Genomic DNA, 56,193 nt, shown 5'->3' on the forward strand with positions numbered 1-56,193 from the left:
CCATGACGATGGGCATGGGCCAGCGCAGCAGGGCCACGGCGACGAACACCGCCAGGGTGAAGGGCAGGAACAGGCGCTTCACCTGCAAGGCCAGGCCCATGCGCAGGGCGGTGCCGAAGAGCAGGCCGCAGCCCACCGCCGCCACGCCCCGCAACAGGCCCTGGACCTGGGGCAGCTGGCCGTAGCGGTCATAGAGCAGGCCCAGCAGCAGCACGATCAGCAGGGGGCCGCCGAAGAGGCCGCTCACCGCGGCAATGGCACCGCGGATGCCCTGGTAGCGGGAACCCACGGCGATGGAGAGGTTGGCCACATTGGGCCCGGGCAGGAACTGGCACAGGCCCAGCAGGGAATTGAATTCCTCCGCCGTCAGCCAGCGCCGCTCCTCCACCAGCATGCGCCGGGCAAAGGGCAGGACGCCGCCGAAGCCGGAAATGCCGACGGAGGAAAAGCCGAGAAACAGCTGCCTGCACGTGACAGGGGCGGGAGAGTTGCCTCCCCCGCCCCCGGGCTGTTCCTGTGCGCCGGCCTCAGGCATCGAGACGGTAGCGGGCCGACTGGGCGTGGGCCGGCAGGCCCTCCCCGTCCGCCAGGGTGGCGGCGATGCGGCCCAGGGTCTGGGCCCCGGCCTTCGACACCCGGATCAGGCTGGTGCGCTTCTGGAAGTCGTAGACCCCCAGGGGCGAGGAGAAGCGGGCGCTGCCGGAGGTGGGCAGCACGTGGTTGGGGCCGGCGCAGTAGTCGCCCAGGGACTCGGAGGTGTAGGGGCCGATGAAGATGGCGCCGGCGTGGTGAATCTTCTCCACCCAGGCATCGGGCTCGGCCAGGGACAGCTCCAGGTGTTCCGGGGCCACCCGGTTGGCCATGGCCACGGCTTCTTCCAGATCCTGCACCAGGATCAGGGCGCCCCGGTTTTCCAGGGAGGTGCGGATCACGTCGCGGCGCGGCATGGTGGGCAGCAGCTTGTCGATGCTGGCCTGCACCTTCTCGATGTAGGCGGCGTCGGGGCAGATCAGGATGGACTGGGCCAGCTCGTCGTGTTCGGCCTGGGAGAAGAGGTCCATGGCCACCCAGTCCGGGTCCGTGGAGCCGTCGGCCAGCACCAGGATCTCGGAGGGGCCGGCCACCATGTCGATGCCAACGATGCCGAACACCCGGCGCTTGGCGCAGGCCACGTAGGCATTGCCCGGGCCGACGATCTTGTCCACCTGGGGCACGCTTTCGGTGCCGTAGGCCAGGGCGGCCACGGCCTGGGCGCCGCCGATGGTGAAGACGCGATCCACACCGGCCAGACAGGCGGCCGCCAGCACCAGGGCGTTGTGTTCGCCGCCGGGAGTGGGGACCACCATGATCAGTTCCTTGACCCCCGCCACCTTGGCCGGCAGGGCGTTCATCAGCACCGAAGAGGGATAGGCGGCCTTGCCGCCGGGCACGTAGAGACCGACCCGGTCCAGGGGCGTCACCATCTGGCCGAGCATGGTGCCGTCGGCTTCGGTATAGGTGAAGCCGGCACCCAGCTGGCGCTCGTGGTAAGTGCGGATGCGCTGGGCAGCCGCTTCCAGGGCGGCCCGGCGCTCGGCGGGAAGGCCGTCCAGGGCGGCCTGCAGCTCGGCCTTGGGCAGCTCCAGGGCAGCCATGCCGGCAACGGAGAGACGGTCGAAGCGGTTGGTGTATTCCACCACCGCGGCGTCGCCCCGGGCCTTGACGTCGGCCAGGATGCCGACCACGGTCTTTTCGATGTTCTCGTCCTGGGCGCCCTCGAAGGCCAGCAGTTCATCGAGGCGCTGCTGGAAATCGGCGTCGGCGCTGTTCAGGCGCTTGATGTTCACGCTGCTCATGCATTCTTCTCCACGGCCTGGGTAAAGGCGTCCAGGATGGGACCGAGGGTTTCCCGCTTAAGTTTCAGGGAAGCCTGGTTGACGATGAGACGGGAGGAGATGTCCATGATGTGCTCCACCTCCACCAGGTTGTTGGCCTTCAGGGTGCCGCCGGTGGACACCAGGTCCACGATGGCGTCCGACAGGCCGGCCAGGGGCGCCAGTTCCATGGAGCCGTAGAGCTTGATGAGGTCCACGTGCACGCCCTTGGCGGCAAAATGCTCCCGGGCAATCTTGGTGTACTTGGTGGCGATCTTCAACCGGGCGCCCTGGCGCACGGCATGCTCGTAGTCGAAGCCGGCGGGCACGGCCACGCTCATGCGGCACTTGGCGATCTTCAGGTCCAGGGGCTGGTACAGGCCGGCACCGCCGTGCTCGATCAGCACGTCCTTGCCGACCACGCCGAGGTCGGCGGCGCCATGCTGGACATAGGTCGGCGCATCGGTGGCGCGGACGATCACCACCCGCACGTCGGGGCGGTTGGTGCCGATGATCAGCTTGCGGGAGGTTTCGGGATTTTCGGCGGGCACGATGCCGGCCGCCGCCAGCAGGGGCAGGGTTTCTTCGAAGATGCGGCCCTTGGAGAGGGCGATGGTAATGCCGTTCACGGCGTTTTCCCGGGGCAAAAGAAGACATTTTACCGTATCGCCGCCCCGCCTTGGACCATGCTTCTTGGGCCGCGGCCGGGCTTATGGTAAAAGCATGACCTTCCCCCGCCTCCGGACAGCCCATGAGCGCCATCATCTACGCCCTTTCCGCCAACGCCGGCATCGCCGCCTCCAAGGCCGTGGCAGCCGCCTACACCGGCTCCTCCGCCATGCTGGCCGAAGCCGTGCACTCCGCCGCCGACTGCGCCAACCAGCTGCTGTTGCTGCTGGGCATCAGGCAGGCCAAGCGGCAGCCGACGCCGGACCACCCTTTGGGCTTCGGCAAAGCCACCTACTTCTGGTCCTTCATGGTGGCCATCATGCTCTTCTCCCTGGGCGGCGCCTTTTCCATCTACGAGGGCGTGCACAAGCTGTCCCACCCGGAGCCCCTGGCAAATCCCTGGGTCGCCATCATCGTCCTGGGCGTCGGCGTGCTGCTGGAAGCCTGGTCCCTGCGCGGCTGCATCCACGAAATCCGCGAGAAGGCGGGCGACATGCCGCTTTGGCGCTACTTCCGTGACAGCCGGGAGTCGGAGCTGATCGTGGTCATGGGCGAGGACATCGCCGCCCTGGCCGGCCTGACCCTGGCCCTGGGCGCCATCCTGCTTTCCCTCGCCACCGGCAATCCGGCTTTCGACGCCTGGGGCAGCATCGCCGTCGGCGCCCTGCTGGTGGTGGTGGCCATCGGCGTCGGCCTGGAGGTGAAGGCCCTGCTCATCGGCCAGAGCGCCGAGCCCGCCGCCCATGCGGCCATGGAGCAGTGGCTGCGGCAACGCCCGGAGGTGGAAACCCTCTACAACCTGATCTCCTTCCAGATGGGCAGCTACCTCTTCGTCGCGGTGAAGGCCCGCATGGCCGAACAGCAGAGTGCCAGCGGCCTCATCGACCAGATCAATGCGGTGCAGGACGCCCTCAAGGCATCCTTCCCGGACGTGCGCTGGGTCTTCTTCGAACCGGACGACAAGGGCTAGGGCCGCGCCCCGCCCTCCGCCGGCTCAGGCCAGGGCCGCAGCTTCGGCCTCGTCCTGGGTCAGTTCCTCGGGCAGGCAGCCGACGGGCGGACCGAGCACCCCGTCCGTGCCTTCGAAGCGCACCAGGATGATTTCCTGGCGCATGTCGGCCGCGGCGGCGCCGATCTGCACCACCACGCCGCGGCTTCCCGGCCGGGCGAAGACCGCATCTTCCGGCTGCTCGGGCACGCCGCCGTCGTTCTGGATGGTTTCCCGGGCGAAAATCACGTCGCCGATGTTGAGGTAGTTGGGCATGGGCTTTCTCCATTGAGGACAGCCCCATCCAGCAATCTTGATGCCTGAACGAAATCCCTTGTTTTTCATGCAGTTAAAAAAAGCCCCGTTGTCGCATGCACGACAACGGGGCTTTTTTGTCGGGGAACGGCGGTTCAGCGCACCCGGCGCACGCTGGCTCCCAGCTTGGAAAGCTTCTCCTCGATGCGCTCGTAGCCCCGGTCCAGGTGATAGATGCGCTCGATCAGGGTCTCGCCCTTGGCCACCAGGGCGGCGATGACCAGGGAGGCGGAGGCCCGCAGGTCGGTGGCCATCACCGTGGCCCCTTCCAGCTGGGGCACGCCCTTGACCACCGCGGTGTTGCCGTTGATGTCGATGGCGGCGCCCAGGCGGGCCAATTCCACCGCATGCATGAAGCGGTTCTCGAAAATGGTCTCGCGGATGGTGGCGGCGCCGTCGGCCACGGTGTTGAGGGCCATGAACTGGGCCTGCATGTCCGTGGGGAAGGCGGGATAGGGGGCGGTGCGGATGCTGACGGCCTTGAGGCGGGCCGGGGCCTTGAGGCTGATGGCGTCGCGCTCGGTCTGGATGTCGCAGCCGGCATCCATGAGCTTGTCGATGACCGCATCCAGATAGGCGGAGGAGGTGCGGGTCAGGCGCACCTCGCCGCCGGTGGCGGCGGCGGCACAGAGGTAGGTGCCGGTCTCGATGCGGTCCGGCATGATGCGGTGGGTGGCACCGTGGAGCTTGTCCACGCCCTGGATGCGGATGACGTCGCTGCCGGCGCCGGAAATGCGGGCGCCCATGGAGATGAGGCAGTTGGCCAGATCCACCACTTCCGGTTCCCGGGCGGCGTTCTCGATGACGGTTTCGCCCTCGGCCAGCACGGCGGCCATCATCAGGTTCTCGGTGCCGGTGACGGTGACCATGTCGGTGCAGATGCGGGCGCCCTTGAGGCGGCTGGCCTTGGCATGGATGTAGCCGTGCTCCACCTTGACCTCGGCCCCCATGGCCTGCAGGCCCTTGATGTGCTGGTCCACCGGCCGGGCACCGATGGCACAGCCGCCGGGCAGGGACACCTTGGCCTCGCCGCAGCGGGCCACCAGGGGGCCCAGCACCAGCACGGAGGCGCGCATGGTCTTGACCAGGTCGTAGGGAGCCACCGGGTTGTTGAGGCCCTTGGCGTCCAGGACCACGCCGTCGGCGCCGTCCAGGGTCACTTCCAGGCCCATCTGGCCGAGCAGGCCGAGCATGGTGGAGACGTCGTTGAGGTGGGGCAGGCTGGACAGGCGCAGGGGCTCGGCCGACAGCAGGGAGGCGCAGAGGATGGGCAGGGCCGCGTTCTTGGCGCCGGAAATGGCCACTTCGCCGCGCAGGGGCGTGCCGCCCTGGATGAGGAGCTTATCCACGCTGGGCCTCCCATTCTTCCGGGGTGAAGGTCTTGAAGGAGAGGGCGTGGATTTCGCCGCTGTCCAGCCGGTCCTTGATGGTCTGGTAAACCCGTTGCTGGCGCTGCACCCGGCTCTTGCCGGCGAACTCGGCGCTGACGATCACCGCTTCAAAGTGATGGCCGTCCCCGTCGATCCGGATGTGGTCGCAGGGCAATCCCTCCTGGATGTAGGTTTGGATGTCTTCGGGTCTTACCATGGGTCAGGCTCTCAATTTGTAGCCCCGCTTGAGCAGGGCCAGGGTCAGCGCGGTGAGCGCGGCAAAGCAGACGGACACCACCAGCAGGCTTTGTTGCGGAGCGGCGTCGGAAACGCCGAAGAAGCCGTAGCGGAAACCGTCGATCATATAGAACACGGGATTGAAATGGGACACCTGCTGCCAGAAGGGCGGCAGGCTGTGAATGGAGTAGAAGACGCCGGAGAGCATGGTCAGCGGCATGATCAGGAAGTTCTGGAAGGCCGCCAGCTGGTCGAACTTGTCGGCCCAGATGCCGGCGATCATGCCCAGGGCCCCCAGCATGGCGCCGCCGAGCACGGCAAAGGCCAGGGCCCACAGGGGATGGGCCAGTTGCAGGGGGGCGAAGGCCAGCGTCATCAGCAGCACCCCCAGCCCCACCACCACGCCCCGGGCCAGGGCCGCCAGGACGTAGGCGAGGAAAAACTCGCCGTAGGCGATGGGCGGCAGCAGCACGAACACCACGCTGCCGGTGACCTTGGATTGGATCAGGGACGAGGAGGAATTGGCGAAGGCGTTCTGCAGCACCGACATCATCACCAGCCCGGGCACCAGGAAAGCGGTGTAGGTGACGCCGTGGATACGGGTGTTTTCATCCAGCACGTGGGCGAAGATGAGCAGGTACAACAGGGCCGTCAGCACCGGTGCCGCCACGGTCTGGAAACCGACCTTCCAGAAACGCAGCACTTCCTTGTAGAACAGGGTACGAAAGCCCAGCATCATGGCTGCACCGCCTCCCGGCTGACTTCGCCGCGCATCAGGCGAACGAAGACTTCTTCGAGGTCCGGCTCGTCCAGCTTCAGGTCGGCGACGCCGCAACCCGCCTGGCGCAGGTTGGCCAGCACCTGTTCCAGTTCGGCAAAGCCCGCCAGACGCAGGCGGCAGACGGCCCCCTCCCGGGACAGCAGGCGCGGCATCAGGGCTGCGGGCAGGTCACCCTGGCCCAGGCGCAGGGTCAGGGTGTGGCCGGAAAACTGGCGCAACAGGCTGGCCGTCTCATCCAGGGCCACCAGCTGCCCCTGCTTGAGCATGCCGATGCGGCCACACAGGGTTTCCGCCTCTTCCAGGTAATGGGTGGTGAGGATGATGGTGTGGCCCTCGCCGTTGAGGCGGCGGATGAATTCCCACAGCCCCTGGCGCAGTTCCACATCGACGCCGGCCGTGGGCTCGTCAAGGACGATCACCGGCGGCCTGTGCACCAGGGCCTGGGCCACCAGCACGCGCCGCTTCATGCCGCCGGAGAGACGGCGCATGTTGGTATCGGCCTTGGAGGTGAGGTCAAGGTTTTCCAGAATCTCGTCGATCCAGGCATCGTTGTTGCGGATGCCGAAATAGCCGGACTGGATGCGCAGGGTTTCGCGCACGGAAAAGAAGGGGTCGAAGACCAGCTCCTGGGGCACCACGCCCAACAGGCGCCGGGCCTCCCGATAGTCGGCCACCACGTCGCGGCCGAGCACCCGGACGCTGCCGGCATCAGGCCGGGCCAGGCCGGCAAGGCAGGAAATCAGCGTGGTCTTGCCGGCGCCGTTGGGCCCCAGAAGGCCGAAGAACTCGCCCTCGGCGATTTCCAGGGAGACTCCGGCCAGGGCCTGCAGGGAGCCGAAGCGCTTGGCGACACGATCGAAGTGGACAGCAGTGCCCATGGGATTCCGGGCGACAGGCTCAGGCCAGGGGCAGGAGGTCGGAAATACCGTACAGCTCCGCCAGGCTCAACAGGCCGGCGGGAGGCGCAACGATATCCAGCTGACGGCCCTGGGTCTGGGCACGGCGCAGCCAGGCGAAGAGCAGGGTCAGAGCCGAGGAATCGGCCTCGGTCACGGCGGACAGATCGACCCGGGTTAGCCCGGGCGTGGCGGCCAGGGCATCCTGGCCCTGGGCCAGGAGTTCCCGTGCATTGGCAATCACCATGGGGGCGGTCACCCTCAGGGTGGAACCTTCAATGGAGATCATCACTTCTTACCGGCGGCAGCGGCTTCCAGGCCCTTGTTCTTGGCAGCCAGGGTGCTGATCAGGCCATCGACGCCATTGGCGCGGATTTCCTGGGTGAAGGATTCTCGGTAGTTGGTCACCAGGGAAACGCCGGCCACCACCACGTCATAGACCTTCCAGCCGTCGGCCTGCTTGTCCAGGGCGTAGTCCAGGCCGATATGCTTGCCGTTGGTCTGGTGCACCAGGGTGCGCACGGTCACATCGGTTTCGCCGGCCTGCATCTTGAAGGGCTTGTACTCGACGGTCTGATCCTTGTAGGCGGTCAGGGCGTTGGAATAGGTACGCACCAGCAGGATGCGGAATTCGTTGGTCAGCCGGGTCTTCTGCTCGGCGCTGGTCTTGGACCACTCGCGGCCCAGGGCCAGGGCAGTCATGCGGGTGAAGTTGAAGTGAGGCAGCACCTTGGTTTCCACCAGGTCGATGGCCTTCTTGGTGTTGCCGTTCTGCAGGTCCTTGTCGGCGCGGACCACGGCCAGCACCTCATCGGTCACTTTCTTGACCAGCACATCGGGGGCCATGTCGTCGGCGAAGACGGGAGCAGACAGGAGACCGAAGCTGAGAATGGTGAAAAGGACACGAATGGCTTTCATGGCGCAATCTCTCTAATTGGGAAGCGGATTTTAACTTAGGGGGGAGCACAAAGACATACCCCGCCTGGCGGCGGGGTATGGTCAGGAGGGGGAAGACTCAGTCCTCAAGCTTTTCCCGGGGCGGATTGCCGTCGTAAACCAGGCTCTTGCGGCGCTGCAGGTAGGCATCGCGCATATAGGTGTACTTGTCCAGGGCGGCATCGTCGATGACCTTCTCCGCCGGCAGCAGGGAAGCGCGGGTATCCACCAGGCGCAGCACGGCCAGGCTGTTGCGGGTCGGCACGTGATCCACGTTCCACACCGGATCAACAGCCACATCCACCACGTAACCGGCGGTATCGCGCACGGTGCGGGAGCCGATGAACGGCCACACCACGTAGGCGCCTTCGCCCACACCCCAGCGGCCGAAGGTCTGACCGAAGTCCTCGTCGTGCTTTTCCAGACCGGCGGGCGTGGCCACATCGAACACGCCCAGGACGCCGATGGTGGTATTCAGCAGGAAGCGGCCGGCATCGGAGGCGGCGTCGGCGGGTTTGCCCTGCAGCAGGTTGTTCACGGCGATGAAGACGTCGGCGATGTTGCCGAAGAAGTTGCCGACCCCGGTCTGCACCGGCTGGGGCAGGACGTAGTCGTAGCCCTGGGCCACCGGCTTGATGATGGCCTTGTCCAGGCCGTCATTGAAGGAGAACATGGCCCGGTTGAAACCTTCCAGGGGATCCTTGGGGTTGTTGGCGGTGCTGGCACAGCCGGAGAGTCCGGCCAGCAAAGCCGTGGCTAGCGCGAACATACCGAAACGCTTGGCTACCTTTTTATCCACTTTTGTCCCTCGAAATATCGATAGTTAGTTATTTGTGCGTTGCGCCAAGCATGCCAGAGGAATGAAGCCATGGCAAAACCGGCTTACTTCTTGTCCTGTCCTTCGGAAGCCTTGTTGAACAGGAACTGGCTGATCAGTTTCTCCAGCACCACCGCCGACTGGGTCTTGGAGATGGAGTCGCCGGGGGAGAGCATTTTCTCATCCCCGCCCACATCCAGCCCGATGTACTGCTCACCAAGCAGGCCGGAAGTCAGGATCGAAGCGAAAGTATCCTTCGGAAACTTGAAACGGGTATCCACCGTCATGGTCACCACGGCTTCGTAGGTCTGGGGATCGAAATGGATTTCCGAAACCCGACCCACCACCACACCGGCACTTTTCACCGGACCGCGGACCTTCAGGCCCCCGATATTATCAAACTTGGCCTGCAGGACGTAGGTCTCGGCAAAGTTGGAACCGGACAGATTCCCCACTTTTAGTGCCAAAAACAACAGTGACAGGAAACCAATAGCGACAAAAACACCGACCCACAGGTCGAGCACCTTACGATTCATCAAGCCCCCCGGAACATAAACGAGGTGAGAACAACATCCAGCGCCAGGATAACCAGGGCCGACGTCACCACAGTGCGCGTGATCGCGCGAGAAACCCCCTCGGCGGTCGGCGCCGAGTCATAGCCTTCAAATACGGAAATCCACGACACGGCGGCACCGAACACCACGCTCTTGATGACGCCGTTGAGGATGTCTTCGCGGAAATCGACGGAAGCCTGCATCTGGGACCAGAAGGCGCCGTCATCGACGCCGATCAGCACCACGCCGACCAGCCAGCCGCCGAACACCCCCATGGCCGAGAACAGGGCCGCCAGGAAGGGCATGGAAATGACACCACCCCAGAAACGGGGCGCCACCACCCGGGCCAGGGGATTGACGGCCATCATGTCCATGGCCTTCAACTGCTCGGTGGCCTTCATCAGGCCGATTTCCGCAGTGATGGAGGAACCGGCCCGGGAGGCGAACAGCAGGGCCGCCACCACGGGGCCCAGCTCCCGCACCAGGGACAGGGCCACCAGGATGCCCAGGGCTTCGGAGGAACCGAAGCGCTGCAGGGTTTCATAGCCCTGCAGCCCCAGCACCATACCGACGAAGAGACCGGAAACGGTGATGATGAGCAGGGACAGCACGCCGCTGAAATAGACTTCCCGGACCGTCAGGTTGGGCCGGGTCAGGCACTGGCCGGAATAACGCAGGACGGCCCAGAAGAAGCGGCTGGCAAAACCCAGCTGCCAGATACGATCCACCAGGCTGGCGCCCAGCCGACGCAACAAATCAGCCACGCACACCTCCCAGCAGGGAATCGGCCACGGACACCGCCGGGTAATGGAAAGGCACCGGGCCGTCGGCCTCGGCATGAACAAACTGATGCACGAAGGGGTCCCGGGAGGCCCGGATCTCGTCCGGCGTGCCCTGGGCCACGACCCGTCCGGCAGACATGAAGTAGATGTAGTCGACGATCTGCAGGGACTCCTGGATATCGTGGGTGACCATGATGGAGGTCGCTCCCAGGGCATCGTTGAGCTTGCGGATCAGCTGGCCGATGACGCCCAGGGAAATGGGGTCGAGGCCGGTGAAGGGCTCGTCGTACATGATCAGCATGGGGTCCAGGGCCACCGCCCGGGCCAGGGCCACCCGGCGGGCCATGCCGCCGGAAAGCTCGTTCGGCATCAGCCCGGCGGCGCCGCGCAGGCCGACGGCCTGCAGTTTCAGCAGCACCATGTCGCGGATCAGCTCTTCCGGCAGGTCGGTATGTTCCCGCATCTGGAAGGCCACGTTGTCGAACACGGACATGTCGGTGAACAGGGCGCCGAACTGGAACAGCATGCCCATGCGGCGGCGCAGGGCATAGAGTTCCCGGGTATTCATGCGGTGTACCGCATGGCCGGCCACCTTGACCTCGCCCGCACTGGGACGCAGCTGGCCGCCGATCAGGCGCAACAGGGTGGTTTTGCCGCAGCCGCTGCCGCCCATGATGGCCACCACCTTGCCCTTGTGGAAGCTCATGTCGATGCCTTCCAGCACCTTGCGGGGGCCGGAATCGGTATCGTAGGCGAAGTTGAGGCCGCGTATTTCGACCAGACTCTCGGTCGGCACGGAAAATCCTTGCTGAAAAAACCAAAGGGGGCGATTTTAGCAGATAGGCCCTGGGGCTCCGTGAAAAATTCCAGCGAAACTCCCGGGGAAGTGGCGTATTTTGGCCACATAAAGCGCTGCAAGCCCCCTTGCTGCCACCAATTTCGAGCGAACGAAAATGCCCGATAAAAGCGCCTTCCCCGCGGCATCGTCACGCCCCCTGCTGCTGATCGTGGACGACGACCCCCTGATCAGCGACACGCTGGCCTATTCCCTGGCGTCCTCGTTCGAAGTCCTCACCAGCCCCTCCCGCAGCCACTGTGCCAGCCTGCTGCGCCAACTGCGCCAGCCACCCGACCTGGCCCTGGTGGATCTGGGACTGCCTCCCCTGCCCCACCAGCCGGACGAAGGCTTTGCCCTCATCGGCGAACTGCTGGCCCTGTCGCCGGCCATGCGCATCCTGGTGCTTTCCGGCCAGGACGGGGAAGCTCACGGCCGCCACGCCCGCACCCTGGGAGCGGTGGACTTCATCGCCAAACCGGCCGACCCCGCCCTCCTGCGCCAGGCCCTGCTGAACAGCCTCACTTTCCGCGAGGCGGCCCCGGCCGATTCGCCCCTCCTGGGCCACAGCGAACCCATGGAGAAGCTGCGGGCCCAGATCCACCACTACGCCGACTCCCCGTTTCCGGTGCTGATCGAAGGCGAATCGGGCAGCGGCAAGGAAATCGTCGCCCACCAGCTGCACCTGGCCACCGGCCGCCGCGACAAGCCCTACCTGGCCCTCAACTGTGCCGCCATCTCGCCCACCCTGCTGGAGCCCACCCTGTTCGGCCACACCAAGGGTGCCTTCACCGGGGCCGCCGGCGCCCGCAGCGGTTATTTCGAGGACGCGGCGGACGGCACCCTGTTTCTCGACGAAATCGGCGAATTGCCCCTGGAGCTGCAGCCCAAGCTGCTGCGGGTCCTGGAAAACGGCGAGTTCCAGCGGGTCGGCGAAACCCAGAGCCGCCGCAGTAATGCCCGCATCGTCGCCGCCACCAACCGGGACCTGAAAAGGGAGGTGCGCGAGGGACGCTTCCGGGCCGACCTCTACCACCGCCTCTCCGTATTCAGCATCCTGGTCCCGCCCCTGCGGGAAATGGGCCGGGACCGGCAGGAACTCCTGGAGCACTTCCGCCAGCGCTATGCCCAGCAGAGCCACCTCCCGCCTTTCCAGTTGGACGAGCCGGCCCGGGCCCTGTGGGATGGCTATGCCTTCCCCGGCAATGTGCGGGAGCTGCGCAACATCGTCATCCGCCTCACCGCCAAATACCCGGGCCAAACGGTGACAGCTGAACAGCTGGCCGGCGAACTGGACCTGCCCCAGCCCGATACTGGTCCCCGCCACGACCAGCCCGTGACACCCGACATCCGGGCCGCCCGGGAGCACCTGCAGCAGGCCCCGGCCGGTTTCGACCTGGACCAGCACCTGGCCCGCTGGGAAAAAGCCTATGTGGAGGCCGCCCTGCAGATCACCCAGGGCAACCTGAGCCAGGCAGCCCGCCTGCTCGGCATCAACCGCACCACCCTGCACGCCCGCCGGGACAGCCTGGAGCGCCTGCCCAGCCAGGGCCAAGGAAACGAGGACCGCCATGTACCTTGAACACTACGGCCTGCGGGAGGCTCCGTTCCGCATCACCCCGCACACCGACTTCTTCTTTGCCGGCGGCAACCGGGGCGCCACTCTGGAAGCCCTGATCTACGCCATCAGCAACGACGAGGGCATCGTCAAGGTGACGGGCGAGGTGGGCAGCGGCAAGACCATGCTGTGCCGCATGCTGCTGGAAAAGCTGCCGGCCACGGTGGAGACGGTCTACCTGGCCAACCCCTCCTATTCCCGGGACGAGATTCTCCATGCCCTGGCAGCCGAGCTGCAGCTGAAGCTGCCCGAAGGACGCCCCTCCCTGCTGCTCAAGGCCCTGCAGGAACGCCTGCTGCAAAGCTATGCCGCCGGACGCCGGGTGGTGGTGCTGATCGACGAGGCCCATGCCATGCCGGGGGAAACCCTGGAAGAAATCCGCCTCCTCTCCAACCTGGAATCCTCCCGCCACAAGCTCCTGCAGATCGTCCTCTTCGGCCAGCCGGAGCTGGACGAGCGCCTGGCCCAGCCGGACCTGCGCCAGCTGAAGGAACGCATCACCCATAACTTCGGCCTGGAGCCCCTGCGCCGCACCGACATCGGCCCCTACCTGATGTTCCGCCTGCGGGCAGCGGGCTACCACGGGCCCGACATCTTCAGCCCGCGGGCCCTGCAGGACATCGATGCGGCTTCGGAAGGCCTCACCCGGCGCATCAACATCCTGGCCGACAAGGCCATGCTGGCCGCCTTCGCCGCCAACACCCACCTGGTGGACCAGCCCCAGGTCCAGGCCGCGGTGAAGGACGCCCAGTTCGCTCCCCTGCCGGCCGCCAACAAGGCAAGTCCCCTGCGCCCCATGCTGCTGGCCCTGCCCCTGGGCCTCGCCCTCACCCTCGGCGCCTACTGGGCAGGACGGCAAAGCGTCGCCGCCGACGCGGCGCCGCCCGCGGCTGCCGCCGCACCCACCGCCCAGACACCCGCCACCACGCCATCAGCGGCCGCCCCGGAAGCTGTCACAGCCCCCGAGGCAACGCCGGCGCCCCAGGAGCCAGCGGCAACCCCGGGGGCCGAATCCGCACCGGCGGAAACGCCGGCGGCCACCTCCGCCGCCCCGCTCCCCGCCGACCTGCCGCCAAACACCGGCCGCCTCACCCGGCAAGCCCTGGCGGCGCACCAGGCCTGGCTGCCCCAGGCCGACGACCGCCACTATGTGCTGCAACTGCTGGCGGTGAGGGGTTCCGCCACCCGGGAAGTGGAAGCCTTCCTGGCCCAGGCCGCCCGCGACCTGCCCCCCGGGACGCTGCGCGCCTACTACCGGACGGCGGCGGAGGGACCGCGCTGGGGCGTGACCTACGGCGATTTTCCGGACCGCAACAGCGCCGTGACGGCCCTGGCCGCCCTTCCCGAAGCCATCCGCAACACCCGCCCTTACCCGCGGCAGGTGCAGCGGCTACGTTAAAAAAAGGGAAAACAGGCGAAAAAGTGTGAGGAAAGCCCAATTTCCACCAAAAAAAAACATGCTAGAGTGAATCGAAGCTTCAAAAATAATCAACGTTAAAACATAGCGTTACATAAGAACGGCCCCATAACGAGACAACCGATAAGGCCCGCCCCATGAAGCCTGCCCATTACGGCCCCCGCCCCGACGGCCTCCCGTCGTTGCCCAAGCATTTCCCCGTACGCGCCCTGCTGGCAGCGCTATCCCTGGGACTGCTCGGCGCCTGCGCCTCTCCCGTTGCCAAGGACCCCAGCAAAGCCCACCTGCAGGCAGACTCGGCGCCCGTGGTCAGCGGCGCCATTCCGGCACCGGTGATGCAGACGGCGGCCTTGCCCAAACCCCGGATTGCCCCCCGCACCGAGACCTATTCGGTGGTGGTGAACAACGTCAAGGTACAGGAGCTGCTGTTCGCCCTGGCCCGGGACGCCAAACTCAACGTGGATATCCACCCGGGCATCAGCGGCACGGTGACCCTCAACGCCATCGACCAGACCCTGCCCCAGATCCTCAACCGCCTGGCCAAGCAGGTGGACATGCGCTTCGAACTGGACGGCCCCAATCTGGCGGTGATGCCGGACACGCCCTACCTGCGCAATTACAAGATCGACTACGTGAACATGACCCGGGACACCGCCGGCACCGTCTCGGTCACCACCCAGATCGCCACCGCCGGCGCCGGCGCCAGCACCACCGGCACCACCACGGTCCCGGGCACCGCCGGCAGCGGCAACAGTTCCGTCACCCGCATCGAGAACAAGGCCCAGCACCATTTCTGGGACAACCTGATCCAGAACATCAAGGACATCCTGCGGGAAACCGACAAGGTCATGCCCGAAGGCTCCTCGGAAACGGTCACCGAAGTGGCCGCCACCCAGACCACCACCGGCACCGGCACGCCGCCGGCGGCCGGCAGCCGCACCTCGGCCCCCGCCACCAGCCTGGCGGGCAGCGCCAATCCGGCCACCCTGCAGAACAGCGGTGCCATGGTGGTGCGGCGCACCACCTTCCGCGAGGCCGCCTCGGTCATGGCCCATCCGGAAACGGGCATCGTCACGGTGCGCGCCACCTCCCGGCAGCACGAGAAAATCCAGGAATACGTGGACCAGGTGATGGGCAGCGCCCGGCGCCAGGTGCTGATCGAGGCCACCATCGCCGAAGTGCGGCTGGACCAGAACTACCAGCAGGGCATCAACTGGAGCCGCATCACCGGCGGCGCCGCCGGCTTCACCGTGACCCAGACCCTGGGCGGCGCCGTGGCCGGCATCATCGCCAGCGGCAGCAATTTCGAGATCGGCTACAAGAACTCCACCTCCGGCGGCGGCTTCACCAGCGCCCTGCGCCTGCTGGAAACCTTCGGCACGGTGAAGGTGCTGTCCAGCCCCAAGATCAGCGTCCTCAACAACCAGACGGCGGTGATCAAGGTGGTGGACAACCACGTCTATTTCACCATCAAGGCCGACACCAGCCAGAACCAGGTGAACACCGTCACCACCTACACCACCACCCTCAACTCGGTGCCGGTGGGTTTCGTCATGAACGTCACCGCCCAGATCAGCGGCGACGACACGGTGCTGCTCAACATCCGCCCCAGCATCTCCCGGGTGGTGGATGAGATTCCCGACCCCAATCCGGCCTTGAAGAAGGGCATCAACGGCCTGGCCGACAGCATCGAGAGCAAGGTCCCGGTGATCCGCACCCGGGAGATGGAATCGGTGCTGCGGGTGGAAAACGGCAACATCGCCGTTATGGGCGGCCTCATGGAAGAGATGCTGCAGAACCGGGCCGACAGCATTCCCGGCCTCTCCCGCCTGCCCGTCGCCGGCGGCCTCTTCTCGGCCAAGGACGACTCCCTGCAGAAGACCGAGCTGGTCATCTTCTTGCGCCCGGTGATCATCCGCGAAGCCAGCATCGGCGGCGACTACGCCAGCCTGCGCGATGCCCTGCCGACCAAAGACTTTTTCGCCAACAACCCGGGGCCCCAGCAGCAGATGGCGCCCTCCGGCATGGAGCCGCGGCCGTGAGTCTGCTCATGGAAGCCCTGAAGAAGGCGGAGGAGGCCAAGCGCAACGCGGCCCCCGCCACCGGGGCGCCCGGTGAACTGAGCCTGGAGCCGGTGAGCACCCAGCCCGGCAGCCAGGGGCAGTCGCCCCTGCCCAACCTCGACGACCACCTGGCAACGGTGGACGCGGACCTGGCCGCCGTCGCCGCCAGCCCGGCGCCCAGCCCCGCCGCCCCGCCGCCCCAATCCTCCCACCAGCCCGCCCCGCCGCCGCCCACGCCAAGCGCCGCCCCTGCCGCCGCAGCCGATGTGGAAGCGGAGCGCCAGGCGGCCCGCAATCTCTTCAACGCCAAGCTGGCCGCCGGCAACGGCACACCGCCCAACCGCAACAAGCTGTGGCTTGCCCTGGGTGCCCTGGCCGTGGGCCTGCTCGGCATCGGCATCTATTTCTGGTTCCAGTTGCAGGGCCTCAGCCAGAACCCCATGGTCGCCCGCCCGGCGCCGACGCCGGTGCAACCCCAGCCCCTGCCGCCGGCACCAATGGCAACGCCCATCACCATGGCCCCCACGCCAGTAGCGGCTATAGAAGCGCCTCCCAGCCCCCCCGTACCGGAAATGCCCGCCCCCCTTACCCGGGAGCGTCCCGTGCCCCAGGAACGCCAACCGGCGCTGCCGCCGGAGGAGCCCAGCCCCATCCGCCTCAGCCGCGGCAAGCCGGCCACCAACCCGCTGCTGGAACGGGCCTACGGCGCCCTGCAGCGGGAGGATTTCGCCGCCGCGGTGCAGGACTACGACAAGGTGCTGCAGGCCGACCCGCGCAACACCGACGCCCTGCTCGGCATGGCCAGCATTGCCGGCCGCGAGGGCCAGACGGCCAAGGCCGAAGCCCTCTACCTGAAGGCCCTGGAGGCGGACCCGAAAAACCCGGTGGCCCTGGCCGGCCTGGTATCCCTCCTCGGCAACGGTGATCCGGCGGCGGCGGAAAGCCGCCTGAAGAATCTGCTGGCGACCCAGCCCGAAGCCGGCCACGCCCACTTCGCCCTGGGCAATGTGTACGCCCGCCAGGGCCGCTGGAGCGAAGCCCAGCAGGCCTATTTCAAGTCCCTGGCCAGCGACGGCGACAACCCGGACTATCTCTTCAACCTGGCGGTGAGCCTGGACCACCTGCGCCAGGTCAAGCCGGCCCAGCAGTACTACCAGGCGGCCCTCGGCGCCGCCGCCGGCCGCTCCGCCATGTTCGACAAGGAAGGCGCCCGGCGCCGGCTGCAGGAGTTGGCCGCGCCATGAACGCCCCCAGCCCCCAGCGCCGCCCCCTGGGCCAGATTCTCATCGCCCAGGGGATCATCTCCGAAGACCAGCTGCGCATCGCCCTGCTGGAGCAGATGAAGTCCAACCAGCCGGTGGGCAAGCTGCTGGTATCCCTCGGCTTCGTCTCGGAAACGACCCTGCGGGAAGCCCTTTCGGAAAGCCTGGGCAAGCGCTCCATCGACCTCTCCCGGGCCGTCATCGACCCCTCCGCCCTGAAGCTGGTGCCGCGGGAGCTGGCCAAGCGCCACCACATCCTGCCCCTGGACTTCGATGCGGAAAGCCACCGCCTGACCCTGGCCCTGGCGGACATCAACGACATCGTCGCCCTGGACAAGGTGCGCAGCCAGCTCAACGCCGAGCTGGAGATCGAGACCCTGCTGGCCGGCGAATCGGAAATCGACCGGGCCATCGACCAGTACTACGGCTACGAGCTGTCCATCGACGGCATCCTGCACGAGATCGAAACCGGCGAGATCGACTGGAAGAGCCTGCAGTCCTCCTCCGACGAATACAGCCAGCCGGTGGTGCGGCTGATCGACGCCATCCTGGCCGACGCGGTGAAGCGGGACGCCTCCGACGTGCACTTCGAGCCGGAGGCCAACTTCCTGCGCATCCGCTACCGCATCGACGGCATGCTGCGGCAGATCCGGGCCCTGCATAAATCCTACTGGCCGGCCATGGCGGTGCGCATCAAGGTCATGAGCGGCATGAACATCGCCGAGACCCGGGCGCCCCAGGACGGCCGCATCAACCTGGTGCTGAGCGGCCGCCAGGTGGACTTCCGGGTCGCGGCCCAGCCCACCATCCACGGCGAAAACGTGGTGCTGCGCATCCTGGACCGGCAGAAGGGCATCGTACCCCTGGAGGGTCTGGGCCTGGCGGAGGACCATCTGGACCTGCTCAAGCTGATGATCGCCCGGCCCGAGGGCATCATCCTGGTCACCGGCCCCACCGGCAGCGGCAAGACCACCACCCTCTATTCGGTGCTCAACCACATCAATTCCGAGGGCGTGAACATCATGACCCTGGAAGACCCGGTGGAGTACCCCATGGCCCTGGTGCGCCAGACCTCGGTGGCGGAATCGGCCAAGCTGGACTTCGCCAACGGCATCCGCTCCATGATGCGCCAGGACCCGGACGTGATCCTGGTGGGCGAAATCCGCGACACGGACACCGCCGAGATGGCCTTCCGCGCCGCCATGACCGGCCACCAGGTGTATTCCACCCTGCACACCAACTCGGCCATCGGCGCCATTCCCCGCCTGCTGGACATCGGCATCCTGCCGGACCTGATGGCCGGCAACATCATCGGCATCGTCGCCCAGCGCCTGGTGCGCCGCCTCTGCCCGGGCTGCAAGACGCCCTACCAGGCCGAGGCCCACGAATCCCGCCTGCTCGGCATCCCGGCGGAAGGGCCGCGGCCGGTGATCTACCACCCCTGCGGCTGCGAGCGCTGCGACTTCCAGGGCTACCGGGGCCGCATCGCCATCATGGAACTGCTGCGCATGACGCCGGCCATGGACGAGCTGGTGGCGCGCCGCGCCACGGCCCGGGACATCCGCAACGAGGCCACCCGCCAGGGCTTCCGTCCCCTGGCCGACGACGGCCTGCGTCGCGTGCTGGACGGTTCCACCTCCCTGGAGGAGCTATCCCGGGTGGTGGACCTCACCGACCGGATGTAGGGTCCGGCCATGGGACTCTTCAACTACAAGGCCGTCGATGCGGATGGCCGCATGGTCCAGGGGCGCCTCGACGCCATCAATCTGGTGGACCTGGAAATGCGCCTCAAGCGCATGGAAATGGACCTGGTGAACGGCACCCCGGTCAGCAGCTGGGACATGTTCGGCGGCTCGGTGCCGCGCCGGGAGCTGATCAACTTCTGCTTCCACCTGGAACAGCTGAACCGGGCCGGCGTGCCCATCCTCGAAGGCCTCTCCGACCTGCGGGACTCCCTGGAGCATCCGCGCTTCCGCGAAGTCATCGCCAGCCTGGTGGAATCCATCGAGGGCGGCCAGACCCTGTCCCAGGCCATGGCCCTGCATCCCCGGGTGTTCACCAAGGTCTTCGTCAGCCTGGTGCGGGCCGGGGAACTGACCGGCCAGCTCTCCGAAGTACTGCAGAACCTCACCGAATCCCTCAAGTGGGAGGACGAGATCGCCTCCCAGACCAAGAAGCTGCTGATGTACCCGGCCTTCGTCGGCACCATCGTCCTGGGCGCCACCTTCTTCCTCATGGTGTACATGGTGCCCCAGCTGAAGCAGTTCGTGCGCAACATGGGCCAGGAGCTGCCGGCCCAGACCCGGGCCCTCTTCTTCGTCTCCGACCTGCTGGTCAACTACTGGTACCTGGCCCTGCTCCTGCCCATCCTCGGCATCGCCCTGCTCAGCTACCTGCTGCACACCAATCCGGCGGTGCGGCACGGCTTCGACGCCTTTAAGCTGAAGCTGCCGGTGTTCGGGCCGATCCTGAAGAAGATCGTGCTCTCCCGCTTCGCCAACACCTTCGCCCTGCTCTATTCCTCGGGCATTCCCATCCTGGAGTCGATCCGCACCACGGAAGAGGTGGTGGGCAACCGGGTCATCCGCCAGGGCCTGGAAAAGGTGGAACAGCTGATCGGCGAAGGCCAGAACGTCACCACCGCCTTCCACACCATCGGCCTCTTTCCACCCCTGGTGATCCGCATGCTGCGGGTGGGGGAAAGCACCGGCTCCCTCGACACCGCCCTGCGCAATGTCAGCTACTTCTTCAACCGGGACGTGAAGGAGTCGGTGGAAAAGATCCAGTCCCTGATCGAGCCGGCCCTGACCCTGATCCTCGGCTCGGTCCTGGGCTGGATCATGCTGGCCGTCCTGGGGCCGGTGTACGACGTCATCAGCAAGATCAAGACCTGAGCCATGCCCCAGCGCCATCTCCTCTACCTCTCCGCCCACCAGCTCTCGGCCCATGCCTGGAAGGGCGGCCGCCTGGACGCCCAGGCCAGCTTCCCCCATTCGGAGGAGGGCCTGGTGGCCTTCCGCCAGTACCTGGAAAAGCGTCGCCACGACCTTTTCTACCTCCTCATCAACGTGGCCGACGAAGGCTTCCAGCTGGACACCATCCCCTTCCTCCAGGGCAAGGACCGGGAAGCCGTGATCCAGCGCAAGCTGGGCCAGTATTTCTACAGCACCAACCTGAACATGGCCCAGCGCCTGGGCTTCGAGAAGAACCGGCGCAAGGACGAACGCCTGCTGCTGGCCGGCTTCACCAACCCGGCCCAGATCATGCCGTGGACGGCCCTGATCCAGTCCCTGGGCGTGCCCCTGGTGGGCATCTACTCCCTGCCCCTGCTCGGCCCCCAACTGCTGAAAAAGCTGCAGCCAGGCCCGGCCCCCTGCCTGATGCTGACAGTGCAGGATCACAGCCTGCGCCAGAGCTTCTTCGACAAGGGCGAACTGCACTTCTCGCGCCTGGTGCCCCTGCACGATTCCAGCATCCACGGCATCGGCCACGCCATGGCGGCGGAGGCGGCCAAGATGCACCAGTACCTGACCAGCCAGCGCCTGCTGGCCCGGGGCCAGTCCCTGCAGGCCCTGGCCCTGGTCCATCCTCAGGCGGTGCGGGCGGTACAGGAAGCTTGCAGCGACAGCCCGGCCGTCACCTTCCGCATCGTCGGCAACGACGAGGCCGCCCGCCTCATCGGCCTGGCCGATGCCCCGGAGGACAGCCGCAGCGAAGCCCTGTTCCTGCACCTGCTGGCCGTCCAGACGCCGGCCCAGCAGTTCGCGCCGCCGCCCCTGCGCCACGACTACCGGGTGTGGCAGCTCAAGGCCCTGCTCTCTTCCGGCGGGCTGCTGGTCTTCCTCGCCTGCCTGCTTTTCGCCGGCAAGCAGCTGTACGACGCCACCCGCCTCGGCAGCGAGCGGGCCGCCATCCAGGCCCAGGCCGACAGCGCGGCCCAGCGCTATGCGGAACTGGCCCGGACCTTCCCGCCCATGCCGGTGGACAACGACACCCTGCGCCAGGTCATCAACCGCTACCAGGCCATGGAACGGCAGCCCACCACCCCGCGAGACTTTTACCTGCTGCTCAGCCGGGCTCTGGAAGCAACGCCCCAGGTGGAGCTGGACACCATCGCCTGGCAGCGGGGCGGCACCAGCGCCGGAGGCAATGGCAACGCCACTGCCGCGGCGGCAGCGCCGGGCGAGGGGGACGAGAGCGCCTTGGTGCGGGGCAGCATTCCCACCGGCCCCCAGGCCAATCCGCGCCAGGTACTGGCCATTTTCGAGCGTTTCCTGGCGGCCCTGCGGCAGCAGCCCGGACTGCAGGTGAATGTGCAGCAGCAACCGTTCGACGTGGAATCGGGCAAGTCCCTCAAGGGCGGCAGCAGTAGCGACGATGCCCCGGCCAGCGCCGAGCCCCGTCATTTCGTCGTGCAGATCGTGCATCGGGTGACGCCATGAAACTGACCGCAGCCGACTGGCGCAAGCTGCGCCTCAGCCTGGTGATCTTCGTCCTCTTCTGCCTCGGCGGCGCCGTCCTGGTGCTCTTTTCCCTGGAGCAGCAGCAACAGGCCCGCCGCCTGCTGGCAACGGCCCAGGCCCACAACGCCCAGGCCCAGGCCAAGCTGAAGCAGGTACGGGAAGAGGAAAGCGAGATCAAGCTCAAGGCCGCCCTCTTCAGCAACCTGGCCGCCCGCGGCGTCATCGGCGAGGAACAGCGCCTGGACTGGGTCGAGCTGCTGCGGGACATCCGCAACAACCGGCGCCTGCTGGACATCCAGTACGAGTTCTCGCCCCAGCAGCCCCTGGGCAACGGCCAGGGGCCGTGGAGCTTCCAGGTCAGTTCCATGCGCCTGCAACTGCAGCTGCTGCATGAGGAGGATCTGCTCAACGTCCTCGCCGACCTGCGCAACACGGCCAAGGCCCAGGTCCTGGTGCGCAGTTGCGAAGTCAGCCGCCAGCCCCGCCCCCCGGGCGACAGCACCGGTCTGCACGCCAACCTCAAGGCCCAGTGCCTGCTGGACTGGATCACCCTGCGAGGCCCCCAAACCCGCTGAGACGGGGAGGAACCTGCCATGAACGCCCATTCCCTGCGCCCTCCCCAAGCCGCCCGCCCCGGCGCCCGCCTGGCCAGGCTCGCCGGCCTGCTCCTGGCCCTGGGCACGGCCGCCTCGCCGCTCCTGGCCGACGAAGCCCTGGGCCGCCTCTTCTTCACGCCGGAACGGCGCCAGGCCCTGGAGCGTCAGCGGCTGTACAACATCCAGGACACCAGCCATGCCACGGAAGAACCGGTGGTGACCCTCAACGGCATCGTGCGCCGCTCCAGCGGCAAGGGCTCGGCCTGGATCAACGGCATGGTCCAGCACGACCGGGAGGACATCAGCGGCCTGCAGGTCCGGCCCGATGGCCGCCACCCGGGCCGCGCCACCCTGAAGGACCTGGGCAACGACAGCAGCACCAGCCTCGGCGTCGGCGACTCCCATCGCCGCGGCAGCAACGAATCCGCCGGCCTGCTGCCCGATGGCAGCGTGCTGCGGGTCCATCCCGCTCCCGCCGGCAGGCGCCCTGCGGCGCCCTGAGCCGTGGCCCGCCACCCCGCTCCCGCCTGCCGTCAGCGCGGCGCCGCCCTGCTGGCGTTCTTCCTCATCGTCTTCGTGCTCGGGGCCTACGGCCTTTACCGGCACCTGACCGCCGTCTCCAGTAATCCCCAGGTCCGGGCGGAAGCCTCCATGGCGGCCCTGGCCCAGGCCCGGGAAGCCCTGCTCGGCTTCGCCGCCACCTACGACCAGCGCAACAGCGGCCAGGTCTTCGGCCAGCTGCCGTGCCCCGACACCAACAACGACGGCGAGGCCGAAGCCAGTTGCGGCACCGCCGGCACCACCGTGGTCGGCCTCCTGCCGTGGAAAACCCTGGGCCTGCCGATGCTGCAGGATGAAGGCGGGGAATGCCTGTGGTACGCCGTCGGCCGCTTCAAGAACAGCCCCAAGAGCACGCCCCTCAACTGGGACAGCCAGGGCCAGTTCGCCGTGCGCAGCAGCGACGGCAGCCAGATCCTGACCGAGCCGGAGAACGCCGAGGGCGGCGCCGTCGCTGTTCTCTTCGCCCCCGGCATCGCCCTGGGCGGCCAGCACCGCAGCGGCGGCAGCGGCGCCTGCCCCGGCGGCGACAGCCCCAATGCGGCCAACTATCTGGACGGCAACTACAGTTTCGGCGGCGGCGCCAGTCTCAGCCTGACCCAGGGCACCCCGGGCAGCACCTCCAACAATGACCTGCTGCTGTGGCTCAGCCCCCGGGACATTTTCCAGCGCATCAAGCAGCGCAGCGATTTTCCGAGCCGCATCGACACCCTGATGGCAGGCCTGAAGTCCGCGCTGGATGCGGCTCCCAGCCTGCCGACCGGGGACGCCTCGAGCGACGGACTGCAGCGCCTGCCGGCCGCCTTCGATTTCAGCGCCAGCCTCGGCAGTGGCGACGAGGAGTTCCGCCGCCACTGGGACAACCAGCTGCGTTACCTCAACTGCGGCAGCGACGGCTGCCTCACGGTGCGGGGCAAGCCCTGCCGGGGCGCCCTCATTTTCACCGGGGAACGGGCCGCCACAGGCCCCCGCACCGCCACGGAAGGCGCTTCTGCCTCCAGCTTCCTGGCCGCCGCCAACATCGCCGCGGCCACGGCCACCGACGCGGCCGCCCGCCAGTTCCCCCTGCCCCAGGCCCTGGCCGCCTACGACAAGAGCCAGCCCGCCGGCGACGTGGTGCTGTGCCTGAAGGAGAGCGTCACCCTCAATTTCAGCAACGACCTGGGCGCCGCCACCGCCATCCGCAACGAGCTTGCCAGCGGCAACCCCACCCTTGCCGTGGACAGCGGCGCCGGCACCGCCACCCTGGGCACCAGCGACGTGCCTATCGGCAGCCCGCCCAACCTGCGTTACGGCTGCCTCTGGTTCAACCAGGTGGTGCGCTTCGGCAGCGGCCTGCGGGCCTTTTTCGAGTACCGGGTACTGGACCTGGGTGACGGTTTCACCTTCACCATCGCCGACGCCGAGCGCAACCCGGATGCCTCCATGTGCGGTGCCCCGAACCAGCACCTGGGCTACTCCGGTGAGCCGACGCCGCCCACCGGCGTCACCCTGCGCCCCATCGCCCCGCCCAAGCTCGGCCTGGAGTTCGATTTCGTGCAAAACCTGGGATACAACGAGAGCAACAGCAACCACGCCTACGGCCGCCAGGATCCCCTGACCATCCGACACCTGGCCTTCACCTACTGGGGCTACCGGGAGGCCAACTGGTGGGCCGGCGTTGCCGAACCCCTGTGGGACGACAACGTGCACGGTTTCGGCAGCGGCAGCGGCGATTCCCCCCGCAACCCGGCCGCCCTCACCAGCGGTCTGGCCACGCCCGGCGGCCTGGCCCCCCTCGGGCAGCTGGTGCGCATCCGCCTGGAAATCAGCCGCAACTACGACAGCGGCGCCGGAGCCGGCACCTACGACCTGAAGGCCTGGGCCTTCCCCGCCAGCAATTCCCTCTGTTTCGTCGAGGACGTGGCCATGGCGGATCTCAGCACCACCTTCGCCCCCAATACCGCCGCCTGTTCGCCGCCCACCATCAGGGATACCATATCCATCAGCGATTTTTCAGGCAGCGAGTCCCTGCGCAACGTCCGGCTGGGTTTCACCACCGGCTTCGGCAGCGGCGGCCAGCTGATCCTGCTGCAAAACTTCAAGGCCCAGTTCATTCCATGAGCCCCCACCTGCGTCGTCCCCACGGCTTCACCCTGGTTGAACTGGCCATCGTCCTGGTCATCGTGGCCCTGCTCACCGGGGGCATGCTCTTTTCCCTGTCGGCCCAGACCGAAGTGCGGGACAACGGCGACACCAAGAAGCAGTTGCAGGACATCGGCGACGCCCTCATCGGCTATGCGGCCAGCCACTATTCGCTCAATGGCCAGCACCCCTATCTGCCCTGCCCGGACACGGATTACGACGGGGTGGAAGAGGCCCGCGACGGCAGCGGCGACTGCCCCAGCGCCGAGGGCGTGCTGCCGTGGAGCAGCCTGGGCCTGGGCCAGTACGACAGCTGGCGCAACCATTACCGCTACCGAGTGCACGCTAGTTTCAGCAACAGCAAGGTCGGATTCGTACTCGCCACTACAGCCGGCAACATCACGGTCTGCAGCGTCGCCTCGACCAGCAGCGGCTGTTCCGTGGCCAATTCCACCCTGGCCTCCGGCCTGCCGGCCCTAGTGCTCTCCCACGGCAAGAACGGCCTGGGCGCCATCAACGCCCAGGGCGCCGCCAACGGCGCCAGCAGCGATGCCGACGAGGTGGAAAATCACGATGGCGACAACGTCTTCGTCAGCCGGGCCGTCACCCAGCAGGGCTTCGATGACCAGGTGCTGTGGCTGTCGCCCAATCTCCTGTTCAACCGCCTGATCGCCGCCGGCCGTTCCCTGTGAGGAAATGACAGCTTCAAGCATTGACCGGCCCCGGCCCCAACTGCCACACTCAGACCATCCGCCCACGCCTTCGCATCGACCCCGGCCCATGTCCTCCGACTCCTTCTTCCATTCCTTCCGCGACGTCGGCCTCTCGGCCAACGACAGCGAGGAAATGCGCCTCAACAAGTCCCTGCTGATTTTCGCCACGGGCCTCATCAGCGCCGCCTCCATGCTCTGGCTGCTGCTCTACTGGCAACTGGGGCCGCGCTTCTCCTCCACCATCCCCTTCATCTTCCAGCTGCTGCTCACCGGCAACCTGTTGCTCTACTTCAAGACCCGCAATTTCACCCTGTTCCGCACCACCCAGCTGGGGCTGTTCCTGTTCATGCCCTTCGTTGCCCAGTGGAGCATGGGCAACTTCATCACCGCCTCGGGCATCAGCCTGTGGGGCCTGCTGGCGCCCATCGGCGCCATCCTGTTTTTCGGCGTGCGGGAATCCCTGGCCTGGTTCATCGCCTACCTGTTCCTCACCGCCCTCTCCGGCTTCTTCGACTTCTACCTGGCCGACATGGCGGCCATGGAAGCCAGCCACGTGCCCCTGCGCACCAGCATCTTCTTCTTCGCCCTCAACTTTGCCGCCGTCTCCAGCATCGTCTATCTGCTGCTGCGTTTTGCCACCCTGGAGAAGCAGAAGCTGCAGGAACGCATGGTGGAGGCCCACGCCCTGCTCCAGGCGGAGCAGGAACGCTCGGAACGGCTGCTGCTGAACATCCTGCCGGGGGCCGTGGCGGAACGGCTGAAACACAGCAACCAGACCATCGCCGACGGCTTTGCCGATGTCACGGTGATGTTCGCCGACATCGTCAATTTCACCAAGGTGGCGGAGGGCCTGTCGCCCCAGCAGGTCTTCTCCATGCTCAACCGCATCTTCTCCTCCTTCGACGAACTGGCCGAAGCCTACGGCCTGGAGAAGATCAAGACCATCGGCGACGCCTACATGGTGGCCGGCGGCCTCAGCCAGGAGCGGGAGGAGTATTCCGACGCCATCGCCGACCTGGCCCTGGCCGTGCGCGATCTGCTGCACCGGGATTTCGAGGTGAACCGCATGCACCTGGAAGTGCGCATCGGCATCGGCACCGGGCCGGTGGTGGCCGGCGTGGTGGGCAAGAAAAAGTTCATCTACGATCTGTGGGGCGACACGGTCAATATCGCCAGCCGCATCACCACGGAAGGCGTGCCCGGCATGATCCAGGTGGATGAAACCACCTACCGTCGCCTGCGGGACCGCTACGATTTCTACGAGCCCCAGACCCTCTATCTCAAGGGCAAGGGCAACATGACGGTGTACCGGCTGGCCGGCAAGCGCAGCGACGGCGGCACCGGCAGCAGCCTCGGCGCCGTGCCGACCGAGGTCACCGGCTGAGGGGACGCAGGCTGAAGCACACCCGGCCCGGCTCGTTGGCGGCCAGGCACAGTTCGTAACCGCTCTCGGCCGCCAGGCGCCCGGCCTGGTAGAGACCGATGCCCAGCCCGTGGGCCGAGCTCACCGGCGCCCGCCCCAGTTCCGCCGCCAGCTCCGGCGGCACCGGACTGCCCGAATCCTCCACCTGCAGCTCCAGACCCGCCCCGTCCGCCCCGGGCAGCAGGCGTGCCTCGATGCGCAGGTCCATTTCCCTGGCGGCCTTGCTCAGGGCGTTCTGCAGCAGGTTCTCCGCCACCATGTCGAACAGCCCGGCAGGCAGGGGCTGCTCGCCCCCGCGCCAAGCAGTAAAGGTCACTGCCTCGCCGCTGTAGCGCTGGCCCAGGGCCGTCCACCAGCTGCCGGCAGCAGGCTCCTCACCATCGGCGGCGGGCCGCTGCTCCAGCTTGTCCAGGGCCTGGCGCAGGCGCTGGGTAATCAGGGGCAGCTGGCGCTGCATCAGGGCCTGGAAAGCCTCGGCATCGTCCGCTTCCGCCTGTTCGGCCGCATGGCAGAGATTGGTCAGGGACTGCAGCAGGTTTTTCACGTCGTGGGTGAGACGGGCGCCCGTCTCGTGCACGGCCTGGATGTAGCTCATCTGCTGCAGGGCCCGGCCTCGCAGCTTGGCCAGGTAGAACTCGGCCAGCAGCCGTAGCAGCAGATGAAAATGCAGCATCAGGGCCGGCGACAGCTTGTGCCGGGTGAACAGGGTCACGTTCAGGGGCGGACATTCGAAGCGCTGGGAGAAGGCGCCGTCGGCCAGCCCGAAGGCGCCGTGCCGGTGCTCCGCCGCCCAGGTGCCGCCCAGGACCCAGGGCAGGGCCAGCATCTCCTCCAGGGTCTGGCCGAGGAAACGTTCCGGATCGACCTCGAACTCGGCATGGTAGGTGAGGCGCCGCATCCACTGCTCGAAGGGCAGGGCCACGCTCAGGACGTAACGGGAAAAAAGCACGCCGAAGCCGGAAAAGCCGCCCCGGGGGTCCCAGGCCCAGGCCAGCAGGAACAGCAGGCCGGCCATGATGAACACGGTGGAGGCCACTGCCACACCATAGCCGCTGCGGTCGAGCAGCATGAAGGCCAGGGTGCCCAGCACCAGCACGGCCAGCAGGAGAAAGACGAACAGGCTGTAGACGAAGTCCACCATCTCGGCCCGGCGCGGGGGAGCTTCCTCCCGGGAGCGGGGCCACACCAGCATGGACAGCAGCAGCAGAGGCAGGGCGTAGATGAACACGGGGCTGAGGGCCGGATCCACGGCCATTTCCCGGGGCACCACCTGGGGCACCTGCCAGGCCAGCAGGGCGCCCAGCAGATAGCCGAAGGCCAGGAGCAGGAAAATGCGCTGGCGCCGGCGGCGGACAAAGAGGACCCGGCCGCCCACCAGGGCCGAGAGGATGGCGGTCCAGAAGATCAGCAGCCAGTCGTTGAGGCCCAGGGTCAGCAGCAGGATGCCGGCTCCCATCAGGGCCAGTTCGGCCACGCTGAGACGACGGCCGGTTTCGACGAAAGGCTGCCAGAGGATCAGCAGGCCGATGTGGGCCAGCCACAGGCCCCGCCCCCAGGGCTGCTCCGGCCCCACCGCGAGGGCCACGTGGTAGAGGCCGAGGAGCGCCACCAGCAGGCTCTCTGGGCCCAGGGCAAGACGGGTTCTGGCTAGCACGGACACTCCCGCGACAGGAACGGGTGACGAATCTCCGACGGGAGCGTCAAGAATTTGACACTTTTCGGCGCTTTCCCGTCAGAATTGCACCCATAATGCCTTCCAGGCCCATGGCATATGATGTGCTTGGAAAAAGCAGACACATTTTCAAATTGGAAGGAGACCGCCATGTCCGCACGCCAAAAAGGCTTCACCCTGGTTGAGATTGCCATTGTACTCGTCATCATCGGCCTGCTTCTGGGCGGGGTGCTGAAGGGTCAGGAACTGATCAACAGCGCCAAGGTGAAAAATTTCATCAACGACTTCAAGACCGTCCCCCTCTTCATCTACGGCTACCAGGACAAGTACCGGGCGCTGCCGGGCGACGACCGGGACGTGGCCACCCACCTGGGTTCCGCCGCCACCAACGCCAGCGTCACCCTGCTCACCGTCACCTCCACCACCCAGGGCAACGGCCGCATCGAAGGCAACTACAACTCCACCACGGCCACCGACGAGAGCGTCGCCTTCTGGCAACAGGTGCGCCTGGCCAACTTGGCGGCCGGCAATGCCAACTTCACCGATCCGGCTGCCGCCATGCCCACCAACGCCGACGGCGGCCGCCTGGGCATCCAGAGCACCAGCCCCATCACCGGCATGACCGGCTCCTACTTTGTCTGTTCCGAAGGCATCCAGGGCAAGTTCGCCAAGCAGATCGACATCACCCTGGACGACGGCAACACCGCCACCGGCTCCGTGCGCGTGGCTTCCGGCACCTATGCCGGCACCGCCCTGACCGCCGTGCCCACCACCGGCACCGGCGGCATCGAGGACAACAACACCTACATCGTCTGCACCGCCTTCTAAGGCAGCTTCACCAAGAAAAAAGGCGCCTGCGGGCGCCTTTTTTTGTCAGCCCTTGAGCAGGCGCAGTTCCGCCGCTTCCAGGCTGGCTACCGAGCCCAGCAGCACCACCACGTCCCCTTCCCGGAAACGGGTTTCCGGCAGGGGTTCCAGGGCCCGGATGTCGCGCCGGCGCACGGCGCTGATCTCGACGCCGAAATAGGCCAGATTCAGTTCCTCCAGGCTGCGCCCCACGGCATAGGCGCCGGCCCCCAGGGCCACCGAATGCAGGCGGAACTGCTGGGTTTCGCTGAGGTCGCTGTCCCGGTCGGAAAGACCGTGGAAGAAGCCCCGCAGCAGGCGATAACGCTGGCCCCGGATGTCCCGGATCATCTTCAGCACCCGGTTCATCGGCACCCCGAGCAGCACCAGGGCATGGGAAGCCAGCATGATGCTGGCCTCCAGGGATTCGGGCACCACTTCCGCCGCCCCCGCCCGGCTCAGGGTGTCCATGTCGGACTCATCGATGGTCCGCACCACCACCGGCAGGTCCGGCTTCAGCTCCTGCACATGGTGCAGCACTTTTTCTGCAGCAATGGTGTTGGCGAAGCTGACGATGACCACGCTGGCCCGGGACACCCCGGCCGCCACCAGGGTCTCGCGCCGGGCGGCATCGCCATAGACCACCGTCTCGCCGGCCGCCGCCGCTTCCCGCACCCGCTCCGGGTCCAGGTCCAGGGCCACGTAGGAAATGTTCTCCCGGGACAGGAAGCGGGCCAGATACTGGCCGCTGCGGCCGAAGCCGCAGATGATGGCGTGCTTCTCCGTACTCATGGTCTGGGCCGCGATCTTGGTCAGCTCCATGGAACGCATCAGCCACTCGCTGGCGGCGAAGCGCAGCACCAGCTTGTCGCTGTAGAGCACGATCAGGGGCGCCAGCAGCAGGGACAGCACCAGGGCCGTCAGCACCACCTGCAGCACGGCCTCCGGCACCAGGCTGGAGGCGCTGATTTCGGTCAGCAGCACAAAGCCGAATTCACCGCCGGCGCACAGCCACAGGCCGACCCGCATGGCGTTGCCCGGCGTCGCCCCGAAGCTGCGGGAGAGGGCAGCGATCAGGCCGAACTTGCCCAGCAGCAGGATGGCCAGGGCCAGCAACACCCAGGGCAGGTAGTCGAGCACGGCCCCCACGTCCAGGAGCATGCCCACGGTGACGAAGAAAAGCCCCATCAGCACGTCGCGGAAGGGCTTGATGTCCTCCTCCACCTGGTAGCGGTACTCGGTTTCCGAAATCAGCATGCCGGCGACGAAGGCCCCCAGGGCCAGGGAGAGGCCGGCCATTTCGGTGATGTGGGCCAGCCCCAGGGTGATGAGCAGCACATTGAGCATGAACAGCTCGGCGGACTTGCCCCGGGCAACGATGTAGAACCAGCGCCGCATCAGCTTCTGCCCGAGGAACAGCACCAGGCTCAGCACCACCGCCGCCTTGCCCATGGCCCAGGCGATCTCCAGGGCCATTTCCCCCGGCGGCCGGGAAAAGGCGGGAATCAGGATCAGCAGGGGCACCACCGCCAGATCCTGGAACAGCAGCACGCCGATGACGTCGCGACCGTGGGGCGATTCCAGCTCCAGGCGTTCGGCCAGCAGCTTGGACAGCACGGCGGTGGAGGACATGGCGAAGACGCCGCCCAGGGCCACCCCGGCCTGCCAGCCCAGGCCGGTGCCGACGCTGAGGCCGACGGCGAGGACGATGGTCAGCAGCACCTGCATCAGCCCCAGGCCGAACACCACCCGTTTCATGGCGTAGAGCTTGGGCAGGGAGAATTCCAGGCCGATGGAGAACATCAGGAACACCACCCCGAATTCGGCCAGGTGCTCGGCGCCGCTCACATCCTTGATGAAGTTCAGGGCATGGGGGCCGATGAGCACGCCCACCAGGAGATAGCCCAGGATCGGCGGCAGCCCGAGGCGACGGAACAGGGTCACCACCAGGACGGCAGCGGCAAGCAGCAGCAGGACCAGTTGCAGGGAATTCATGGGCCGATAGGGGGAAGGCGGGCGGATGGGCGGAAAACCGCGCCCCGCCGGGCTTCACTGGCAGGGGTGGTATACTTCGCACAATCATAACCGCTGCCATCCCATGAACCAAACTTCCGCCCTTAACCCGGCCGCCGTGCTCGAACTGGCCCGCCAGGTCCTGCGCATCGAGGCCGATGCCGTCGCCGCCCTGAGCGAGCGGCTGGACGACGGCTTCCTGGACGCGGTCAGCCTCATCCTCAATTGCTCCGGCCGGGTCATCGTCAGCGGCATCGGCAAGTCTGGCCACGTGGGCCGCAAGATCGCCTCCACCCTGGCCAGCACCGGCACGCCGGCCTACTTCGTGCACCCGGCGGAAGCCAGCCACGGCGACCTGGGCATGATCCTGCGCCAGGACGTGCTGATCGCCCTCTCCAACTCCGGCGAAAGCGCCGAACTGCTGGCCATCGTCCCCATCATCAAGCGCCAGGGCGCCAAGCTCATCGCCATGACGGGCAATGCCCAGTCCTCCCTGGCCAAGGAGGCCGACGCCCATCTGGACGCAGCGGTGGCCCAGGAGGCCTGCCCCCTCAACCTGGCACCGACGGCCAGCACCACCGCGGCCCTGGCCCTGGGCGACGCCCTGGCGGTGGCCCTGCTCGACGCCCGCGGCTTCGGCCCGGAAGACTTCGCCCGCTCCCATCCCGGCGGTTCCCTGGGCCGGCGCCTGCTGACCCATGTACGGGATGTCATGCGCGCCGGCGCGGCAGTGCCCCAGGTCTCCTCCCAGGCCAGCCTGGCCGAAGCCGTGCTGGCCATCTCCAAGGGCGGCCTCGGCATGACTGCGGTGGTGGATGCCCAGCAGCGCATCCAGGGCATCTTCACCGATGGCGACCTGCGCCGCGCCTTCGAACGGGACGTGGACCTCAAGTCGGTGCCCGTCACTGCCGTCATGACCGCCAATCCGCGCTGTATCGGGGTGGACAAGCTGGCGGTGGAAGCCGTGGAAATGATGGAGCGGCACAAGATCAACCAGCTCCTGGTGGCCGACAGCGAAGGCCGCCTGCAGGGCGCCCTCAACATGCACGACCTGTTCCAGGCCAAGGTGATCTGATGAGCGCCGCCACCAATCTCAAGCTGATGGCCTTCGATGTGGACGGCGTCCTCACCGACGGCGGCCTCTACTACACGGAAGACGGCAAGGAACTCAAGGTCTTCAACACCCTGGACGGCCACGGCCTGAAGATGTTGCAGAAGTCCGGCGTGCGCCTGGCCATCATCACCGGGCGCAAGTCCGGTTGCGTCGCCGCCCGCGCCGCCAACCTGGGCATCGACCTGCTGTTCCAGGGCGTGGAGGACAAACGCCAGGTCATGACCGAGCTGCTGCAGCGGGAAGGCCTGACCTTCGCCGAAGCCGGCTACATGGGCGACGACGTGGTGGACCTGCCCATCATGCGCGCCTGCGGCTTCTCCGCCGCCCCGGGCAACGCCCACGATTTCGTCAAGCGCCATGCCGGCTACGTCTGCCGTCAGCAGGGCGGCCATGGCGCCGTGCGCGAAGCCTGCGAACATCTCCTGCAGGAACGGGGCCTGCTGCAGGCCCTGCTCGACGCCTACCTGCAATGAAACGCCTGGAACGCTTCGCCAGCGCCCTCTTTCCCATCGTCCTGCTGGGCAGCCTGACTGCGGCCACCTTCTGGCTAGCCAAGGCCACCCAGCTGCCGGAGCCGGATCACAGCGGCAAGTTCCGTCACGACGTGGACTACTTCATCGACGACTTCACCATGAGCCGGATCGACAAGCAGGGCCAGCTGCGCCATGTGATGACGGCCAAGCGCCTGGACCATTATCCGGATACGGACGAGTCCGATGTGGTCAAACCGGTGGCCAAGTTCATCAAGCCCGGACGCCCCGTGGTCACCATGAGCAGCGACACCGGCCACATCAACAGCGACGCCAGCGAAGTGCTGCTGAAAGACAATGTCCGCGTTGTCCGCGACGCATTCAAGGACCGGGAAGCCATGATCGCCACCGGTCCCGACCTGACCATATTCCCCGACTCTGAAACTGCGCAGACCAAGAGTCCGGTGGAAATGGTCCAGGGCAAATCCTGGCTCAAGGGGACCGGCCTGCAGGTGGATAACGCCACCATGAACTCCATTCTGGAATCCCGGGTGACCGGCCAATTCGCCAGCAAACATGAAAAGCGCTGACATGATCAATCGCCGCCTCGCCGCCCTCCTGGGCGCCCTCAGCCTTGCCGCCGCCATGCCGGCCCACGCCGAAAAGGCGGACCGGGAAAAACCGGTGAACCTGGAAGCAGACCGGGTCACGGTGGACGACGCCAAGAAGGTGCACATCTTTGACGGCAACGTCACCCTGACCCAGGGCACCCTGGTCATCCGCGGCGACCGCATCGTCGTCACCCAGGACGATGCAGGATTCCAGAAGGGCGTGGCCACCGGCAATCCGGCCAAGTTCAAGCAAAAGCGCGAAGGCCGGGACGACTACGTGGAAGGCATCGCCCTGCGCATCGAGCACAATGCCAAGACGGAAAAGACCGAGCTTTACGACAAGGCCTGGGTCAAGAGCGGCCAGGACGAGGTCAAGGGCCATTACATCCAGTACGACTCCCTCACCGAGCAGTACCTGGTCACCGCCTCCAAGATGCCCGGCGAGGCCAGCCCCGGCGTGCCGCCGGGCCGGGTGCGGGCCATCATCCAGCCGAAGAACAAGGACACCGAATCACAACAAGGAGCTACGGGGAGCCGGGAATCGCTCACCCTGAAGCCCGCCATTTCCCTACCATCGCGCAAGGAGTAAAGCCTCGTGACTTACGAGTACATCATCGCTGAAGCCAAAGGCCGCGTCGGCCTCATCACCCTCAACCGCCCCAAGGCCCTCAACGCCCTGTGCGATCCCCTGGTGGATGAACTGGGCGACGCCCTCACCGAATTCGAAGCCGACGAGAACATCGGCTGCATCGTCATCACCGGCTCCGACAAGGCCTTCGCCGCCGGCGCCGACATCAGCATGATGAAAGACTTCTCCTATATGGACGCCTACAAGGGCGACTACATCACCCGCAACTGGGAGAAGGTGAAGACCTGCCGCAAGCCCGTCATCGCCGCCGTTGCCGGCTACGCCCTGGGCGGCGGCTGCGAACTGGCCATGAGCTGCGACTTCATCATCGCCGCCGACAGCGCCCAGTTCGGCCAGCCCGAAGTGAAGCTGGGCATCCTCCCCGGCGCCGGCGGCACCCAGCGCCTGCCCCGTGCCGTGGGCAAGGCCAAGGCCATGGACCTGTGCCTGTCCGCCCGCATGATGGATGCCACCGAAGCCGAGCGCGCCGGCCTGGTCTCCCGCATCGTGCCCGCCGACAAGCTGCTGGAGGAAGCCCTCAGCGCCGCCGAGAAGATCGCCTCCTACTCCCTGCCGGTGGTGATGATGATCAAGGAGAACGTGAACCGGGCCTTCGAAAGCAGCCTCAATGAAGGCCTGCTCTTCGAGCGTCGCCAGTTCCATGCCGCCTTCGCCCTGGAAGACCAGAAGGAAGGCATGGCTGCCTTCGTCGAGAAGCGCAAGCCCGCCTTCAAGCATCGCTGATCCCACCTCCCGGGGCGCGCCGCCGCCCCGGGTCGGCCCCTCCGCGGCAGGCTCCCGCCCCGCCGCAAAGCCTCCATCCCCAGGCTCTCCCAACGACTCTTAAGCCACTGTTTTCAAAGCGAAGAAAATTTTTTGTGCGACGCACAAAAAATGCTTGACAGAAATCTGTCGCTCCCTATAATTGGTCCTACATGTTGCAGCGCAACAACCGGCCGCAGTCAGAAAAGCCAGTCCCGCCTTGCTCTGCGAGTGTTCCCACACTGACTTTCTAGGAGATGACCATGACCACTTTCGCTACCCCCGAGCAGTTCGCCGCCGCCAACAAGGCCACCGTTGATTCCCTGCTGGCCCTGGCCAACACCGCTTTCGCCAGCGCCGAGCGCATCGCCGCCCTGAACCTGCACACCGCCCGCGCCGTCATCGAAGACAGCGTCGCCAACACCAAGGCCCTGCTGGGTGCCAAGGATGCCCAGGAAGCCATCTCCCTGCAGGCCTCCATCGCCCAACCCAACGTCGAGAAGGCCGTGGCCTACTCCCGCAGCGTCTACGAAATCGCCGCCCAGACCCAGGAAGAACTGACCAAGGTCGTGGAAGCCCAGTTCAACGAATTCAACAAGAACGTGGCCGGCCTGCTGGACAAGGTTTCCAAGACCGCCCCCGCCGGTTCCGATGTGGCCGTGGCCGCCGTCAAGTCCGCCATCGCCGCTGCCAACTCCGCCTACGACAGCATGAACAAGGCTGCCAAGCAGGTTGCCGAGATCGCTGAAGCCAACGTGGCTGCCGCCACCAACGCTACCGTGAAGGCCGTCGGCGCCACTTCCGCCGCCGCCTCCGCTGCCAAGAAAAAGACCGCCTAAGGCGAACAGCACCGAAACCCCGGCCTTGCGCCGGGGTTTTTTTCGTTGTGGCCGGCGACATGTGATGGTCATATAGTATTTGCTATACTGGCTTCATCCGGCGCCGCTGCCGAGGCAGTGGAATTCGACCCAAGGCCGTACTAACAACAATATCGGGCCGATATTCAACCAGCAGGATTATTCCCTTATATCTCAACGCTAAGCGGAGGATTTCCCAATGACCAACCCGAATATCGAACAGCTTACCGCCGCCCAGAAAGCCAACGCTGAAGTGATGGTGGCCCTGGTGCACACCGCCTTCAACGGCGTGGAAAAAATCGCCGAGCTGAATCTGGCTGCTGCCCGTGACTTCCTCAACTCTTCCGTCAACGGCACCCAGACCCTGCTGGGCGCCAAGGACGTGCAGGAAGCCGCCAAGCTGCAGAGCACCCTGGCCCAGCCCAATCTGGAAAAGGTCACGGCCTACTACCGCAACCTGTACGAACTGATCACCGCGACCCAGAAGGAAGTGACCGACCTGATGGAACAGCACTACAACCAGCTGTCCCAGAAGGCCACCTCCGCCATCGAGAAGACCTCCGCCTCCGCTCCCGTGGGCGGCGACGTGGTGGCAGCGGCCATGAAGTCCATGCTGTCCGCCTCCACCCAGGCCTTCGACCACTTCACCAAGATGGCCAAGCAGATGGCCGACATCGCCGATGCCAACGTGGCCGTGGCTTCCAACGCCACCGCCAAGGCCGTGGGCGCTGCCAGCAAGGCGGCTGCCAAGAAATAAGGTCTGCCGCGGGTGTTCCCCGCTTGGCGAGCACAACCCCGGCCATGGCCGGGGTTTTTTATTGCCGCAAGCGAAGCTGAAACCGGGGGCCGAAATCCCCCGCAAAGCCGCGCAGCCCGCTCAGTCCGGACTCAGTCGCGCCACACCCAGGTAATGCCGCGGCGCTCCACCTCGCCTTGGATTTCCGCCATGGCCCGCTCCACCTGTTCCGGTTGTCCTTCCACTCCCAGTTCCAGGTGGCGGCGCACACCGTCCTGGGTCAGGGACGGCAGGGAGAACAGGCGCAGCTCCGGGTACTCGGCGACGATGCGCTCCATCAGGTCCAGCAGGGCGCTTTCGTAGGCCCTGTCGCCGGTGAGGAGGAAGGCCTTCTCCACCTTGGGCGCCCGGTTGAAGAGATGGGCATAGAAGGTGTCCAGCACCCACTCCACCATGGGATGGGCCATCTGGGGAAAGCCCGGCACGAAGTAATGCTCCTTCACCATGAAGCCGGGAATGCGGTTGAAGGGATTGGGAATGATGCGGCTGCCGGCCGGGAAGGTGCCCAGCAGCAGGCGCTGGGGGGTGATATCGTCGCCGAAGCGGACTCGGATCTCCGCCTCTGCCTCCGAGCTCAGCACCAATTCCTCCCCCAGGGCCGCGGCGGCGGCCTGGCGGGTATGGTCGTCCGGCGTGTTGCCGATACCGCCGAAGGAAAAAACCGCCTCGCCGCCGGCAAAGCTGCGCTTGAGGAATTCCGTCAGTTGCGCCCGATCATCCCCCATGTAGTGGGCCCAGGACAGTTGCAGCCCCCGGGCGCCGAGCAGTTCGGCCACCTTGGCGAAGTGCTTGTCCTGGCGCTTGCCGGAGAGAATCTCGTCGCCAATGATGAGGGCGCCGAAGCGTGTGGCTTGGGCAGTCTGGGAAACGGAAGCAGTCATGGGTCCTCGCGTCGTTGAGGTCGTAAAGGGTGAAAATCAGCGCAGGAAGCGGTCGGTGGGCACGGGCTCTTCCACCACCACCGCATCGACGGTCACCACGGCCCCGCCGCGCAGCTGGCGCAGGCTTTCCAGGCCGAAGTGGATGTACAGCAGGGCGCCCAGGGCCGGGGTCAGCAGGCCCAGTACCGGCACATGGGCCAGCAGGGCCAGGAGAATGCCCAGGCCCAGCAGGGGCGTGGCCCGGCGCTCCCGGATCAGGCGCCACTCGTCGTCGGTGGCGTGCATGGCCAGGGCGTCGTAAGAAAAGGTCTTGCGGTTGAGCCAGGCCATCCAGAACAGCGGCAGCACCAGGCCCAGGCCGGGCACCAGCCACAGGGGCAGGGTCAGCAGCCAGCCGGCGATGAACAGCAGGGCCGCCCAGACGCTGTTCCAGGCACCGGCGAAGAAGCTGTCCTTGCCCATGGCCGCCACCTCCGGGTAATCCCGGGCGGCCACGATCTGCAACAGGAGGGGCATGATGAACACCGCCGCCAGCACCATGGCGGTGAGATAGGAGAGGGCCAGGATCACCAGCCAGCCCCCGGCGGCGGCCAGCAGCTTGGCCAGCCAGACGGCGCCCCAGCCGGAGAGCCAGCTCATGGGCGGCTGCTCGAGGAACCAGGCGGAAAGGTGGTCCAGCACCAGGAAGGTCAGCGTCAGCCATACCGCCAGGGCGGCCACGGCGGGGGACAACACCAGCCACCAGACACGGCGGCGGGAGAGGGTGCCGAGGCTGCGGACCAGGGCGAGGATCATTTCGGGCATTCGGGCATCCTATTTTTTTGCCACAGAGGGCACAGAGATCACCGAGGGGTCGCACTCCGCCTTAGCTGCCGGAGCGGTTGCAAACCGCACCTACCCTGCAAGCCAATACTGAAGCCAATCTCCAGAATGCATGACGGAAGAGTGGCGTCTCTATTACCTCCCAGGGCAGAGGCATTTTCTCTCTGTGTTCTCTGTGCCCTCTGTGGCTAATCGTCTTTCAACCGTACTGTATCCCTTCCCACAGCTTCTGCAGGCGCTTCACCGACACGGGCACCGGCGTCTTCAGTTCCTGGGCGAAGAGATTGACCCGCAGTTCCTCCAGCAGCCAGCGGAACTGCTCCAGTTGGGGATCGCTGACGCCCTGTTTGGCCAGCTGCAGGGCGCGGCGTTCGTACTGGGTCCACAGGGTGCTGTAGTCCGCCAGCAGCTGAACGTCCCGGGCCGGGTTGGCCTTGAGCTTGTCCAGGCGCATGGCCGCCGCCTTGAGGTAGCGGGGGAAGTGCTGCAGGCGCTCGAAGGGCGTTTCCAGCACGAAACGTTTGTGAATGAGGCGGCCGATCTGCTTCTCGATGTCCTGCACCGCGCCGGGAAAGGCCTTGAAGGCCGGCAGCTTTTTCACTAGGGCCTGCCACTCGGTCAGCACCAGGCCCACCAGGCGGCAGATTTCCTGGGCCAGCAGGCCCAGGCGGTTCTTGCCTTCGGCGCAGCGGGCCTTGAATGATTCCGCATCCTCCGGCCACGGTTCCACCAGGCAGGCCCGCTCAAAAATGACCGACACCAACTGCTGGCGCAGGTCGTCGGAAGAACCCAGGCTCATGAACTGCATGGCCATCTGGGTCAGGCCCGGCAGGTTCTTCTCGAAGTACTTCACCTGCTCCTTCAGCTGCAACTGGAAGAGGCGGGAGAGGCCCAGGCGGTGGGCCGCCAGGGCTTCCTCCTGGGAGTCGTACACGCGCAGGGAAACGGTGTCGCCGTCTTCCGTCAGGCCCGGGTAGCCGATCACCATCTGGCCGCCCACGGCCACTTCCATCAGTTCCGGCAGCTTGCCGAAGGTCCAGTCGGTGAGGCCCGTGAATTCGCTGGGGGTCTCGTGCAGCTCCTGGAATTCCTGGCGCGCCTCCCGACCCCATTCGCCGCGGAGCTGGGCCAGGCTGCGGCTCATGTCGAGCTGGCGGCCATGCTCATCCACCAGCTTGAAGTTCATGGAGAAGTGGGCCGGCAGCTCGCCGGGGCGGAAGGCATCGGGCGTCACCGCCCAGCCCCGGGCATTGAGGCCCCGGGATTCGAAGATGAAGTCGATGAGGGGGGCGATGATGCCCGGCGCCATGCGCTTCTCGTCGTTGCCCACCCAGGCGATGAACTCCTCGGCGAACTCGGGCACCGGCACCAGCTTGGCGCGGATGCGCTGGGGCAGGGTCTTCACCAGCTGCACCACCTTCTCCTTCAAGAGGCCGGGCACCAGCCACTCGCAGCGGTTGGCGGGCACCTGATTGAGCTGGGCCAGGGGCAGCACCAGGGTGACGCCGTCCCGGGGGCTGCCGGGCTCGAAGTGGTAGGTGAGGGCGTAGTCCACGCCGGAGAGGCGCATCTGGGGCGGGAAGGCGTCGGTGGTGACCCCGGCCGCCTCGTGGCGCATCAGGTCTTCCTTCTGCAGGAAGAGCAGTTTCTGGTTCTCCCGCTCCGCCTCCTTGCGCCACTTGTCGAAGTCGGCGCCGTTGTAGATGCCCGAGGGAATCAGATGGTCGTAGAAGGCGAAGATCAGTTCGTCGTCCACCAACACGTCCTGGCGGCGCTGCTTGTGCTCCAGGTTCTCGATGTCCCGGATGGCCTTCTGGTTGTGCTGGTAGAAAGGCCAGCGGCGCACGAAGTCCTCGTTGATCTCGCCGCCCACCAGCCCCTGGCGGATGAAGAGCAGGCGCGCCTCTTCCGGGTTCATGGGGCCGAAGTTCACCCGCTTCTTCGGATTGACGACGATGCCGTGCAGGGTGGATCGCTCGTAGGCCACGGCCTGCATGGCCTTCTTCTCCCAGTGGGGGTCGAAGTAGCTCTTGCGGATCAGGTGGGCGCCTACCTCCTCCAGCCACTCCGGCTCGATGCGGGCCAGGCAGCGGGCGTAGAGCTTGGTGGTTTCCGTCAGCTCGGCGCAGACCACCCACTTGCCCGCCTTCTTCTGCAGGGGCGAGCCCGGGTGGATGAGGAAGCGGATGCCCCGGGCCCCCAGGTAGTGGCTGCTGTCGTCGGACTTGCAGCCGATGTTGCCCAAGAGGCCCGTGAGCAGGGCCTTGTGGATGGGCTCGTAGGTGGCGGCAATCTCGTTCTCGCGCCAGCCCAACTCGGTGACCATGGCGTGGATCTGGTTGTACACCTCCCGCCACTCACGCATGCGCAGATAGGAGAGGAAACGCTCCTTGCAGGCCTCGGCCAGCTTGCGCCCGGAGAGGTGTCGGGCCTGTTCCTCAAACCAGTTCCACAGCTTCAACCAGGAGAGGAATTCGGACTTCTCGTCGGCGAACTGGCGGTGCTTTTCATCCGCCGCCTGCAGCCGTTCCTGGGGCCGCTCCTTGGGGTCCTGCACCGAGAGGGCGGCGGCGATGACCAGCACTTCCTTGAGGCAGCCCCGGTCCCGGGCGGCCACGATCATGCGGGCGATGCGCGGGTCCAGGGGCAGCTTGGCCAGGCCCCGGCCCACGTCGGTGAGGCGGTTGTCCTCGTCCAGGCCGCCCAGTTCCTGCAAGAGGGAATAGCCGTCGTTGATGGCCTTGGGCGGCGGCGCCTCGATGAAGGGGAAGCTCTCCACGTCGGTGAGCTTCAAGGCCTTCATGCGCAGGATCACCCCGGCCAGGGAGGAACGCAGGATTTCCGGATCGGTGAATTCGCCCCGGGCGTTGAAGTCGGCCTCGTCGTAGAGGCGGATACAGACCCCCGCCGCCACCCGGCCGCAACGGCCCGCCCGCTGCCGCGCCGCGGCCTGGGAGACCCGCTCCACCTGGAGCATTTCCACCTTGTTGCGGTAGGAGTAGCGCTTCACCCGGGCCAGGCCCGTATCCACCACGTAGCGGATGCCCGGCACGGTGAGGGAGGTTTCCGCCACGTTGGTGGCCAGCACCACCCGGCGGCCGCCGCCGGTCTTGAAGACCCGGTCCTGCTCCGCCGCCGAGAGGCGCGAGAACAGCGGCAGGATTTCCGGCTGGGGGCCGGGGAAGTGGTGCTTGCGCAGGGCTTCCGCCGCCTCCCGGATTTCCCGCTCGCCGGGGAGGAACACCAGCACGTCCCCCGGGCCTTCCCGGCCCAGTTCGTGGACCGCGTCCACGATGGCGTCGTAGAGGTCCCGCTCCTCCTGGTCTTCCTCCAGGGGCGTCACCGGGCGGTAGCGCACCTCCACCGGGTAGAGGCGGCCGGAGACTTCGATCACCGGCGCCGGCTTGCCGTGCTGGGCGAAGTGCTGGGCAAAGCGCTCTGCGTCGATGGTGGCGGAGGTGATGATGACCTTGAGGTCCTTGCGCTTGGCCAGCAGCTGCTTCAGATAGCCCAGCAGGAAATCGATGTTGAGGCTGCGCTCGTGGGCCTCGTCGATGATGATGGTGTCGTAGGCGTTGAGGTAGGGGTCGGTCTGGGTCTCCGCCAGCAGGATGCCGTCGGTCATCAGCTTGAGGTAGGACTGAGGCCCGCTACGGTCCTGGAAGCGGATTTTCACCCCCACGCCGGCGCCAATCTGGGTCTGCAGCTCCTGGGCCACCCGGGCCGCCACGGAGCGGGCCGCCAAGCGCCGGGGCTGGGTATGGCCGATCAGTCCCGCCGCCCCCCGGCCCAGTTCCAGGCAGATCTTGGGCAGCTGGGTGGTCTTGCCGGAGCCGGTCTCGCCGCAGACGATGACCACCTGGTTGTGCTCGATGAGAGCCTTGATCTCCTCCCGCCGCCCGTTAACCGGCAGGTCCTCCGCGTATTCCGGCTTGGGCAGGCGCCCTGCCCGCTCGGCACAGGCGGCCCGGGAGCGGGCCAGCAGGGCCTCGTAGTCGGCCTTGGCCTTCTCGGCATGGGGACCGGGCTGGCCGGCGCTGCGGGAAAGGGCGCGCAGACGGGGACGATCCTGGGTCAGGCAGTCGGCAAAGGCGGGCGGAGCGGAACGGGGGAGGGACACAATCGGGGGGTGAAAAAATTGCAAGGCGGTATTTTGGCACAAGGACCTGTTTCCCTTGGCAGAGTCTCGCGGAATTACACACTTGCTTGCCCGGACAAAAGTGGAATCTTGTCGGCAGCAACAAAGTTGCATGCCAATAAAAACCTGCCGGCCACGGTCGGCGGAATCACCACGGGGGAAACCATGTTCAAGACCATGAGTATCAAGGGGCGGCTGACCGTCTCCCTGCTTGTCACGCTGATCGGCCTCATCGTTCTCGGCACCTTCCAGGCCCTACACCTCAAACAGCAGTTGCTGGCCGACCGCAAGGCCACCCTGGAAACGGCCATCGACATTGCCATGACCGCCATCGTGGATATCCAGGCCCAGGAAGCCAAGGGAGCCATGGGCCGGGAAGAGGCCCAGACCCTGGCCAAGGCGGTGATCCGCAGCATGCGCTACCAGGGCAAGGAATACTTCTACATCTACGACAGCAAGGGCATGGGGGTGATGCACCCGGTCCGTCCCGAATATGAAGGCAAGAGCCACTGGGACCGGCAGGACAAGTCCGGCGCCTACACGGTGCGCAACCTGATCAAGGTGGCCCTGGACAAGAGCGGCTACACCGAAACCATGACCGCCAAGCCGGGCAGCGACGTGCAGGTGCCCAAGCTGCAGTACCTGCAGCATTTCCCCGCCTGGGACTGGGTGGTGGGGACCGGCCTCTACATCGACGACCTGGACACCCTCTTCTACCAGCAGCTGCGCCTGGTGGCCCTGATCATCGTGCTGGTGGTGCTGGCCGTGGGCGCCCTCTCCTGGGCCCTGGCCCGGGCCACCCTGGGCCAGATCGGCGGCGAGCCGGCCGAGGCGGTCACCGCCATCCGGGCCGTGGCCGGCGGCGATCTCACCGTTTCCCTCGGCAATGCCCGGGACGACAGCATGCTGGGCGAACTGAACCGCCTGGTGCAGGTGCTGCGCCAGATGATCGGCGAAATCGCCCAGGGCGCCGGCCAGGTGGCCAGTTCCGCCCAGGAGATCAACAGCACCGCCACCCGGGTGGCGGACTCGGCGGCAACCGAGACGGAAGCGACCCAGAACATGGCCGCCGCCATGGAGGAACTGACGGTTTCCATCACCCACGTTTCCGACAACGCCCGGGACACGGAACAGCACGCCAGCAACGCGGCTGAACTGGCCGGCGTCGGCGAGAAGAGCGTGGACACCACCGCCGCCAACATTGCCACCATGGCGGACACCATGGGCAAGGCGGCGGAGCAGGTGCGGGCCCTCACCGACAACGCCCAGGAAGTGGCCCGGGTGGCCCAGGTGATCAAGGAGATCGCCGGCCAGACCAACCTGCTGGCCCTCAACGCCGCCATCGAGGCGGCCCGGGCCGGCGAACAGGGCCGGGGCTTCGCCGTGGTGGCCGACGAGGTGCGGGTGCTGGCGGAGCGGACGGAAAAGGCCACGGTGGAAATCTCCTCCATCGTCAGCCGCATCCAGGACGAAACCCTGACCGCTGCCCAGGTCATGGACGCGGCCCTGCCGGAAGCGGAAAAGGCCAAGGAAGCCGCAGCCGAAACCTCGGAGCTGCTGCACCGCATCGCCGCCGGTTCCGAATCCGCCCGCTCCCTGGTGCGGGAAGTGGCCGACTCCACCCGGGAACAGAGCGAGGCCAGCACCGCCCTGGCCCAGCAGGTGGAGCGCATCGCCCACCAGGTGGAAGAAACCAGCGAGAGCATGCAGCACACCGCCGCCGCTGCCAGCGCCCTGGAAGCGACGGCCCAGGCCCTCAATCAGGCCACGGCCCGCTTCCGCATCTAACCCGCCATTTCAGGCCGCCACCCGGGGCAGCCCGCCGCCCGGCCAGGGCAGGGGCTGCCACAGGCGCGCCTCGAACATGGCGATGAGGCGCTGCACCGCGGGCCATTCACCGCTGGCGCCGGTCAGCGCCACCCACTCCACCTCCGGCAGGGGCGGCAGCCCCTCGGTGTGACGTTGCAGGCCGTCGCCGAGCAGGCTCAGGGGCAGGGGAGAAACCGCCAGGCCGGCCCGCAACACGTGGCGGATGCCGGTGTGGCTGTGACCGGCAAAGGCCAGACGCCAGGGGATGCCGGCCTGGGTCAGGGCCGCCTGGGCGACGACGCGGAAAATGCAGCCTTCGTGAAACAGGGCCAGGGGCAAAGGCCGCTCCGCCACCGCGCTGCTGTGGGCACCGCCGGCCCAGACCATGGGCTCCCGCCACAGGGTGCGGCCCGCCGCCGTCGGCCGCTCGCCGATGCGCTTGATGAGGGCCATGTCCAGTTCGCCGGCCTCGACCCGGGCCGCCAGGCGGGCCGAGAGATCACACTCCAGGGCCAGCTTGACCCGGGGATAGGCGCTGTGGAATTCCGCCACCACGCTGCCCAGGTCCCGCTCCATCACTTCCTCCGCCAGCCCCACCCGCAGGCTGCCCGCTAGGTCCGCCTCGGAAAAGCAGCCGATGGCCTCGTCGTTGAGGCGCAGGATGCGGCGGGCGTAGTCGAGCAGCAGCAGCCCCTCCTCCGTCACCCCCTCCAGCCGCCCCTGGGAGCGCACCAGCAGGGGCTTGCCCACCTGCTCCTCGAGCCGCTTGATCTGCAGGCTGATGGCCGATTGGGTACGGCCCAAGCGGGTCGCCGCCAGGGAAAAGCTCGCTGCCTCCGCCGTCGCCACCAGGGCGCGCAACAGGTCCATGTCGAGATGCCGGGCCATCATTTCTCCTGGAAATATTGATTCGATATTTATTAATTTATCAAATATTCCACACCCCGGTAGGGTTGGGGCCGTCGTCTTCACCACGCCCCAGGAGCCCGCCATGAACGCCATCGCCCCGCCGCTGCCCGCCGGCATTGCCGCCGCCCCCTCCCGTACCCGGGTCCTGATCGCCGGCATCGCCTTCAGCGTCATCTGGAGTTCGGCCTTCGTCGCCGGCCGCATCGGCCTCGACCACGCCGCCCCCCTGACCCTGCTGGCGATCCGCTTCCTAGCCGCCGGCCTCCTCTTCGCCTTCCTGGCCCGGAGCAGCGGCCGCAGCCTGCGCCTGCCGACCATGGCCGGCCGCGCCCTGCTGGCCGGACTACTGTGCAATGCGGCCTATCTGGGCCTGGCCTACTGGGGCCTGCAGGGTGTGCCCACCGCCCTCACCGCCGTCCTGGTCAGCGCCTGCCCCCTGCTCACCCTGCTGCTGGCCGCCGCCCTGGAAAGAGAACGGCTGACGCCCCTGCGGCTGGCCGGCATCCTCCTGGGCATGGGCGGCGTGCTGTGGATCACCCGCCACCGGCTGTCGGTGGAACAGCTGGAACCCCTGTATCTGGCGGCCATCGGCGCCGGCACGCTGGCCCTGGCCCTGGGCACGGTATTGAGCAAGAAGGTGGCGGCGGGGCAGGACCTGATCGCGACCATCACCCTGCAGTTCATGGCCAGCGGCCTGGTGCTGCTGCCCCTGGCCTGGGGCCTGGAAGGTTTCCGCCTGGAGGCCCACCCGGCCCTGTGGGGCAGTCTGGCCTACAGCGTCGCCGTCTCCCTGGCCAGCACCCTGCTCATGCTATGGCTGCTGCGCCACGGCCAGGCCAGTTCGGCCAGCAGCTTCCACTTCCTCAATCCCTTCTTCGGCACCCTGTTCGCCGTCACCCTGCTGGGAGAAACCATGTACGCCGACGACCTGCTGGGGGTGCTGCCCATTGCACTGGGCATTGCCCTGGTGGCGTGGAAGCGCTGACATCGGCTCGGAAGGACCCGGCCCTCCGCCCCCGGCTTGCCATATCGGGAGCCGGGCATTAAATTCCACCAACATACCCACAAGGGATAAAAAAGCCTCTCCGGCACCCTCATCCCTTCGCTCTCATGGAACACTGGACCTATGACCCCCATCGATTTCAAGGAACTCACCACCCTCAGCCAAGCCGGGATTGTCTGGGGCTTTTTCTGGCGCTGCATCGCCACCGCCCTGGGCTCCGCCCTGTGCGGCGCACTCCTCGGTGGTATCGTCGGCTTCGTCCTTGGCATTAGCGGCATCGCTCGCTCCGCCATTCCAATGATAGGCGGCCTGCTGGGCCTGCTGACGGGCCTGTTCTTTTTCTACCTTTATGTCCGCTGGTTGCTGGCCAGCCGCCTGGGAGCCTTCCGCTTGGTGCTGGTCCTCGCCGACTAGCCCTGCCCCTTCTGCGAGCAGGGGCCCGTTCCTGCGATAACGCCGCTCCCATGAGCCGACTTCCCCCCTTGTCTCGCCAACACCATCTCCAACGCCTGCGCGGACACCTGGAGCGGGACAGCTTTCCCCGCCTGCAGATGATGCTGCTGGTACTGCTCACCGCCGGTTCTGGGCTGCTGGCATCCTTTGCATTGCTCCACGCCGGCCTGACCCACATGGGTTGGCGCTACGGAGCGGCCTTTCTCCTCGCCTACGGGGTGTTCCTCGGTCTGCTCTGGCTGTGGCTGCGCACCCGGGCGGAGGACTACGCCGACATTCCGGACCTGATGGACCTGGGCAACCTGGTGCCGTCGGGACCATCGGCCGACAGCTGTTCGCCCACGGCTGAAGATCTGGGGGGAAATTTCGGGGGCGGTGGCGCCAGCAGTCATTTCGATGCCCCGCCAGTAGCCGGAGTCCCGAGCGAACCGGCAGTAGCCGCCGAAACCCTACCGGACGGCAGCGAAGCCATCGGCCAAGCCTTGGGCGCTGCAGCGGAGGGGGAGGAGCTGGCCATTCCCCTGATTGTCCTGGTGCTGGCTGCGGCCTTGTTACTGTCGTCCGCCTTCATTGTGTATTCGGCGCCGAGCCTGTTTGCTGAACTACTGCTGGACGGCACTCTGGCAGCCACCCTATACCGGCGCCTGCACCGGCTGGAAAGGCGTCACTGGCTACAAACCGCCCTGCACCAGACCTTCTTGCCCTTCCTCCTGACCGGCCTGCTGGTGACCGGTTGCGGCGCTACCCTGCATTACTTTTCCCCAGGAGCCCACACCCTGGGCGAAGCCTGGCAACAGGCAAGAATGTCCCAGAACGCCGCCACCGGCCCGACCGACAAGGTGCGCTAAGCGGCTCCTCAGGGCCAGACCCGGTGCACGCCGACGCTCCACAGGCCGAGGAAGGTCATGGCCAGGGAGCCGAGCAGGTGCAGGGCGATGGCGCCGAAGGCCCAGGTGTATTGCTGGGCCAGCAGGCGCTCCATGACTTCGCCGGAGAAGCTGGAGAAGGTGGTGAGGCCGCCGAGGAAGCCGGTGATGAGGAACAGCTTGAGCAGCGGGGACAGGTGGGCGTAGCTGTGGAACACGCCCAGGGCCACGCCGATGAGGTAGCCGCCGAGCAGGTTGGCCGCCAGGGTGCCCAGGGGAATGGCCAGGAACAGGGGATTGAGCAGCAGTCCCAGGCCCCAGCGGGCCCAGGCGCCGAGGGCGGCACCGACGCCGATGGCAAGAAAGGCATTCCAGTTCACGGCCGGACCTCGCAACCCAAGGGAGAAAGGGTGAATTTTAGCGGCTTTTAACCCGGGTCTTTTCGGTTTTGCCCCTGGCCCCGGTTAAAATGGCGGACAAAGACCTTCAAGGACCCCGCTGTGAGCAACCCCAACAAGAACTCCGCGCCGATCGCCCCCGCCGCCAATTTCATCCGCAACATCGTCGAGGCCGACCTGGCCGCCGGCAAGCACGCCCAGCGCCGCTGGGCCGGCCAGCCCGGCCTGGCCAGCGACCACGCCGCCGGCGCCCTGGACCCGGCCAAGATCCGCACCCGCTTCCCGCCGGAGCCCAACGGCTACCTGCATTTCGGCCACGCCAAGTCCATCTGCCTCAATTTCGGTCTGGCCCGGGACTACGGCGGCCGCTGCCACCTGCGCTTCGACGACACCAATCCGGAGAAGGAAGACCAGGAATACGTGGATTCCATCGTGGACGCGGTGAAGTGGCTGGGCTTCAACTGGGAGGATGCCCAGGAGAACAACCTCTACTACGCCTCCAACTATTTCCCCTGGATGATCCAGGCCGCCGAGTACCTGATCGCCACCGGCAACGCCTACGTGGACAGCCAGAGCGCCGAGGAAATGCGCGCCAACCGGGGCACCCTGACCGAGGCAGGCAAGGACAGCCCCTTCCGCAACCGCAGCGTGGCGGAGAACCAGGACCTGTTCAAGCGCATGCAGGCCGGCGAATTCCCGGACGGCGCCCACATCCTGCGGGCCAAGATCGACATGGCCGCCCCCAACATCAACCTGCGGGACCCGGCCATCTACCGCATCCGCCATGCGACCCACCACAACACGGGCGACAAGTACTGCGTGTACCCCATGTACACCTTCGCCCACCCCATCGAGGATGCCCTGGAGAACATCACCCACTCCATCTGCACCCTGGAATTCGAGGACCAGCGCCCCTTCTACGACTGGCTCCTGGAGCGCCTGGCCGAGGGCGGCCTGCTGCAGCGCCCCCTGCCCCACCAGTACGAGTTTTCCCGCCTCAACCTGACCTACGTCGTGCTCTCCAAGCGCAAGCTGATCCAGCTGGTGGAAGAGAAGCACGTGGACGGCTGGGACGACCCGCGCATGCCCACCCTGGTGGGCGCCCGCCGCCGCGGCTACACCGCCGAAGGCTTCCGCCTGCTGATGGAGCGGGTCGGCGTCTCCAAGCACGATTCCCTCATCGACTACAGCCTGCTCGAAGACTGCATGCGGGAAACCATGAACGAGCTGGACGAGCGCCGCATCGCCGTGCTCGACCCGCTCAAGCTCGTCATCACCAACTACCCGGAAGGCCAGAGCGAGGAATGCTTCGCCCCCAACCACCCACTCAAGCCCGAACTGGGCAAGCGCATGGTGCCCTTCTCCCGGGAGCTGTGGATCGAGCGGGAGGACTTCATGGAGGAGCCCAGCAAGGGCTACCACCGGCTCTACCCGGGCAATATGGCCCGCCTGCGCTACGGCTTCGTGGTCAAGTGCACCGGCTGCGAGAAGGATGCCGCCGGCAACGTCACCGCCGTGCTGTGCGAGTACATGGAAGACTCCAAGTCCGGCACCCCCGGCGCCGACAACTACAAGGTCAAGGGCAACCTGCACTGGGTCTCCGTGGCCCACGCCTACACCGCCGAAGTGCGCCTCTACGACCGCCTGTTCCAGGCCGCCGCCCCGGGTGCCGGCGACCGGGATTTCCTCGACGACCTCAATCCTGCGTCCAAGGTGGCCATCACCGTGCAACTGGAACCGGCCCTGAAGGATGCCCTGCCGGAACAGCGCTTCCAGTTCGAGCGCCACGGCTATTTCGTCGCCGACCGGGTGGATTCCCAACCCGGCGCCCCGGTCTTCAACCGGGCCGTCACCCTCAAGGACTCCTGGGGCAAGGCGGGCTGAGGCTCCGGGCGCAAAACCAGAAACAAGGAGCGGACCATGGCAGGCGGCGGCTGGGGTTGCCCCCACGAATCCAACGATCGCTGCGGCAAGGTGAATGACCTGCCCTGCGATCCGGGCATGAAGGGCTGCGTCCTCGCCGGCCGCTACCGCTTCGCCAACGACGACAAGAACGAGCGCCTGCGCCAGAAGGCCGAGCAGCGGCGGGAAGTGACACCACCCGCCGCGGATGCGTCCCCGGACGAGCAACAGTAAGCCAGGAAAGGCGCCATGCCCCCACTTCCCGCACCCGTGCCACCGCCCCAGGCGGGCCGCGCCGGCTGGAGCCTGCGCAGCAAGACCGTGGGCCTGCTGCTGGCGGCCACCGCCGTCATCCTGCTGGCGGCCCTGCTCATCGGCATCCGGGTGGCGGAAGACATCCGCGAAAACCTGGGCACCGCCCTGGCCCGCAACCACGCCCAGCTGACCAAGCAGCGCATTCTCTCCGCCGTCGGGAGGGAAATGGCCCTGGCCCAGCGCTTCGCCGAATCCACCGTGCTCCGGGAATGGATGACCGGCGAGCAGGACGCAGCCAAGACCGAGCGTTTCTTCCGCGAAGGCGAAGGTTTCCGCCGCGCCTTCGCCGACCAGGCCTATTTCGCCGCCCTGGCCAGCAGCCGCCATTTCTACTTCGCCGATCCGCAGGCCGCTCCCCGGGCCGCCATGCGCTACACGGCCGACCCGGCCAACCCGGATGACGCCTGGTTCTTCGCCACCCTGAAGAGCAGCCAGGGCTACAGCCTCAATGTGGATTACGACAAGAAGCTGCAGGTCACCAACGTCTGGATCAACATCGTGGTACGGGACGAAGGGGAGCGCCCCATCGGCATCGCCGGCACCGGCCTCAACCTCAGCCGCTTCCTCAGCAACGTCCTGGCCAACCGGGAAACCGGCGTGGTCACCATGGTGCTGGACCAGAACGGCGCCATCATCGCCCACCCGGACCCGCGCCAGATCGCCTACGCCACCGCCGGCAACCAGAACATCGAAAAGACCATCTACCGCCTGCTGGAGCGGCCGGCGGACAAGGAGGCCCTGCGCCGCACCCTGGTGGCGGCCGCCTCCGACGAAGGGGAAGGCACGCCGACCCTGCACCTGAAGCTGGAAGGCGCCCCCAGCCTGGCTGCCGCCACCTACATTCCCTCCCTGCGCTGGACCGTGCTGACGGCGGTGGACCTCAACACCAGCCGGGTTTTCGACGCCCCCCTGATCACCGCCCTGGCCCTGGGTTCGCTCCTGCTGCTGGCCCTCCTGGTGGGCTTGTATACCGCCGGCCTCAACCGCCTGGTGCTGGCCCCCCTGGCCGCCCTCACCGCCGCCGTGCAGCGCATCGGCGCCGGCCATTACGGGGAACGCCTTCGCTCGAACCGGGGCGACGAGATCGGCGAACTGACCCGGGCCTTCGACACCATGGCCCAGCAGGTGCGGGCCCACTCGGAGAACCTGGAGCGGCTGGTGGACGAACGCACCCGGGAACTGGCCGAAGCCCATCGCAAGGTCACCGACAGCATCCGCTACGCCAGCCTGATCCAGCACGCCATCCTGCCGGACAAGGCCCTCAAGGCCGATCTGCAGGGCCAGTACTTCGTCCTGTGGCGCCCCCGGGACGTGGTGGGCGGCGACTTCTACCTGTACCGCGGCGCCACCGGGCAGTGCCTGTTCGGCGTGGTGGACTGCGCCGGCCACGGCGTTCCCGGCGCCTGCATGACCATGATCGCCCACGCCGCCCTGGAGGTGGCCCTGGGTGACACGACCTGGCAGGACCCGGCGGCCCTGCTGCAGCGTACCGACCAGGTGGCGCGGGGCATGCTGCCCGGGGATGACCGCAGCCGCCAGATCGCCACCAGCATGGACATGGGCCTGTGCCACGTGGACCTGGAGCGGCGCCTGGTGACCTTCGCCGGCGCCCGCCTGGGCCTGTTCTGGAGCGACGGCGACAACTGCGAGGAAATCCCGGGCCACCGCCGCGGCGTCAACGACCGCCGCAGCGGCAGCTACGACAACGCCCAGGTGCCCCTGGCAGCGGGCCGCACCTTCTACCTGGTCAGCGACGGTCTGCTGGACCAGGCCGGCGGCGACCAGGGCTACGGCTTCGGCGCCCGCCGCCTGGCAGCCTGGATCCGGACCCATGCCCACCTGCCCCTGGCCGAGCAGAAGAGCGCCCTGCTGGAGGAAATCCAGGCCTACCAGGGCCCCCTGGCCCAGCGGGACGACATCACCCTCCTGGCTTTCCGTTTCGACGATCAGCGGTAAGATAGGCCACCCAAGGAGATTCCATGACCCAGACGGCACCTTCCCTCGACATCTTCGCCCTGCGGGAAACATTCAACCGCGAGCGCATCATGCTCTGCTTCAACGGCCCCATCACCGCCACCCTCATCGAGGAAATCGGCACGGCCCTGCGCAAGCACATGGAAGGCCTGCAGGAATCCCCCTCCGCCGTTTCCGACGTCTTCTCGGTGTATATCGAGATGACCCAGAACATCCGCCGCTACACCCAGTCGCGCCCCGCCCTGGCCATGGAGACGGCCAGCGTCTTCGTCTCCCGGGATGAAGAAGGGCGCTACGTGGTGAGCGCCGGCAACGTGCTCGAGGCGGCCGACGGCGAAGCCCTGTTGCAGCGGGTCGAACCCCTGGCCCGGCTCGACAAGGACGGCCTCAAGGCCGCCTTCAAGACCCAGCTGCGCCAGCCCCGGGAAGCCCTGGACGGCAGCGCCGGCCTGGGCCTGATCGACATGGCCCGCAAGGCCTCGGCCCCCCTGCAATGCAGCCTGCGCCCCCTGGACGACGGGCGCGCCTTCTTCAGCCTGCGGGTCGTGCTCTAGGAAAAAAACAACATGGACAATCTCGACATCCCCCAGACCAACGCCAGCCCGGCCATCCGGGCCGATTGGGAAGCCGGCCTGATCGCCATGCAGGGCGACTCCTACCCGGAAAACTCCTTCGAACTGTTCCAGCCCCTGATCGACTGGGTCGAGGCCTACCTGGCCCAGCCCGAGCGCCCCCTGCGCCTGGAACTGGAACTGCTGTACCTCAACACCAGCAGCATCCGCGCCCTCATGGACATCCTGGACCTGCTGGAAGAAGCCCACCGCAAGGGCCGCCAGGTCAGCGTGCGCTGGTCCTACGACGGCGCCAACGAACGGGTGGGCGAACTGGCCGCCGAGTTCAAGGAAGACTGCACCTTCCCCTTCGACATCGCGGCCAAGATCTGACATGTCCGAGATCCCGGACCTGGAAGCCCGCATCGAAGCCCTGCTGCGCGACAACGCCGCCGATCCGGCCGTGCTGGCGCTGCTGCAGGAGCTGTACGACCGCTACCGCACCCAGGAACGGCTGCTGGACCGGCTGACCCACATCTCCGACCGCTTCCAGCGGGCCGAGCGGGACCGGGGCCAGTCCTACGCCGAGAACTACCAGCGCAAGGTGCGCCAGATCGAAAAGATCGTGCGCATCAGCGACCAGTACCAGTCCATGCTGCGGGACCTGAACGACCGTCTGCACACCATCTCCACCCAGGACGAACTCACCGGCCTGCCCAACCGCCGCTTCATGCAGGCCCGGCTGACCCAGGAAATCGCCCAGGCCGAGCGCAACGGCAGCGACTTCTGCATCGCCCTGGCCGACATCGATCGTTTCAAGGCCATCAACGACAGCTGCGGCCACGCCGCCGGCGACACCGCCCTGGCCCAGGTAGCCGAGGCCCTGGCCGGCAACCTGCGGGAATACGACGTCTGCGCCCGCTGGGGCGGCGAGGAATTCCTCATGCTCTTTCCCGGCTGCGGCGGCGAGGCCGCCCTGGTGCTGGGCGAGCGCATCCGTAATGCCATCGAGGCCGACGCCAGCCGCCGGCCGGATCTTCCCCCCATCACCGTCAGCATGGGCCTGACCCAGTTCCGCCCCGGCGAGAACCTGGACGCCACCCTGAAACGGGCCGACGACGCCCTCTACGCCGCCAAGGCAGCCGGACGCAACCGGGCCGTCCTGGCCTGAGCCAGCGCCGGCAGCATATCGGCCGGCCCCATTCCGGCGCCACCGGCTTTTGGTGCTATACCAAAAGCCATGAAAGCAGACCTTCCGCATATCCCGAAAGCCTTAACTGGCGCGGTTCTCCGGCTTACAGACGGCTCCCGGCCGACTATCATGCAGGCATTCCGATTCGCCCCGTCGAGCCGCCATGTCCGTCATCCGTTCCCAGCGCCCGCTCCAGCCGCCGGCCAGGCTCTTCCGGCGGGAGGAATACCTCTTTGCCGCCCTGGCCCTGCCCGCCTCCGTCGCCTGGTTTTTCGCCACCTACTGGAGCGACGGCTGGATATGGGCAGCCCTGCCCCCTGCTGCACTATTGCTCCACTGCCTGCGCCAGGCCCTAACCTCCCATCTGGAAGGCAACGGCGTCCGCATCACCACCCGCCAGTACCCGGACCTGCACGTGCGCCTCGAGCGCTGCTGCCGTAAGCTGGGCCTGGCCCGGGTGCCCCGGACCTACCTGATCCACGGCTGGAGCCGGTTGCACAGCCTCGCCTGGCGTCTGCTGCGGCACCGCCAGGTGATGTTGCGGGCCGAACTGGTGGACGCCCTGGACAGCGATGTGGACGCGGTGGACTTCTACCTGGGGCGGGAACTGAGCCACCTGGCCCGGCCCCATGCCGGCTACGGCTGGTGGATCCTGCCCGCCCTGCCCCTGCCCCTGCTCGGCAGCGCCTACCGGCGGGCCAAGGAATACACGGCGGACCGCTGCGGCACCCTGTGCTGCCGCAGCCTGCACTCGTCCATCCGGGCCCTGGCCCTGCTGGCGGCGGGCCCCCGCCGCTGGCAGAACCTGGATGCCCACGCCTTCGTGGACCAGGCCGCCCATAGCGGCGGCTTCTGGATGTCCCTGCAGGAACTGACCGCCACCGCTCCCTGGCTGTGCAAACGCATGGCCCGCCTGCCGTCCCCGCCCATGGCGGTGCCGCGCCGCCACCTGCTGGCCTGGCCCGTGGCGGCGGTGCTGCCGGCAGTGGGGGGCGGCGGCTTCCTCGCCAACCTGGCGGCCCTCGGCCTGCTCGGCCTGAGCCTCATGCTGGTGGCCCTGCCGGCCTACGAGGACTACCGGCACAGCACGGTGTACCACCCCCTCTTCTCCTATGCCCACAACCTGGCCCAGGCCGCCAAGATCCGCTACGAGGCGGAGCACACCCTGACCGCCACCCCTGCCGAGCTGGGCTTCGGCCGCCTGCCCCTGGGCATCGCCCGAGTGCACATGGACGAGGAAAACGGCCGCATCACCCTGGGCCTGACGGAAGGCAGCAACATCGTCTATTACCCCTACCTGGACACGGCCGCCCGCATCGTCTGGCGCTGCACCACCACCCTGCCGCGCCAGCACATCCCCTGGGACAGCCGCTGCAACAGCAGTTCCGAGGATGGTTCCGCCCCCATCGCCTGGCTGCGGCAACTGGCCCGGCTGTAGGCCCTTCGGCGCCGGCCGCCGCGGCCTTTTCCTTGGGGCGAGGTGCCGCCGGCGGTACAATGGCGGCCTTCACCGCCCTGGGCGGCCGCCCGCACCGATCGAGCCGATGACCATGAACTTCCGCCAATCCCTCGCTGCCGCCTGGCAGAAAAACAACTCCCTCCTCTGCGTCGGCCTGGACCCGGACCCGGCCAAGTTCCCCGCCCACCTGCAGGGCCGCGACGACGCCATCTTCGAGTTCTGCAAGAGCATCGTGGACGCCACCGCCGACCTGGTGTGCAGCTTCAAGCCCCAGATCGCCTACTTCGCCGCCCGCCGCGCCGAAGACCAGCTGGAAGCCCTGATCGCCCACATCCATGAAAAGCACCCGGGCATCCCGGTGGTCCTGGATTCCAAGCGGGGCGACATCGGCAGCACCGCCGAGCAGTACGCGGTGGAGGCCTTCGAGCGCTTCGGCGCCGACGCCGTCACCATCAACCCCTACATGGGCAAGGATTCCGTGG

At 66.9% G+C, this 56,193-nt stretch carries 54 protein-coding genes (2 of these 54 running past the window's edge); 33 read left to right on the plus strand and 21 right to left on the minus strand.

Annotation, left to right across the window (positions count from 1 at the left end; translation table 11 throughout):
• The 3 genes in view from OEL49_RS07765 to hisG are tightly spaced (each overlapping or abutting the next) and all read right to left on the minus strand, a layout consistent with a single transcriptional unit that may run on beyond the window.
• Positions 1–535, minus strand: the 5' portion of a protein-coding gene (locus OEL49_RS07765; protein ID WP_014236508.1) for a chromate transporter. It extends 65 nt beyond the left edge of the window; the window shows 535 of its 600 coding nt (coding positions 1–535); its start codon is at positions 533–535; its stop codon lies off the left edge, out of view.
• Positions 528–1,835: a histidinol dehydrogenase gene (gene hisD / locus OEL49_RS07770; protein ID WP_205231109.1), complete on the minus strand. Its 1,308-nt coding sequence runs from the start codon at positions 1,833–1,835 to the stop codon at positions 528–530. Before hisD ends, OEL49_RS07765 begins: the two co-directional genes overlap by 8 nt.
• Positions 1,832–2,482, minus strand: coding sequence for an ATP phosphoribosyltransferase (gene hisG, locus OEL49_RS07775; protein ID WP_130460144.1), 651 nt, complete (start codon positions 2,480–2,482; stop codon positions 1,832–1,834). The genes hisD and hisG overlap by 4 nt, the downstream gene beginning before the upstream one ends.
• 122 nt (positions 2,483–2,604) lie before the next feature.
• Between hisG and OEL49_RS07780 the strand changes: the two genes are divergently transcribed.
• Positions 2,605–3,492 carry a cation diffusion facilitator family transporter gene (locus tag OEL49_RS07780; protein WP_287874368.1) on the plus strand — a complete coding sequence of 296 codons (888 nt, stop codon included), beginning with the start codon at positions 2,605–2,607 and terminating at the stop codon, positions 3,490–3,492.
• Positions 3,493–3,516: 24 nt separating this feature from the next.
• Here OEL49_RS07780 and OEL49_RS07785 read toward each other — a convergent pair whose 3' ends face one another.
• The 11 genes from OEL49_RS07785 to OEL49_RS07835 all read right to left on the minus strand — a co-directional run bounded on the left by OEL49_RS07785 (position 3,517) and on the right by OEL49_RS07835 (position 10,994).
• Positions 3,517–3,786, minus strand: coding sequence for a nitrogen fixation protein NifZ (locus tag OEL49_RS07785; protein WP_014236504.1), 270 nt, complete (start codon positions 3,784–3,786; stop codon positions 3,517–3,519).
• A gap of 134 nt (positions 3,787–3,920) precedes the next feature.
• Complete coding sequence (murA, locus tag OEL49_RS07790; RefSeq protein ID WP_014236503.1) at positions 3,921–5,174, minus strand: UDP-N-acetylglucosamine 1-carboxyvinyltransferase; 1,254 nt, start codon at positions 5,172–5,174, stop codon at positions 3,921–3,923.
• Complete coding sequence (locus OEL49_RS07795) at positions 5,167–5,412, minus strand: BolA family protein (RefSeq protein ID WP_014236502.1); 246 nt, start codon at positions 5,410–5,412, stop codon at positions 5,167–5,169. The genes murA and OEL49_RS07795 overlap by 8 nt, the downstream gene beginning before the upstream one ends.
• Positions 5,413–5,415: 3 nt before the next feature.
• Entirely contained in the window at positions 5,416–6,171 is a 756-nt protein-coding gene (locus OEL49_RS07800; RefSeq protein ID WP_014236501.1) for an ABC transporter permease, read from the minus strand.
• Positions 6,168–7,091 (minus strand): ABC transporter ATP-binding protein, encoded by a 924-nt coding sequence (locus OEL49_RS07805; RefSeq protein ID WP_205231111.1) that lies wholly within the window; start codon positions 7,089–7,091, stop codon positions 6,168–6,170. Before OEL49_RS07805 ends, OEL49_RS07800 begins: the two co-directional genes overlap by 4 nt.
• 19 nt (positions 7,092–7,110) lie before the next feature.
• Complete coding sequence (locus tag OEL49_RS07810) at positions 7,111–7,398, minus strand: STAS domain-containing protein (RefSeq protein ID WP_014236499.1); 288 nt, start codon at positions 7,396–7,398, stop codon at positions 7,111–7,113.
• Positions 7,398–8,027, minus strand: a complete 630-nt coding sequence (locus OEL49_RS07815; protein ID WP_014236498.1) for an MlaC/ttg2D family ABC transporter substrate-binding protein — start codon at positions 8,025–8,027, stop codon at positions 7,398–7,400. Before OEL49_RS07815 ends, OEL49_RS07810 begins: the two co-directional genes overlap by 1 nt.
• Before the next feature lie 97 nt (positions 8,028–8,124).
• On the minus strand, positions 8,125–8,814 hold the full coding sequence (locus tag OEL49_RS07820) for an MlaA family lipoprotein (RefSeq protein WP_083833936.1): 690 nt from the start codon (positions 8,812–8,814) through the stop codon (positions 8,125–8,127).
• Positions 8,815–8,927: 113 nt separating this feature from the next.
• On the minus strand, positions 8,928–9,398 hold the full coding sequence (mlaD, locus tag OEL49_RS07825; protein WP_014236496.1) for an outer membrane lipid asymmetry maintenance protein MlaD: 471 nt from the start codon (positions 9,396–9,398) through the stop codon (positions 8,928–8,930).
• Complete coding sequence (gene mlaE / locus OEL49_RS07830) at positions 9,398–10,180, minus strand: lipid asymmetry maintenance ABC transporter permease subunit MlaE (RefSeq protein WP_014236495.1); 783 nt, start codon at positions 10,178–10,180, stop codon at positions 9,398–9,400. Before mlaE ends, mlaD begins: the two co-directional genes overlap by 1 nt.
• Positions 10,173–10,994 carry an ABC transporter ATP-binding protein gene (locus tag OEL49_RS07835; protein ID WP_014236494.1) on the minus strand — a complete coding sequence of 274 codons (822 nt, stop codon included), beginning with the start codon at positions 10,992–10,994 and terminating at the stop codon, positions 10,173–10,175. The genes mlaE and OEL49_RS07835 overlap by 8 nt, the downstream gene beginning before the upstream one ends.
• Positions 10,995–11,151: 157 nt before the next feature.
• Between OEL49_RS07835 and OEL49_RS07840 the strand changes: the two genes are divergently transcribed.
• From OEL49_RS07840 to OEL49_RS07895, 12 genes are all read left to right on the plus strand, one after another.
• Positions 11,152–12,615, plus strand: coding sequence for a sigma-54-dependent transcriptional regulator (locus tag OEL49_RS07840; protein WP_287874369.1), 1,464 nt, complete (start codon positions 11,152–11,154; stop codon positions 12,613–12,615).
• A complete protein-coding gene (locus OEL49_RS07845; RefSeq protein ID WP_287874370.1) occupies positions 12,605–14,050 on the plus strand; it encodes an AAA family ATPase in 1,446 nt (481 codons plus the stop codon). The genes OEL49_RS07840 and OEL49_RS07845 overlap by 11 nt, the downstream gene beginning before the upstream one ends.
• A gap of 155 nt (positions 14,051–14,205) precedes the next feature.
• Entirely contained in the window at positions 14,206–16,110 is a 1,905-nt protein-coding gene (gene mshL / locus OEL49_RS07850) for a pilus (MSHA type) biogenesis protein MshL (RefSeq protein WP_287874371.1), read from the plus strand.
• Positions 16,107–17,375: a tetratricopeptide repeat protein gene (locus tag OEL49_RS07855; RefSeq protein WP_287874372.1), complete on the plus strand. Its 1,269-nt coding sequence runs from the start codon at positions 16,107–16,109 to the stop codon at positions 17,373–17,375. The genes mshL and OEL49_RS07855 overlap by 4 nt, the downstream gene beginning before the upstream one ends.
• Positions 17,372–19,078: a GspE/PulE family protein gene (locus OEL49_RS07860; protein WP_014236489.1), complete on the plus strand. Its 1,707-nt coding sequence runs from the start codon at positions 17,372–17,374 to the stop codon at positions 19,076–19,078. Before OEL49_RS07855 ends, OEL49_RS07860 begins: the two co-directional genes overlap by 4 nt.
• A 9-nt stretch (positions 19,079–19,087) precedes the next feature.
• Positions 19,088–20,287, plus strand: coding sequence for a type II secretion system F family protein (locus OEL49_RS07865; protein ID WP_287874373.1), 1,200 nt, complete (start codon positions 19,088–19,090; stop codon positions 20,285–20,287).
• 3 nt (positions 20,288–20,290) lie between these two features.
• On the plus strand, positions 20,291–21,835 hold the full coding sequence (locus OEL49_RS07870) for a hypothetical protein (protein WP_287874374.1): 1,545 nt from the start codon (positions 20,291–20,293) through the stop codon (positions 21,833–21,835).
• Positions 21,832–22,431, plus strand: coding sequence for a hypothetical protein (locus OEL49_RS07875; protein WP_287874375.1), 600 nt, complete (start codon positions 21,832–21,834; stop codon positions 22,429–22,431). The genes OEL49_RS07870 and OEL49_RS07875 overlap by 4 nt, the downstream gene beginning before the upstream one ends.
• Positions 22,432–22,449: 18 nt before the next feature.
• Entirely contained in the window at positions 22,450–22,953 is a 504-nt protein-coding gene (locus OEL49_RS07880) for a hypothetical protein (protein ID WP_014236485.1), read from the plus strand.
• 3 nt (positions 22,954–22,956) lie between these two features.
• Positions 22,957–25,113, plus strand: a complete 2,157-nt coding sequence (locus OEL49_RS07885) for a hypothetical protein (RefSeq protein ID WP_014236484.1) — start codon at positions 22,957–22,959, stop codon at positions 25,111–25,113.
• A complete protein-coding gene (locus OEL49_RS07890; RefSeq protein ID WP_014236483.1) occupies positions 25,110–25,826 on the plus strand; it encodes a type II secretion system protein in 717 nt (238 codons plus the stop codon). The genes OEL49_RS07885 and OEL49_RS07890 overlap by 4 nt, the downstream gene beginning before the upstream one ends.
• 88 nt (positions 25,827–25,914) lie before the next feature.
• Positions 25,915–27,231 carry an adenylate/guanylate cyclase domain-containing protein gene (locus tag OEL49_RS07895; protein ID WP_014236482.1) on the plus strand — a complete coding sequence of 439 codons (1,317 nt, stop codon included), beginning with the start codon at positions 25,915–25,917 and terminating at the stop codon, positions 27,229–27,231.
• Here the strand turns inward: OEL49_RS07895 and OEL49_RS07900 are convergent.
• Positions 27,221–28,924, minus strand: coding sequence for an ATP-binding protein (locus OEL49_RS07900; protein ID WP_014236481.1), 1,704 nt, complete (start codon positions 28,922–28,924; stop codon positions 27,221–27,223). The two genes, OEL49_RS07895 and OEL49_RS07900, sit on opposite strands and share 11 nt — an antisense overlap.
• A gap of 168 nt (positions 28,925–29,092) precedes the next feature.
• On the opposite strand from OEL49_RS07900, the gene OEL49_RS07905 reads away from it, so the two are divergent.
• Positions 29,093–29,770: a prepilin-type N-terminal cleavage/methylation domain-containing protein gene (locus tag OEL49_RS07905; protein ID WP_014236480.1), complete on the plus strand. Its 678-nt coding sequence runs from the start codon at positions 29,093–29,095 to the stop codon at positions 29,768–29,770.
• 45 nt (positions 29,771–29,815) lie between these two features.
• Here the strand turns inward: OEL49_RS07905 and OEL49_RS07910 are convergent, their stop codons facing one another.
• Entirely contained in the window at positions 29,816–31,783 is a 1,968-nt protein-coding gene (locus OEL49_RS07910) for a monovalent cation:proton antiporter family protein (protein WP_014236479.1), read from the minus strand.
• 103 nt (positions 31,784–31,886) lie between these two features.
• Between OEL49_RS07910 and OEL49_RS07915 the strand changes: the two genes are divergently transcribed.
• The 7 genes from OEL49_RS07915 to OEL49_RS07945 all read left to right on the plus strand — a co-directional run bounded on the left by OEL49_RS07915 (position 31,887) and on the right by OEL49_RS07945 (position 37,000).
• Positions 31,887–32,876, plus strand: a complete 990-nt coding sequence (locus tag OEL49_RS07915; protein WP_287874376.1) for a KpsF/GutQ family sugar-phosphate isomerase — start codon at positions 31,887–31,889, stop codon at positions 32,874–32,876.
• Positions 32,876–33,388 (plus strand): KdsC family phosphatase, encoded by a 513-nt coding sequence (locus tag OEL49_RS07920; RefSeq protein ID WP_287874377.1) that lies wholly within the window; start codon positions 32,876–32,878, stop codon positions 33,386–33,388. Before OEL49_RS07915 ends, OEL49_RS07920 begins: the two co-directional genes overlap by 1 nt.
• A complete protein-coding gene (gene lptC / locus OEL49_RS07925; RefSeq protein ID WP_287874378.1) occupies positions 33,385–33,975 on the plus strand; it encodes an LPS export ABC transporter periplasmic protein LptC in 591 nt (196 codons plus the stop codon). The genes OEL49_RS07920 and lptC overlap by 4 nt, the downstream gene beginning before the upstream one ends.
• 1 nt (position 33,976) lies before the next feature.
• On the plus strand, positions 33,977–34,585 hold the full coding sequence (gene lptA / locus OEL49_RS07930) for a lipopolysaccharide transport periplasmic protein LptA (RefSeq protein ID WP_287874379.1): 609 nt from the start codon (positions 33,977–33,979) through the stop codon (positions 34,583–34,585).
• 6 nt (positions 34,586–34,591) lie between these two features.
• Positions 34,592–35,368, plus strand: a complete 777-nt coding sequence (locus tag OEL49_RS07935; protein WP_287874380.1) for an enoyl-CoA hydratase — start codon at positions 34,592–34,594, stop codon at positions 35,366–35,368.
• Positions 35,369–35,649: 281 nt separating this feature from the next.
• The gene (locus tag OEL49_RS07940; RefSeq protein ID WP_014236473.1) at positions 35,650–36,225 is read left to right on the plus strand and encodes a phasin family protein; all 576 of its coding nucleotides are present in this window, start codon (positions 35,650–35,652) and stop codon (positions 36,223–36,225) included.
• Positions 36,226–36,442: 217 nt separating this feature from the next.
• The gene (locus OEL49_RS07945; RefSeq protein WP_014236472.1) at positions 36,443–37,000 is read left to right on the plus strand and encodes a phasin family protein; all 558 of its coding nucleotides are present in this window, start codon (positions 36,443–36,445) and stop codon (positions 36,998–37,000) included.
• 131 nt (positions 37,001–37,131) lie between these two features.
• Here OEL49_RS07945 and OEL49_RS07950 read toward each other — a convergent pair whose 3' ends face one another.
• From OEL49_RS07950 to hrpA, 3 genes are all read right to left on the minus strand, one after another.
• Positions 37,132–37,920, minus strand: coding sequence for a competence/damage-inducible protein A (locus OEL49_RS07950; protein ID WP_287874381.1), 789 nt, complete (start codon positions 37,918–37,920; stop codon positions 37,132–37,134).
• A 36-nt stretch (positions 37,921–37,956) separates the two neighbouring features.
• Positions 37,957–38,724 (minus strand): EI24 domain-containing protein, encoded by a 768-nt coding sequence (locus OEL49_RS07955; RefSeq protein WP_205231323.1) that lies wholly within the window; start codon positions 38,722–38,724, stop codon positions 37,957–37,959.
• Between the two features lie 217 nt (positions 38,725–38,941).
• Positions 38,942–42,862, minus strand: a complete 3,921-nt coding sequence (gene hrpA, locus OEL49_RS07960; protein WP_287874382.1) for an ATP-dependent RNA helicase HrpA — start codon at positions 42,860–42,862, stop codon at positions 38,942–38,944.
• 126 nt (positions 42,863–42,988) lie between these two features.
• On the opposite strand from hrpA, the gene OEL49_RS07965 reads away from it, so the two are divergent.
• The gene (locus OEL49_RS07965; protein WP_205231325.1) at positions 42,989–44,668 is read left to right on the plus strand and encodes a methyl-accepting chemotaxis protein; all 1,680 of its coding nucleotides are present in this window, start codon (positions 42,989–42,991) and stop codon (positions 44,666–44,668) included.
• Positions 44,669–44,677: 9 nt separating this feature from the next.
• Here OEL49_RS07965 and OEL49_RS07970 read toward each other — a convergent pair whose 3' ends face one another.
• Entirely contained in the window at positions 44,678–45,577 is a 900-nt protein-coding gene (locus OEL49_RS07970) for a LysR substrate-binding domain-containing protein (protein WP_205231326.1), read from the minus strand.
• Between the two features lie 103 nt (positions 45,578–45,680).
• Between OEL49_RS07970 and OEL49_RS07975 the strand changes: the two genes are divergently transcribed.
• The 3 genes from OEL49_RS07975 (at position 45,681) to OEL49_RS07985 (ending at position 47,902) form a co-directional block, all read left to right on the plus strand.
• The gene (locus OEL49_RS07975) at positions 45,681–46,583 is read left to right on the plus strand and encodes a DMT family transporter (protein WP_287874383.1); all 903 of its coding nucleotides are present in this window, start codon (positions 45,681–45,683) and stop codon (positions 46,581–46,583) included.
• Between the two features lie 141 nt (positions 46,584–46,724).
• Positions 46,725–47,015 (plus strand): hypothetical protein, encoded by a 291-nt coding sequence (locus OEL49_RS07980; protein ID WP_014236465.1) that lies wholly within the window; start codon positions 46,725–46,727, stop codon positions 47,013–47,015.
• A 50-nt stretch (positions 47,016–47,065) separates the two neighbouring features.
• Positions 47,066–47,902: a hypothetical protein gene (locus tag OEL49_RS07985; RefSeq protein ID WP_287874384.1), complete on the plus strand. Its 837-nt coding sequence runs from the start codon at positions 47,066–47,068 to the stop codon at positions 47,900–47,902.
• Positions 47,903–47,910: 8 nt separating this feature from the next.
• On the opposite strand, the gene crcB is transcribed toward OEL49_RS07985, so the two are convergent.
• On the minus strand, positions 47,911–48,300 hold the full coding sequence (gene crcB / locus OEL49_RS07990) for a fluoride efflux transporter CrcB (protein ID WP_287874385.1): 390 nt from the start codon (positions 48,298–48,300) through the stop codon (positions 47,911–47,913).
• A gap of 120 nt (positions 48,301–48,420) precedes the next feature.
• Here crcB and OEL49_RS07995 point away from each other — a divergent pair, with 120 nt between their 5' ends.
• The 8 genes from OEL49_RS07995 to pyrF all read left to right on the plus strand — a co-directional run.
• Positions 48,421–50,202: a glutamine--tRNA ligase/YqeY domain fusion protein gene (locus OEL49_RS07995; protein ID WP_205231328.1), complete on the plus strand. Its 1,782-nt coding sequence runs from the start codon at positions 48,421–48,423 to the stop codon at positions 50,200–50,202.
• A gap of 36 nt (positions 50,203–50,238) precedes the next feature.
• Entirely contained in the window at positions 50,239–50,454 is a 216-nt protein-coding gene (locus OEL49_RS08000) for a hypothetical protein (RefSeq protein WP_014236461.1), read from the plus strand.
• Between the two features lie 15 nt (positions 50,455–50,469).
• On the plus strand, positions 50,470–52,491 hold the full coding sequence (gene siaA / locus OEL49_RS08005) for a biofilm regulation protein phosphatase SiaA (protein ID WP_205231329.1): 2,022 nt from the start codon (positions 50,470–50,472) through the stop codon (positions 52,489–52,491).
• A 23-nt stretch (positions 52,492–52,514) separates the two neighbouring features.
• A complete protein-coding gene (gene siaB / locus OEL49_RS08010; RefSeq protein WP_205231330.1) occupies positions 52,515–53,063 on the plus strand; it encodes a biofilm regulation protein kinase SiaB in 549 nt (182 codons plus the stop codon).
• 12 nt (positions 53,064–53,075) lie between these two features.
• Positions 53,076–53,453, plus strand: coding sequence for a biofilm regulation phosphoprotein SiaC (gene siaC / locus OEL49_RS08015; protein ID WP_205231331.1), 378 nt, complete (start codon positions 53,076–53,078; stop codon positions 53,451–53,453).
• A gap of 1 nt (position 53,454) precedes the next feature.
• The gene (siaD, locus tag OEL49_RS08020; protein WP_014236457.1) at positions 53,455–54,231 is read left to right on the plus strand and encodes a biofilm regulation diguanylate cyclase SiaD; all 777 of its coding nucleotides are present in this window, start codon (positions 53,455–53,457) and stop codon (positions 54,229–54,231) included.
• Between the two features lie 184 nt (positions 54,232–54,415).
• A complete protein-coding gene (locus OEL49_RS08025) occupies positions 54,416–55,690 on the plus strand; it encodes a M48 family metallopeptidase (RefSeq protein ID WP_205231332.1) in 1,275 nt (424 codons plus the stop codon).
• 112 nt (positions 55,691–55,802) lie between these two features.
• Positions 55,803–56,193, plus strand: the beginning of a protein-coding gene (gene pyrF / locus OEL49_RS08030; RefSeq protein ID WP_205231333.1) for an orotidine-5'-phosphate decarboxylase. The gene runs 431 nt beyond the window's last position; only the first 391 of its 822 coding nucleotides appear in the window; its start codon is at positions 55,803–55,805; the stop codon falls past the right edge of the window.

The organism is Azospira sp. (genome assembly GCF_030247495.1).
Classification (GTDB): Bacteria; Pseudomonadota; Gammaproteobacteria; order Burkholderiales; family Rhodocyclaceae; genus Azospira; species Azospira oryzae.

Excerpts from the sequence above, each read along its gene's own strand:
- OEL49_RS07970 (WP_205231326.1), bottom strand. The coding sequence starts at position 45,577 with ATGGCCCGGCATCTCGACATGGACCTGTTGCGCGCCCTGGTGGCGACG.
- OEL49_RS07780 (WP_287874368.1), top strand. The coding sequence starts at position 2,605 with ATGAGCGCCATCATCTACGCCCTTTCCGCCAACGCCGGCATCGCCGCC.
- OEL49_RS07980 (WP_014236465.1), top strand. The coding sequence starts at position 46,725 with ATGACCCCCATCGATTTCAAGGAACTCACCACCCTCAGCCAAGCCGGG.
- OEL49_RS07945 (WP_014236472.1), top strand. The coding sequence starts at position 36,443 with ATGACCAACCCGAATATCGAACAGCTTACCGCCGCCCAGAAAGCCAAC.
- OEL49_RS07955 (WP_205231323.1), bottom strand. The coding sequence starts at position 38,724 with ATGCCCGAAATGATCCTCGCCCTGGTCCGCAGCCTCGGCACCCTCTCC.
- OEL49_RS07880 (WP_014236485.1), top strand. The coding sequence starts at position 22,450 with ATGAACGCCCATTCCCTGCGCCCTCCCCAAGCCGCCCGCCCCGGCGCC.
- OEL49_RS08025 (WP_205231332.1), top strand. The coding sequence starts at position 54,416 with ATGTCCGTCATCCGTTCCCAGCGCCCGCTCCAGCCGCCGGCCAGGCTC.
- OEL49_RS07875 (WP_287874375.1), top strand. The coding sequence starts at position 21,832 with ATGAAACTGACCGCAGCCGACTGGCGCAAGCTGCGCCTCAGCCTGGTG.
- OEL49_RS07865 (WP_287874373.1), top strand. The coding sequence starts at position 19,088 with ATGGGACTCTTCAACTACAAGGCCGTCGATGCGGATGGCCGCATGGTC.
- lptC (WP_287874378.1), top strand. The coding sequence starts at position 33,385 with ATGAAACGCCTGGAACGCTTCGCCAGCGCCCTCTTTCCCATCGTCCTG.
- OEL49_RS07985 (WP_287874384.1), top strand. The coding sequence starts at position 47,066 with ATGAGCCGACTTCCCCCCTTGTCTCGCCAACACCATCTCCAACGCCTG.
- OEL49_RS07895 (WP_014236482.1), top strand. The coding sequence starts at position 25,915 with ATGTCCTCCGACTCCTTCTTCCATTCCTTCCGCGACGTCGGCCTCTCG.
- OEL49_RS07890 (WP_014236483.1), top strand. The coding sequence starts at position 25,110 with ATGAGCCCCCACCTGCGTCGTCCCCACGGCTTCACCCTGGTTGAACTG.
- OEL49_RS07805 (WP_205231111.1), bottom strand. The coding sequence starts at position 7,091 with ATGGGCACTGCTGTCCACTTCGATCGTGTCGCCAAGCGCTTCGGCTCC.
- mshL (WP_287874371.1), top strand. The coding sequence starts at position 14,206 with ATGAAGCCTGCCCATTACGGCCCCCGCCCCGACGGCCTCCCGTCGTTG.
- OEL49_RS07785 (WP_014236504.1), bottom strand. The coding sequence starts at position 3,786 with ATGCCCAACTACCTCAACATCGGCGACGTGATTTTCGCCCGGGAAACC.
- OEL49_RS07910 (WP_014236479.1), bottom strand. The coding sequence starts at position 31,783 with ATGAATTCCCTGCAACTGGTCCTGCTGCTGCTTGCCGCTGCCGTCCTG.
- OEL49_RS08000 (WP_014236461.1), top strand. The coding sequence starts at position 50,239 with ATGGCAGGCGGCGGCTGGGGTTGCCCCCACGAATCCAACGATCGCTGC.
- OEL49_RS07905 (WP_014236480.1), top strand. The coding sequence starts at position 29,093 with ATGTCCGCACGCCAAAAAGGCTTCACCCTGGTTGAGATTGCCATTGTA.
- lptA (WP_287874379.1), top strand. The coding sequence starts at position 33,977 with ATGATCAATCGCCGCCTCGCCGCCCTCCTGGGCGCCCTCAGCCTTGCC.
- hisD (WP_205231109.1), bottom strand. The coding sequence starts at position 1,835 with ATGAGCAGCGTGAACATCAAGCGCCTGAACAGCGCCGACGCCGATTTC.
- OEL49_RS07940 (WP_014236473.1), top strand. The coding sequence starts at position 35,650 with ATGACCACTTTCGCTACCCCCGAGCAGTTCGCCGCCGCCAACAAGGCC.
- OEL49_RS07815 (WP_014236498.1), bottom strand. The coding sequence starts at position 8,027 with ATGAAAGCCATTCGTGTCCTTTTCACCATTCTCAGCTTCGGTCTCCTG.
- mlaD (WP_014236496.1), bottom strand. The coding sequence starts at position 9,398 with ATGAATCGTAAGGTGCTCGACCTGTGGGTCGGTGTTTTTGTCGCTATT.
- OEL49_RS07840 (WP_287874369.1), top strand. The coding sequence starts at position 11,152 with ATGCCCGATAAAAGCGCCTTCCCCGCGGCATCGTCACGCCCCCTGCTG.
- siaA (WP_205231329.1), top strand. The coding sequence starts at position 50,470 with ATGCCCCCACTTCCCGCACCCGTGCCACCGCCCCAGGCGGGCCGCGCC.
- OEL49_RS07810 (WP_014236499.1), bottom strand. The coding sequence starts at position 7,398 with ATGATCTCCATTGAAGGTTCCACCCTGAGGGTGACCGCCCCCATGGTG.
- OEL49_RS07870 (WP_287874374.1), top strand. The coding sequence starts at position 20,291 with ATGCCCCAGCGCCATCTCCTCTACCTCTCCGCCCACCAGCTCTCGGCC.
- siaD (WP_014236457.1), top strand. The coding sequence starts at position 53,455 with ATGTCCGAGATCCCGGACCTGGAAGCCCGCATCGAAGCCCTGCTGCGC.
- OEL49_RS07795 (WP_014236502.1), bottom strand. The coding sequence starts at position 5,412 with ATGGTAAGACCCGAAGACATCCAAACCTACATCCAGGAGGGATTGCCC.
- OEL49_RS07950 (WP_287874381.1), bottom strand. The coding sequence starts at position 37,920 with ATGACTGCTTCCGTTTCCCAGACTGCCCAAGCCACACGCTTCGGCGCC.
- OEL49_RS07860 (WP_014236489.1), top strand. The coding sequence starts at position 17,372 with ATGAACGCCCCCAGCCCCCAGCGCCGCCCCCTGGGCCAGATTCTCATC.
- siaB (WP_205231330.1), top strand. The coding sequence starts at position 52,515 with ATGACCCAGACGGCACCTTCCCTCGACATCTTCGCCCTGCGGGAAACA.
- OEL49_RS07820 (WP_083833936.1), bottom strand. The coding sequence starts at position 8,814 with ATGTTCGCGCTAGCCACGGCTTTGCTGGCCGGACTCTCCGGCTGTGCC.
- siaC (WP_205231331.1), top strand. The coding sequence starts at position 53,076 with ATGGACAATCTCGACATCCCCCAGACCAACGCCAGCCCGGCCATCCGG.
- OEL49_RS07915 (WP_287874376.1), top strand. The coding sequence starts at position 31,887 with ATGAACCAAACTTCCGCCCTTAACCCGGCCGCCGTGCTCGAACTGGCC.
- OEL49_RS07800 (WP_014236501.1), bottom strand. The coding sequence starts at position 6,171 with ATGATGCTGGGCTTTCGTACCCTGTTCTACAAGGAAGTGCTGCGTTTC.
- OEL49_RS07845 (WP_287874370.1), top strand. The coding sequence starts at position 12,605 with ATGTACCTTGAACACTACGGCCTGCGGGAGGCTCCGTTCCGCATCACC.
- OEL49_RS07920 (WP_287874377.1), top strand. The coding sequence starts at position 32,876 with ATGAGCGCCGCCACCAATCTCAAGCTGATGGCCTTCGATGTGGACGGC.
- OEL49_RS07975 (WP_287874383.1), top strand. The coding sequence starts at position 45,681 with ATGAACGCCATCGCCCCGCCGCTGCCCGCCGGCATTGCCGCCGCCCCC.